The 56,841-nt window shown below is 68.3% G+C and carries 52 protein-coding genes (2 of these 52 cut by a window edge); 35 read left to right on the top strand and 17 right to left on the bottom strand.

The features are described 5' to 3' along the window. From urtB to ASC46_RS17020, 13 genes are all read left to right on the top strand, one after another. Positions 1–1,507: the 3' portion of an urea ABC transporter permease subunit UrtB gene (gene urtB / locus ASC46_RS17080; RefSeq protein ID WP_055460500.1), read on the top strand. The gene continues 92 nt to the left of window position 1, outside the view; the window shows 1,507 of its 1,599 coding nt (coding positions 93–1,599); its start codon lies off the left edge, out of view; the stop codon is at positions 1,505–1,507. Further along, on the top strand, positions 1,504–2,649 hold the full coding sequence (urtC, locus tag ASC46_RS17075) for an urea ABC transporter permease subunit UrtC (protein WP_055460499.1): 1,146 nt from the start codon (positions 1,504–1,506) through the stop codon (positions 2,647–2,649). The genes urtB and urtC overlap by 4 nt, the downstream gene beginning before the upstream one ends. 4 nt (positions 2,650–2,653) lie before the next feature. Further along, positions 2,654–3,409: an urea ABC transporter ATP-binding protein UrtD gene (urtD, locus tag ASC46_RS17070; protein WP_055460498.1), complete on the top strand. Its 756-nt coding sequence runs from the start codon at positions 2,654–2,656 to the stop codon at positions 3,407–3,409. Between the two features lie 6 nt (positions 3,410–3,415). Then, a complete protein-coding gene (gene urtE / locus ASC46_RS17065; RefSeq protein WP_055460497.1) occupies positions 3,416–4,111 on the top strand; it encodes an urea ABC transporter ATP-binding subunit UrtE in 696 nt (231 codons plus the stop codon). Between the two features lie 85 nt (positions 4,112–4,196). Beyond that, entirely contained in the window at positions 4,197–4,964 is a 768-nt protein-coding gene (locus tag ASC46_RS17060; protein WP_245280603.1) for an urease accessory protein UreD, read from the top strand. Between the two features lie 14 nt (positions 4,965–4,978). Beyond that, positions 4,979–5,599, top strand: coding sequence for an urease subunit gamma (locus tag ASC46_RS17055; protein WP_055460496.1), 621 nt, complete (start codon positions 4,979–4,981; stop codon positions 5,597–5,599). Between the two features lie 52 nt (positions 5,600–5,651). Further along, a complete protein-coding gene (locus ASC46_RS17050) occupies positions 5,652–5,939 on the top strand; it encodes an AbrB/MazE/SpoVT family DNA-binding domain-containing protein (RefSeq protein WP_055460495.1) in 288 nt (95 codons plus the stop codon). Then, positions 5,936–6,328 carry a type II toxin-antitoxin system VapC family toxin gene (locus tag ASC46_RS17045; RefSeq protein ID WP_055460494.1) on the top strand — a complete coding sequence of 131 codons (393 nt, stop codon included), beginning with the start codon at positions 5,936–5,938 and terminating at the stop codon, positions 6,326–6,328. The genes ASC46_RS17050 and ASC46_RS17045 overlap by 4 nt, the downstream gene beginning before the upstream one ends. A gap of 15 nt (positions 6,329–6,343) precedes the next feature. Then, complete coding sequence (ureC, locus tag ASC46_RS17040) at positions 6,344–8,053, top strand: urease subunit alpha (RefSeq protein WP_055460493.1); 1,710 nt, start codon at positions 6,344–6,346, stop codon at positions 8,051–8,053. 93 nt (positions 8,054–8,146) lie between these two features. Continuing rightward, on the top strand, positions 8,147–8,749 hold the full coding sequence (locus ASC46_RS17035) for an urease accessory protein UreE (RefSeq protein ID WP_055460492.1): 603 nt from the start codon (positions 8,147–8,149) through the stop codon (positions 8,747–8,749). Then, positions 8,694–9,440, top strand: coding sequence for an urease accessory protein UreF (locus ASC46_RS17030; protein WP_245280602.1), 747 nt, complete (start codon positions 8,694–8,696; stop codon positions 9,438–9,440). Before ASC46_RS17035 ends, ASC46_RS17030 begins: the two co-directional genes overlap by 56 nt. Positions 9,441–9,468: 28 nt before the next feature. Further along, positions 9,469–10,092, top strand: a complete 624-nt coding sequence (gene ureG / locus ASC46_RS17025; RefSeq protein WP_055460491.1) for an urease accessory protein UreG — start codon at positions 9,469–9,471, stop codon at positions 10,090–10,092. Positions 10,093–10,149: 57 nt separating this feature from the next. Further along, on the top strand, positions 10,150–10,734 hold the full coding sequence (locus ASC46_RS17020; RefSeq protein ID WP_055460490.1) for a HupE/UreJ family protein: 585 nt from the start codon (positions 10,150–10,152) through the stop codon (positions 10,732–10,734). Between the two features lie 28 nt (positions 10,735–10,762). On the opposite strand, the gene ASC46_RS17015 is transcribed toward ASC46_RS17020, so the two are convergent. The 6 genes from ASC46_RS17015 to ASC46_RS16990 all read right to left on the bottom strand — a co-directional run bounded on the left by ASC46_RS17015 (position 10,763) and on the right by ASC46_RS16990 (position 17,671). Next, positions 10,763–11,767, bottom strand: coding sequence for an aldo/keto reductase (locus ASC46_RS17015; protein WP_055460521.1), 1,005 nt, complete (start codon positions 11,765–11,767; stop codon positions 10,763–10,765). 105 nt (positions 11,768–11,872) lie between these two features. After that, positions 11,873–13,150, bottom strand: coding sequence for a multidrug effflux MFS transporter (locus tag ASC46_RS17010; RefSeq protein ID WP_055460489.1), 1,278 nt, complete (start codon positions 13,148–13,150; stop codon positions 11,873–11,875). A gap of 466 nt (positions 13,151–13,616) precedes the next feature. Beyond that, positions 13,617–14,354 (bottom strand): proteasome-type protease, encoded by a 738-nt coding sequence (locus ASC46_RS17005; protein ID WP_055460488.1) that lies wholly within the window; start codon positions 14,352–14,354, stop codon positions 13,617–13,619. A gap of 101 nt (positions 14,355–14,455) precedes the next feature. Then, a complete protein-coding gene (locus tag ASC46_RS17000; RefSeq protein WP_055460487.1) occupies positions 14,456–15,283 on the bottom strand; it encodes a transglutaminase family protein in 828 nt (275 codons plus the stop codon). Between the two features lie 8 nt (positions 15,284–15,291). After that, complete coding sequence (locus tag ASC46_RS16995) at positions 15,292–16,239, bottom strand: alpha-E domain-containing protein (protein WP_055460486.1); 948 nt, start codon at positions 16,237–16,239, stop codon at positions 15,292–15,294. A gap of 13 nt (positions 16,240–16,252) precedes the next feature. After that, positions 16,253–17,671 (bottom strand): circularly permuted type 2 ATP-grasp protein, encoded by a 1,419-nt coding sequence (locus ASC46_RS16990; protein ID WP_055460485.1) that lies wholly within the window; start codon positions 17,669–17,671, stop codon positions 16,253–16,255. Positions 17,672–17,921: 250 nt separating this feature from the next. Between ASC46_RS16990 and ASC46_RS16985 the strand changes: the two genes are divergently transcribed. After that, entirely contained in the window at positions 17,922–20,180 is a 2,259-nt protein-coding gene (locus ASC46_RS16985; protein ID WP_169790112.1) for a sensor domain-containing phosphodiesterase, read from the top strand. Between the two features lie 21 nt (positions 20,181–20,201). Here the strand turns inward: ASC46_RS16985 and ASC46_RS16980 are convergent, their stop codons facing one another. Beyond that, positions 20,202–20,402: a DUF4167 domain-containing protein gene (locus tag ASC46_RS16980; protein ID WP_055460483.1), complete on the bottom strand. Its 201-nt coding sequence runs from the start codon at positions 20,400–20,402 to the stop codon at positions 20,202–20,204. Between the two features lie 556 nt (positions 20,403–20,958). Between ASC46_RS16980 and ASC46_RS16975 the strand changes: the two genes are divergently transcribed. The 11 genes from ASC46_RS16975 (at position 20,959) to ASC46_RS16925 (ending at position 33,214) form a co-directional block, all read left to right on the top strand. Next, complete coding sequence (locus tag ASC46_RS16975; RefSeq protein ID WP_055460482.1) at positions 20,959–22,002, top strand: zinc-dependent alcohol dehydrogenase; 1,044 nt, start codon at positions 20,959–20,961, stop codon at positions 22,000–22,002. Further along, on the top strand, positions 21,999–23,348 hold the full coding sequence (locus tag ASC46_RS16970; protein WP_055460481.1) for an ABC transporter substrate-binding protein: 1,350 nt from the start codon (positions 21,999–22,001) through the stop codon (positions 23,346–23,348). The genes ASC46_RS16975 and ASC46_RS16970 overlap by 4 nt, the downstream gene beginning before the upstream one ends. An 81-nt stretch (positions 23,349–23,429) precedes the next feature. Further along, positions 23,430–23,981, top strand: coding sequence for an SIS domain-containing protein (locus tag ASC46_RS16965; RefSeq protein WP_055460480.1), 552 nt, complete (start codon positions 23,430–23,432; stop codon positions 23,979–23,981). Between the two features lie 7 nt (positions 23,982–23,988). Further along, on the top strand, positions 23,989–24,930 hold the full coding sequence (locus ASC46_RS16960) for a carbohydrate ABC transporter permease (RefSeq protein WP_055460479.1): 942 nt from the start codon (positions 23,989–23,991) through the stop codon (positions 24,928–24,930). Next, positions 24,930–25,751, top strand: coding sequence for a carbohydrate ABC transporter permease (locus tag ASC46_RS16955; protein ID WP_055460478.1), 822 nt, complete (start codon positions 24,930–24,932; stop codon positions 25,749–25,751). The genes ASC46_RS16960 and ASC46_RS16955 overlap by 1 nt, the downstream gene beginning before the upstream one ends. A gap of 10 nt (positions 25,752–25,761) precedes the next feature. Continuing rightward, positions 25,762–26,661: a sugar phosphate isomerase/epimerase family protein gene (locus tag ASC46_RS16950; protein ID WP_055460477.1), complete on the top strand. Its 900-nt coding sequence runs from the start codon at positions 25,762–25,764 to the stop codon at positions 26,659–26,661. A gap of 4 nt (positions 26,662–26,665) precedes the next feature. Next, positions 26,666–27,667 (top strand): sugar-binding transcriptional regulator, encoded by a 1,002-nt coding sequence (locus tag ASC46_RS16945; protein ID WP_096335389.1) that lies wholly within the window; start codon positions 26,666–26,668, stop codon positions 27,665–27,667. Next, a complete protein-coding gene (locus tag ASC46_RS16940; protein ID WP_055460476.1) occupies positions 27,664–29,271 on the top strand; it encodes an FGGY-family carbohydrate kinase in 1,608 nt (535 codons plus the stop codon). Before ASC46_RS16945 ends, ASC46_RS16940 begins: the two co-directional genes overlap by 4 nt. A gap of 16 nt (positions 29,272–29,287) precedes the next feature. After that, positions 29,288–30,373 carry an ABC transporter ATP-binding protein gene (locus ASC46_RS16935; RefSeq protein ID WP_055460475.1) on the top strand — a complete coding sequence of 362 codons (1,086 nt, stop codon included), beginning with the start codon at positions 29,288–29,290 and terminating at the stop codon, positions 30,371–30,373. Between the two features lie 12 nt (positions 30,374–30,385). Further along, on the top strand, positions 30,386–31,873 hold the full coding sequence (gene xylB, locus ASC46_RS16930) for a xylulokinase (protein ID WP_055460474.1): 1,488 nt from the start codon (positions 30,386–30,388) through the stop codon (positions 31,871–31,873). A gap of 84 nt (positions 31,874–31,957) precedes the next feature. Further along, on the top strand, positions 31,958–33,214 hold the full coding sequence (locus ASC46_RS16925) for an aminopeptidase (RefSeq protein ID WP_055460519.1): 1,257 nt from the start codon (positions 31,958–31,960) through the stop codon (positions 33,212–33,214). Positions 33,215–33,232: 18 nt separating this feature from the next. Here the strand turns inward: ASC46_RS16925 and ASC46_RS16920 are convergent, their stop codons facing one another. Further along, positions 33,233–34,177, bottom strand: coding sequence for an adenylate/guanylate cyclase domain-containing protein (locus ASC46_RS16920; RefSeq protein ID WP_055460473.1), 945 nt, complete (start codon positions 34,175–34,177; stop codon positions 33,233–33,235). A gap of 146 nt (positions 34,178–34,323) precedes the next feature. Here ASC46_RS16920 and ASC46_RS21545 point away from each other — a divergent pair, with 146 nt between their 5' ends. Continuing rightward, a complete protein-coding gene (locus ASC46_RS21545) occupies positions 34,324–35,790 on the top strand; it encodes a transposase (protein WP_055460472.1) in 1,467 nt (488 codons plus the stop codon). Between the two features lie 3 nt (positions 35,791–35,793). On the opposite strand, the gene ASC46_RS16910 is transcribed toward ASC46_RS21545, so the two are convergent. Genes ASC46_RS16910 through tssK form a run of 6 tightly spaced genes read right to left on the bottom strand, consistent with a single transcriptional unit; the run spans position 35,794 to position 45,721 of the window. Then, positions 35,794–37,854 carry a serine/threonine-protein kinase gene (locus tag ASC46_RS16910; protein ID WP_055460471.1) on the bottom strand — a complete coding sequence of 687 codons (2,061 nt, stop codon included), beginning with the start codon at positions 37,852–37,854 and terminating at the stop codon, positions 35,794–35,796. A gap of 2 nt (positions 37,855–37,856) precedes the next feature. After that, positions 37,857–38,591, bottom strand: a complete 735-nt coding sequence (locus tag ASC46_RS16905; RefSeq protein WP_245280601.1) for a PP2C family protein-serine/threonine phosphatase — start codon at positions 38,589–38,591, stop codon at positions 37,857–37,859. 23 nt (positions 38,592–38,614) lie between these two features. Beyond that, complete coding sequence (gene tagF, locus ASC46_RS16900; protein WP_055460469.1) at positions 38,615–39,304, bottom strand: type VI secretion system-associated protein TagF; 690 nt, start codon at positions 39,302–39,304, stop codon at positions 38,615–38,617. Between the two features lies 1 nt (position 39,305). After that, positions 39,306–42,959, bottom strand: coding sequence for a type VI secretion system membrane subunit TssM (tssM, locus tag ASC46_RS16895; protein ID WP_071924225.1), 3,654 nt, complete (start codon positions 42,957–42,959; stop codon positions 39,306–39,308). 6 nt (positions 42,960–42,965) lie between these two features. Continuing rightward, positions 42,966–44,387 (bottom strand): type VI secretion system protein TssL, long form, encoded by a 1,422-nt coding sequence (tssL, locus tag ASC46_RS16890; RefSeq protein ID WP_055460468.1) that lies wholly within the window; start codon positions 44,385–44,387, stop codon positions 42,966–42,968. Continuing rightward, complete coding sequence (gene tssK / locus ASC46_RS16885) at positions 44,384–45,721, bottom strand: type VI secretion system baseplate subunit TssK (RefSeq protein WP_055460467.1); 1,338 nt, start codon at positions 45,719–45,721, stop codon at positions 44,384–44,386. The genes tssL and tssK overlap by 4 nt, the downstream gene beginning before the upstream one ends. A 194-nt stretch (positions 45,722–45,915) precedes the next feature. Between tssK and ASC46_RS16880 the strand changes: the two genes are divergently transcribed. Together ASC46_RS16880 and ASC46_RS16875 are read left to right on the top strand one after the other, a co-directional pair. Further along, the gene (locus ASC46_RS16880; protein WP_055460466.1) at positions 45,916–46,416 is read left to right on the top strand and encodes a PAAR domain-containing protein; all 501 of its coding nucleotides are present in this window, start codon (positions 45,916–45,918) and stop codon (positions 46,414–46,416) included. 76 nt (positions 46,417–46,492) lie between these two features. Beyond that, complete coding sequence (locus tag ASC46_RS16875) at positions 46,493–47,251, top strand: hypothetical protein (protein ID WP_055460465.1); 759 nt, start codon at positions 46,493–46,495, stop codon at positions 47,249–47,251. Positions 47,252–47,276: 25 nt separating this feature from the next. Here ASC46_RS16875 and tagH read toward each other — a convergent pair whose 3' ends face one another. The 3 genes from tagH to ASC46_RS16860 all read right to left on the bottom strand — a co-directional run bounded on the left by tagH (position 47,277) and on the right by ASC46_RS16860 (position 51,132). Beyond that, positions 47,277–48,632, bottom strand: coding sequence for a type VI secretion system-associated FHA domain protein TagH (gene tagH / locus ASC46_RS20945; RefSeq protein ID WP_071924228.1), 1,356 nt, complete (start codon positions 48,630–48,632; stop codon positions 47,277–47,279). Positions 48,633–48,718: 86 nt separating this feature from the next. Continuing rightward, the gene (locus tag ASC46_RS16865) at positions 48,719–49,240 is read right to left on the bottom strand and encodes a DUF6931 family protein (protein WP_245280600.1); all 522 of its coding nucleotides are present in this window, start codon (positions 49,238–49,240) and stop codon (positions 48,719–48,721) included. A gap of 41 nt (positions 49,241–49,281) precedes the next feature. Then, positions 49,282–51,132: a type VI secretion system Vgr family protein gene (locus ASC46_RS16860; protein WP_072249539.1), complete on the bottom strand. Its 1,851-nt coding sequence runs from the start codon at positions 51,130–51,132 to the stop codon at positions 49,282–49,284. Between the two features lie 97 nt (positions 51,133–51,229). On the opposite strand from ASC46_RS16860, the gene ASC46_RS16855 reads away from it, so the two are divergent. From ASC46_RS16855 to tssF, 7 genes are all read left to right on the top strand, one after another. Next, positions 51,230–51,760, top strand: a complete 531-nt coding sequence (locus ASC46_RS16855; protein WP_055460462.1) for an OmpA family protein — start codon at positions 51,230–51,232, stop codon at positions 51,758–51,760. 137 nt (positions 51,761–51,897) lie between these two features. After that, positions 51,898–53,331, top strand: coding sequence for a type VI secretion system protein TssA (locus ASC46_RS16850; RefSeq protein WP_055460461.1), 1,434 nt, complete (start codon positions 51,898–51,900; stop codon positions 53,329–53,331). Between the two features lie 110 nt (positions 53,332–53,441). Continuing rightward, positions 53,442–53,984, top strand: a complete 543-nt coding sequence (gene tssB / locus ASC46_RS16845; protein WP_071924231.1) for a type VI secretion system contractile sheath small subunit — start codon at positions 53,442–53,444, stop codon at positions 53,982–53,984. Between the two features lie 12 nt (positions 53,985–53,996). Further along, on the top strand, positions 53,997–55,508 hold the full coding sequence (gene tssC, locus ASC46_RS16840) for a type VI secretion system contractile sheath large subunit (RefSeq protein WP_055460460.1): 1,512 nt from the start codon (positions 53,997–53,999) through the stop codon (positions 55,506–55,508). Between the two features lie 137 nt (positions 55,509–55,645). Beyond that, entirely contained in the window at positions 55,646–56,137 is a 492-nt protein-coding gene (locus ASC46_RS16835) for an Hcp family type VI secretion system effector (RefSeq protein ID WP_055460459.1), read from the top strand. An 81-nt stretch (positions 56,138–56,218) separates the two neighbouring features. Further along, positions 56,219–56,767 carry a type VI secretion system baseplate subunit TssE gene (locus tag ASC46_RS16830; RefSeq protein ID WP_245280599.1) on the top strand — a complete coding sequence of 183 codons (549 nt, stop codon included), beginning with the start codon at positions 56,219–56,221 and terminating at the stop codon, positions 56,765–56,767. Positions 56,768–56,804: 37 nt separating this feature from the next. Beyond that, a protein-coding gene (tssF, locus tag ASC46_RS16825; RefSeq protein WP_055460458.1) for a type VI secretion system baseplate subunit TssF crosses the window boundary here: on the top strand, positions 56,805–56,841 show its 5' end (the start). 1,919 nt of this gene lie beyond the right edge of the window; the window shows 37 of its 1,956 coding nt (coding positions 1–37); its start codon is at positions 56,805–56,807; the stop codon falls past the right edge of the window.

Below are 56,841 nucleotides of genomic sequence, written 5' to 3'. Positions count from 1 at the left end.
CCTCCTCATCGCCAGCGGCCGCTTCCCCGACATTGAGAAGGGCGTCGCTCTCCTCGCCCGTTCGGGCGATGCCCGCACGCAAGCCATCATTGAGGCACTGCGCGACGGCCGCCTCGCGGTCGCCGCCGACAAGCGCGTGGTCATCGAAGGCGCGAACGGCAGCTGGTCGGAGGCGGCGACGGGGGAAGCCCTTGCCGAAGCGCCTCCCTCGCCCAAGGCCGTGCGCCTCAACAACCGCATCCGCCGCGCCGTCGAGGCCGCGCTCGGCGCCCTGACACTGATGGCGCCCGACGCCGCCGCCCGCCGCCAGGCGGCCGAAGCAGTCTTCCGCTCGCGCGATGCCACTGCCCTCGCAACGCTCGACGAGGCCATCGCCCGCGAGGAGGTCGCCGGCATCCGGCGCCTGATGGGCGAGGCCCGCGCCGCCATCCTGCTCGGCGATGCCGGAGCCTCGGACCTTCAGAAGATCGAGGCCGTCGACATCCTCGCCACACGGGCCGACCAGGATGCGCTCGCGCTCCTGCGCGCTGCCGCCGCGCAGGGATCGCCGACGGTGCGCGAGGCTGCGGAAGGCGCCATCACCGCCGTCGAGCGGCGGCTTGCCGTGCTGTCGATGCTGCAAAATGTCTGGTACGGCCTGTCGCTCGGCTCCGTGCTGCTGCTCGCCGCCATCGGCCTCGCCATCACCTTCGGCGTCATGGGCATCATCAACATGGCCCACGGCGAGATGGTGATGATCGGCGCCTACACCACCTTCGTGATCCAGGAGCTGGCGCGCACCCACGCCCCCGGCCTGTTCGACTGGACGCTGCCGCTCGCCATCCCCATGGCCTTCCTCGTCGCCGCGCTCGTCGGCGTGGCGATCGAGCGCGGCATCATCCGCCATCTCTACGGCCGCCCACTGGAGACGCTGCTCGCCACCTGGGGCGTCAGCCTCATTCTCCAACAGACGGTGCGCTCCCTCTTCGGGCCGACGAACCGCGAGGTGGGCGCCCCCTCCTACATGGCCGGCGCCTTCGACCTCGGCGGCCTCACCATCACCTACGGCCGGCTCTGGATCATCGTCTTCAGCTTCGCCGTCTTCTCGGCCCTCATCGTCGCGCTGAAGGCCACCTCTTTCGGCCTCAAGATCCGCGCCGTGACGCAGAACCGGCGCATGGCCGCCTCGATGGGTATCCGCACATCATGGGTCGACACCATGGCCTTTGCGTTGGGCTCGGGCATCGCCGGGGTAGCCGGGGTGGCCCTGTCGCAGATCGACAACGTCTCGCCCAACCTCGGCCAGAGCTATATCGTTGACAGCTTCATGGTCGTCGTCTTCGGCGGCGTCGGCAACCTGTGGGGCACGCTCGTCTCGGCGCTCACCCTCGGCATCGCCAACAAGTTCCTCGAGCCCTTCGCCGGCGCCGTGCTCGGCAAGATCCTGCTCCTCGTCTTCCTCATCCTCTTCATCCAGAAGCGCCCGCGCGGGCTCTTCGCCCTCAGGGGACGGGCGGTGGAAGCATGACGCGACGCCCCATCCTCCTTGCGATGCTCGACGGCAAGGGCGCCATCTTCCTCGGTGTCCTCGCCGCCCTCGCCGTCCTCGTGCCGCTGTCGAACCTCTTCTTGCCGGAGACATCGCCGCTGCACGTGCCGACCTATGCGGTCTCGCTCCTCGGCAAGTATCTCTCCTACGCGCTGCTCGCCCTGGCGCTCGACCTCGTCTGGGGCTACTGCGGCATCCTCTCGCTCGGCCACGGCGCCTTCTTCGCCCTCGGCGGCTACGCCATGGGCATGTATCTCATGCGCCAGATCGGCCCGCGCGGCGTCTACGGCCACCCCGTGCTGCCGGACTTCATGGTCTTCCTCAACTGGCAGGAACTGCCGTGGTACTGGTCGGGCTTCGACATCTTCCCCTTCGCGGCCCTGATGGTGCTCGCCGTGCCGGGCCTCCTCGCCCTCGTCTTCGGCTGGCTCGCCTTCCGCTCCCGCGTCACGGGCGTCTATCTCTCCATCATCACCCAGGCGATGACTTTCGCCCTGATGCTCGCCTTCTTCCGCAACGACATGGGGCTCGGCGGCAACAACGGCCTCACCGATTTCAAGGATATCCTCGGCTTTTCCGTGCAGGCGCAGGGCACGCGGCTTGCGCTCTTCGTCGCGACGGTCATCGCACTCGCTCTCGGCTATGGCGTGGCGCGCTACATGGTCACCTCCACCTACGGGAAGGTGCTCATCGCCATCCGCGACGCTGAATCCCGCACGCGTTTCCTCGGCTACCGGGTAGAGCACTACAAGCTCGTCGCCTTCACCGTCTCGGCCATGATGGCGGGCGTGGCCGGCGCACTTTATGTGCCGCAGGTCGGCATCATCAACCCGAGCGAGTTCTCGCCCGCCAATTCCATCGAGGCGGTGGTGTGGGTCGCCGTCGGCGGCCGCGGCACGCTCGTCGGCGCGGCCCTCGGCGCCGTCGTCGTCAACATGGCGAAATCCTGGCTGACCGGCGCTCTGCCGGAGCTGTGGCTCTTCGCCCTTGGTGCGCTCTTCATCGTGGTCACGCTCTACCTGCCGAAGGGCATCGTCGGCACGCTCGCCGAGCGGCGGGAGAAGCGCAAGGCGACGGCCACGGCAAAGACCGCCGGGATCGCGGCCGAGGCGGCGGAGTGAAGCGATGACCAGCCCCACCCTCACCAACACCGTGCTCTATCTCGACGGCGTCTCCGTCACCTTCGACGGCTTCCGCGCCATCAACAAGCTCTCGCTCGCCATAGCGCCGGGCGAGATGCGCGCCATCATCGGCCCCAACGGCGCCGGCAAGACGACGATGATGGACATCATCACGGGCAAGACACGACCCGACGAGGGCGAGGTCTTCTTCGGCGGCATGATCGACCTCACCATGCTCGACGAGGCCGAGATCGCGGCGCTCGGCATCGGCCGCAAGTTCCAGAAGCCGACGGTGTTCGAGAGCCACACGGTGGCCGACAACATCCGCTTGGCGCTCGCCGGCGCGCGCTCGCCCTTCTCGGCCCTCTTCGGCGCCCGCAACCGCATCGCCGAGGAGCGCATCGACGCCATTCTGTCGACCGTGCGCCTCACCGAGCATCGCACGCGCCTCGCGGCCGATCTCTCGCACGGCCAGAAGCAGTGGCTCGAGATCGGCATGCTGCTGGCGCAGGACCCGAAGCTCCTGCTCGTCGACGAGCCCGTCGCCGGCATGACCGACGCGGAGACGGCCGAGACGGCGCATCTGCTCAAGGAGATCGCCCACGAGCATTCGGTCGTCGTCGTCGAGCACGACATGGCCTTCGTCCGCGACCTCGGCTGCAAGGTCACCGTCCTGCACGAGGGCTCCGTGCTGGCCGAAGGCTCCATCGACGCGGTCTCGGCCAACGAGCGCGTCATCGAAGTTTATCTCGGACGGTAGAATGCCATGCTGAGCGTCGATTCCATCGATCTGCACTACGGTGCCGCCCAGGCGCTGCGCCGGGTCTCGCTCGATGCAGAGGCGGGCAAGGTCACCTGCGTGCTCGGCCGAAACGGCGTCGGCAAGACCTCTCTGATGCGCGCCATCGTCGGCCGGCAGCCGATCTCGGCCGGCCGCATCAGCCTCGGCGGGGCGGATATCTCGCGGCTCGAGCCCTATGATCGTGCCCGCCGCGGCATCGCCTTCGTGCCGCAGGGCCGCGAGATCTTCCCGCTGCTCAGCGTGCGCGAGAACCTGGAGACCGGCTTTGCGCCCCTGAAGAGCGGCGACCGGCACGTGCCGGACGAGATCTTCACGCTCTTCCCCGTGCTGAAGGACATGCTCGGCCGGCGCGGCGGCGACCTCTCCGGCGGCCAGCAGCAGCAGCTTGCCATCGCGCGCGCGCTCGTCACCCGGCCGAAGGTGCTGGTGCTCGACGAGCCGACGGAGGGCATCCAGCCCTCCATCATCAAGGACATCGGCCGCGCCATCGACTATCTTCGCGGCAAGGGGGACATGGCGATCGTGCTCGTCGAGCAGTTCTTCGAGTTCGCCCGCGACCTGTGCGATACCTTCGCCGTCATGGAGCGCGGCCAGATCGTCCTTTCCGGCACGCGCGACACCATGGTGGAGGACGATGTCCGCCAGCGCCTTGCGGTCTGATATGCGGTCCGACATGGGCCACGCCGGCGCGGCTCCGGCCGCATCTGTCCCCGGCGTGCCCGCTTTCGTGCGCGCGAAAGGCGGCGTGCGCGTCGCATTCGGGACAGCCGGCGAGCGCACACAGGCGCTGACGGTGGCCGAGAGCGGGGGCTACCGCATCCGCTTCCCGCGGAACGCCGACATCTGCGAAGGCACCCTCATCAACACCGGCGGCGGCATGGCGGGCGGCGACCACATGCGCGTCGACATCGCCCTCGCCCCGGGCGCGCAAGCCCTCGTCACGAGCCAGGCAGCGGAGAAACTCTACCGGGCCGAGGATGCTCCCACCCGCATCGACATCGCGCTCAGACTCGGCGCGGGCAGCCATCTTGCCTGGCTGCCACAGGAGATGATCCTCTTCGACCGGGCGCGGCTCGTGCGCCGGCTCGACGTCGAGATGGCGCCGGACGCCTCGCTCACCCTCGCGGAGAGCCTCGTCTTCGGCCGCACCGCCATGGGCGAGGCGGTTACCGAAGGGCGTCTCGACGACCGCTGGTCGATCCGCCGGGACGGCCGGCTCATCTTCGCGGAGGCGGTCAGGCTCGACGGCGGCATCGCGGCCCGGCTCGCACGCCCGGCCATCGGCGGTGAAGCACGCGCGCTCGCCACGATCCTCCACGTCGCCCCCGACGCCGAGGCGCGGCTCGACGCCATGCGCGCGGCCCTCGCCGGCGCGACGAGCGAATGCGGCGCGAGCGCCTGGAACGGCCTGCTCGTCGCCCGGCTGATGGGACCCGACCCGGCGGCCCTGCGCGCCGACAGCGTGCGCACGATCGAAACTTTCCGCGGCCGCAGCGTGCCGCGCTACTGGTAGCTGGAGGAGATGCGATGAACCTCACCCCGCGCGAGAAGGACAAGCTCCTGATCGCCATGGCGGCCATGGTCGCCCGCCGGCGCCTGGAGCGCGGCGTCAAGCTGAACTACCCGGAGGCCATCGCCCTCATCACCGATTTCGTCGTCGAGGGCGCGCGCGACGGCCGCTCGGTCGCCGAGCTGATGGAGGCAGGCGCGCACGTGCTCACCCCGGAACAGGTGATGGACGGCGTCGCCGAGATGATCCCCGACGTGCAGGTGGAGGCGACCTTCCCCGACGGCACCAAGCTCGTCACCGTGCACAACCCCATCCGCGGCGCGACCGGCGCGCTCCAGCCCGGCGAGACGCTGGCCGCGCCGGGCGAACTCGTCCTCAACGAAGGCCGCGAGACGGTGACGCTCACCGTCGCCAATACCGGCGACCGGCCGATCCAGGTCGGTTCGCACTGCCACTTCTACGAGACGAACCCGTCATTGTCCTTCGACCGGGACAAGGCCCGCGGCATGCGCCTCGACATCCCCGCCGGCACCGCCGTGCGCTTCGAGCCCGGACAGACGCGCGAGGTCACGCTCGTCGCGCTGTCCGGCGAGCGCAAGGTCTACGGCTTCCGCCAGCAGGTGATGGGCAGACTGTAAGGCGTACCGTTAAAATGCTATCCTCCTTCAAATTTGTAAGGAGATATCTAATATGACGCACATAGGCGCCTCTACGGTTACCAGCAAGGGGCAGATAACCCTTCCTGCCTCCCTGCGCGACAAGTTCGGCATCAGGTCCGGCGACCTCGTCGAGTTCTTCGAGGGCTACGACGGCACGATCAGGATGCGCATCAGGGCCAAGAGCGCCGCGGCGCTCGCCGGCATGCTGGCCCATCTGAAGCCCGATCCTCGTTTCGGGTCTGACGATGAGGCCATTGCCGCGGAAACGGCTGCGCGTGACGAAAGGTCGAAGCGCTCCGCTTCGGATGAAGCCCCGTGATCGGGCTCGACACGAACGTCCTGCTGCGGGCGTTGACCAACGACGACCCGGCGCAATCGCCGAAAGCGGTGCGGCTGCTCGAGACATTGAGCGCCGAGGCGCCGGGCTTCGTCAACAGTGTCGTCCTTGTCGAGCTCGTCTGGAACCTGCAGCGGCGTTACCGGGCGAGCCGCACCGACGTGATCATGGCCATCGAGGCGCTGCTGGAAAGCCCCGGCTATGTCATCGCGGACCGCGATGCCGTCATCGACGGCCTCGAAATCATGAAAGCGGAGCAACTCGACTTCGCCGACGCCCTGATCGCCGCCCTGAACAAGCGCGCAGGCTGCGACGGCACCCTGACCTTCGACGGAAAGGCGAGCCGAAGCCGGCTCTTCCGTCCCGTCTAGCCAGAAAGGACGCCCATGCCCTTCCCCTTCTCCCGCGCGGCTTACGCGGACATGTTCGGCCCGACCACGGGCGACAAGGTGCGGCTCGCCGATACCGAGCTCTTCATCGAGGTGGAGCGCGACTTCACCACCTATGGCGAGGAGGTGAAGTTCGGCGGCGGAAAGGTGATCCGCGACGGCATGGGCCAGAGCCAGGCGACGCGCGCGCAGGGGGCGGTCGACACCGTCATCACCAATGCGCTCATCGTCGACCACTGGAGCATCGTGAAGGCCGACGTCGGCCTCAAGGGCGGGCGCATCGCGGCGATCGGCAAGGCCGGCAACCCGGACATCCAGCCGAATGTCACCATCGTCATCGGCCCGGGTACCGAGGTCATCGCCGGCGAGGGCAAGATCCTCACGGCCGGCGGCTTCGATGCGCACATCCACTTCATCTGCCCGCAACAGGTGGAGGATGCCCTGATGTCCGGCATCACCACGATGCTCGGCGGCGGCACGGGCCCGGCGACGGGAACCAATGCGACCACCTGCACCCCCGGCCCCTGGCACATCGAGCAGATGATCCGCGCCGCCGACGCGCTGCCGGTGAACCTTGCCTTCGCCGGCAAGGGCAATGCCGCGCTGCCAGGCGCGCTCGTCGAGCAGATCGAGGCCGGCGCCTGCGCCATGAAGCTGCACGAGGACTGGGGCACGACGCCCGCGGCCATCGACTGCTGCCTCTCCGTCGCCGACGACTACGACGTGCAGGTAATGATCCACACCGACACGCTCAACGAGTCAGGCTTCGTCGAGGACACCATCGCCGCCTTCAAGGGCCGCACCATCCATGCCTTCCACACGGAAGGAGCCGGCGGCGGCCATGCGCCGGACATCATCAAGGTGGCGGGCCTGCCGAACGTGCTGCCCTCCTCCACCAATCCGACACGACCGTTCACGGTGAACACACTCGACGAGCATCTCGACATGCTCATGGTATGCCACCACCTCGATCCGTCGATCCCCGAGGACCTCGCCTTCGCCGAGAGCCGCATCCGCAAGGAGACGATCGCGGCCGAGGACATCCTGCACGACATCGGCGCCCTTTCGATGATGTCCTCCGACAGCCAGGCCATGGGCCGCGTCGGCGAGGTCATCACCCGCACCTGGCAGACGGCGCACAAGATGAAGGTGCAGCGCGGCCATCTGCCCGGCGAGAGCGGCAACGACAATCAGCGAGTCAAGCGCTACATCGCCAAATACACCATCAACCCGGCCATCGCCCACGGCGTCTCGGCCCACATCGGCTCGGTCGAGGTCGGCAAGCTCGCCGACCTCGTGCTGTGGTCGCCGGCCTTCTTCGGCGTGAAGCCGGACCTCATCGTCAAGGGCGGCACCATCGCGGCCGCCGCCATGGGCGACCCCAACGCCTCCATCCCGACGCCGCAGCCGGTGCACTACCGACACATGTTCGGCGCCCTCGGCAAGGCCCTGACGGAGACGAGCGTCACCTTCGTCTCCAAGGCCGCCCTCGACCGCGGCATCGATCACAGGTTGGGCGTCGAGAAGAAGCTGCTGCCCGTCGACAACACCCGCTCCGGCATCTCCAAGGCCTCGCTCATCCACAATGGCGCGACGCCGGATATCCATGTCGATCCGGAGACCTATGCCGTGACGGCCGACGGGGAACTGCTTGTCTGCGAGCCGGCCAAGGTGCTGCCCATGGCGCAGCGGTATTTCCTGTTCTGATGCAGATACATCCGACATCGGGCAGGTTAGTAGCACAAACGCCGTTTCCTGCTACTAACGCGGGCACATCGCCCGACTGAACTGGAGAACATCATGCTCCGTGCCGCTTCCGTCGTCCGCCGCCCGGCCGTCAAGGCCGAGCGCGTCGTCGACACCGTCACCCTCGTTCATGACGACCGCCACCGCCGCCGCGTGACCCTGACCGCCGACGGCGGCCTCTCCTTCCTGCTCGACCTCGACAAGGCGACCGTGCTCGACGACGGCGACGCCCTGAAGCTCGAGGACGGGCGGCTCGTCGCCGTGCGCGCCGCGCCGGAAAAGCTCATTGAGATCCGCGCCGAGAGCCCGCTGAGGCTACTCAAGGTCGCCTGGCACATCGGCAACCGCCACACGCCGGCCGAGATCACGGCGGACGCCATCTTTATCTCCGACGACCCTGTACTCGCCGAGATGGTGCGCGGTCTCGGCTGCGCCGTCGCCAGGGTGGAACGCCCCTTCCGCCCCGAGCGCGGCGCCTACGATCACGGCGGGCACGATCACGGGCATGGTCACAGCCACGGGCCTGATCATTCCCATGGGCACGACCACGCGCATCACCATGAGCATGGCGCCTGCGATTGCGGCCACGATCATCACGACCATGACCATCACGAGCATGGCCACCACCATCACGATCACGGGCATGACCACAGGTGAGGCGGCGCCCGCCGGCGCCTCGCCCATGCTGACCCTGATGACGTGGCTGTCCCCGGCCTTCCCGGTCGGCGCCTTCGCCTACAGCCACGGGCTCGAATGGGCGGCCGAGGCCGGCGATATCCGGGATGCGGCGAGCCTTGAGAACTGGCTCGCCGACATCCTCGCCCACGGCGCCGGCCGCAACGACGCCATCCTGCTCGCCGCGTCCCACCGGGCTGTGACGGCCCGCGACCGAGCTGCCCTCGCCGGCGTCGCGGAGCTGGCGCTCGCCCTCGCCACGACCCGCGAGCGGCTGCTGGAGACCGTTACCCAGGGCAATGCCTTCGTGCTTACGGCCCGCAAGACCTGGCCGACGCCCGCCTTCGACCTGCTGAACGGCGCGTGGGAGGGCGACGTCGCCTATCCCGTCGCGCTCGGCGTCGCGGCGGCGGGCCACGGCCTGCCGCTCGCCATGACGCTTGAAGCCTTTCTCGCCGCCTTCACGGCCAATCTCGTCTCGGCCGCCGTGCGCCTCGGGGTCGTCGGCCAGACCGACGGGCAGGCGGTGACGGCCGCGCTCGTGCCCCTCTGCCGGCAGGTGGCGGGCGAGGCCGACGCGGCGGGCCTCGACGATCTCGGCGGCGCCGCCTTCCGCTCCGATCTCGCCTCGCTCAGGCACGAGACGCAATATACCCGCCTGTTCCGCTCGTGAACGGGCCGAGCCTCAAGGAGACGAACCCATGCCCTCCCCCAACGGTCCCCTGCGCGTCGGCATCGGCGGCCCCGTCGGCTCCGGCAAGACGGCGCTGATGGAGGCGCTGTGCAAGCGCCTCGCTGGCACCTACGACCTGTGCGCCATCACCAACGACATCTACACGAAAGAGGACGCCGAGATCCTGACGCGCACCGGCGCCCTGCCGGCCGAGCGCATCATGGGCGTGGAGACCGGCGGCTGCCCGCACACGGCCATCCGCGAGGATGCTTCCATCAATCTCGCCGCCGTAGACGAGATGATGCGCCGCTTCCCCGGGCTCGACCTCGTGCTCATCGAATCCGGCGGCGACAATCTCGCCGCCACCTTCTCGCCCGAGCTCGCCGACATCACCATCTACGTCATCGACGTCTCGGGCGGCGAGAAGATCCCGCGCAAGGGCGGGCCCGGCATCACGCGCTCCGACCTCCTCGTCATCAACAAGATCGACCTTGCGCCTCATGTCGGCGCGAACCTCGCCGTGATGGAGCATGACACCAAGCTCATGCGTCCGTCGCGGCCTTACGTCTTCACCAACATCCGCAGCGGGGAAGGCGTCGAGACGGTGGCGCGCTTCATCGAGGAGGCCGGCGGGCTGAAATCGGCTGCGTGAATGGCCCGACATTTGCGTGATGCGGCAGCAACAGCGCAACCAACGAGGCCAGCATCCATGCCGACCAGAACCGCCCGCCTTGCCGCCCTCGGCGTCCTCACCCTCGCCGCATCCCCGGCACTCGCCCACACCGGAGCGGGCGCTGCCGCGAGCTTCATGGACGGTTTCCTCCATCCGCTCGGTGGCCTCGACCATGTCCTCGCCATGGTCGCCGTCGGCCTGTGGGCCGGCGTCTCGGGCGGCCGCGCGGCCTGGTCCTATCCCCTCGCCTTCCTGTCCTTCATGGTCGTCGGCGGCCTCTTCGGCATCGCCGATGTCGGCCTGCCCGCCGTCGAGATCGGCATCGCCCTGTCCGTCGTGGTGCTCGGGGCGGCGCTCGCTTTCGGCCTGAAGCTGCCGGCGGCCGCGGGCGCCGCACTTGTGGCGGCCTTCGCCGTCTTCCACGGCCATGCGCACGGGGCCGAGATGGCGGCCGGCGCCGATGCGGCCGGCTATGCCGTGGGCTTCGTCGCCGCCACGGCCCTGCTGCACGGCATCGGCATCACGCTCTCCCCCCGCGCCGTGCCGCGCCTGCCGCTCATGGCGACGCGCGCGGCCGGCGGGGCGATGGCACTCGCCGGCATCGGTCTGCTCGTTCTCTAGGCAGAATGCCCGATCGGGCGGCAGTGCGTCACGCGACCGGCCGCCCCTCCACCGGATAGGCCGGGTCGATATATTGCGGAATGGCCGTCGTCCCGGGCCGCACCACGGCATCGACGGCCGCTTCGTCGTCCGCGTCGAGGGAAAGATCGAGCGCGGCGAGATAGGCCTGCCACTGCTCCATGGTGCGCGGCCCGGCGATGACGCCGGTCATCAGCGGATTGGCTAGTACCCACGCGCCGGCGAAGGCGCCCATGTCATGGCCGCGCCGGTCGCAATGGGCCTTGAGCCGCGCGGCGGCTTCGAGATTGGCGGGGTGGAACTCTGTCTCGCCCATGCGCTTGTCGCCGCTCGCGGCCCGGCTGCCCTCGGGGGCGGCGGCACCGGGCGCATACTTGCCCGTCAGCACGCCGCGCGCCAGCGGGCTGTAGGCGACCGTGCCGATGCCGAGCGCCGTGCAGGCCGGCAGCAGCTCGACCTCCGCCGGGCGATAGAGCGCATGATAGTAGAGCTGGCACACCACCGGCCGGTCGATGCCGATCTCGTCGCACAGCGCCGCGATGCGTGCCACGCGCCAAGCCCGGTGGTTGGAAACGCCGAAATAGCGCACCTTGCCGGCCCGGATGAGGTCGGCCATGGCGTGCACGGTCTCCTCGAGCGGCGTCTCGTTGTCTTCCTTGTGCAGGTACTGGATGTCGATGGTCTCGACGCCGAGGCGCCGCAGCGAATCCTCCGTCGCCTGCATGATCCAACGGCGGGAGAGGCCGCGCCGGTTGGGCCCCTCGCCCATCGGATTGGCGAGCTTGGTCGCCAGCACCCAGTCGAAGCGCTGCGCCCGGATGGCGCGGCCGACGATCTCCTCCGAGCGGCCATCGTTGTAGGCGTCCGCCGTGTCGATGAAATTGACGCCCGCCTCGCGCGCATGGGCGATGATGCGTCCGGCCTCGGCCTCGTCCGTGCGCCCGCCGAACATCATGGTGCCGAGGACGAGGCGCGACACCGTCAGGCCCGAGCGGCCGAGCCGCCGCATGGGCATCGTCTGCGTCATGGGATCATCCCGCAAGCTGTGGGGCCTGAGGCCCGGAAAGAGGCGCGATGAGACCATGAAAGCCCAGGCCGGACAACCCGGCCGGGCATTGCTCTATCGCGTTGCTTCGGCCTGGTGCGGATTGAACAGCCGGCCCCGTTCCGCCCACAGCACCACGGCGAGGCAGGCAAGGCCGAGGCCGAGATAGCCGCCGCACAGGGGAATGACCGTGCCGTCGAAGGTGCGGCTGATGAGGGCGCCGGTGATCGCGCTCGCAACGGTGGAATAGAAGCCGATGAAGGACGAGGCGGTGCCGGCGATGTCGCCGAGCTCGTCCATCGCCATGGCGTTGAAATTGGGCATCGTCAGGCTGAAGAGGAAATGGCTGACAGCCAGCAGGCCGACGAAGACGGAGAGCGGCGGCAGCCCGCCCGTGGCAAGGGCGATGACGAGCAGCAGCCCCGTCGTCACGCAGAAGCCGCAGAGCGCGGCATGGGACATGCGGCGCATGCCGAAACGGCCGACGAGCCGCGAATTGAGGTAGGACGCCACGCCCTGCATGATCCCGAGCAGGCCGAAGACGAGCGGGAAGCCGACGGGGCCGAGGCGGTAGCCGTCGGTCTCGAAGACCTGCGCCGCAAGGCCGATGTAGATCATGATGCAGCCCTGCATCAGCATGATCGCGGTCGCGTAGCCGAAGGACAGGCGCGAGGCGAGGATGCGGCGCACGTCGACGAGGATCGGCCTGACGGCCGCGGGCTTGCGATAGGCCGGGTTGAGGCTCTCCGGCATGCGCAGCGCGAACCAGGTGAAGATGAGGACGGCCATGACGAACATGGCGACGACGATCATGTGCCACTCGCTCGCCGCGAGGATGGCGCTGCCGACGGCCGGCGCGATAATCGGCACGGTGATGAACAGCATCATGACGAGCGACATGACGCGCGCCATCTCGCGACCGGAATAGCGGTCGCGCACAAGGGTGACGACGAGCACGCGCGCCGCCGCCGCCCCCGTGCCCTGCACGAAGCGCGCCACGAGCAGCATGTGGAAGCCGTCGGCCATCAAAGCGAGCCCGGTGCCGGCGACATAGATGGCAAGACCCGCCATCAGCGTCGGCCGGCGGCCGACGACGTCGGCCACCGGGCCGAAGAACAGCTGCATGATGCCGAAGCCCGCCATATAGGCATAGACGACGAGTTGCAGGTCGTTGCCGTCGACGACGCCGAACTCCTGCTGGATAGGGCCGAAGGCCGGCAGGATGCTGTCGATCGAAAAGGCGGCAAGACTCATCAGCAGCGCGACGAGCGCCACGAACTCGAAGAACGGCGGGTAGGCCGGCGCGAAACGCTCGCCACCGGTCTGGGGCTGGGTCGACAGGTCGGTTCGCATGACAAATCCGTCGCATCCCTGCCGGCAGGCGGGTGCGGCCATTCTCAGGATGATGACCGTTCTACCCGCGACCGCCCCGCGCCGGCAAGGAAGGACGAGACCTAGCTGCGGGGAAATATATGCATGATATGCATGTCGCCCGTCTTAATGCCGTCAAAGAGGCGCGTATGGCGCATGATGCCAGCGCGGCGCGGCCGTCGGTTCATGCGAAGCGCGCCCATGCCGAAAAACGCTCCGGCTCGCCCTCCCCGTCCCGCCCGCGCTTATCGCGACCTCCACACACGCCGGCACTAAGCTGAAAGGCTTGAATGGCAACAGCAACGCGCCCGTTGCGTCTCTTCGAAGTGACGCAAATCGGGCAGGCCCAACCTACTTTGGGCAAGTCCGGCCAAGACGGGGGCCGTTGCGCTCCGCGGCCCTCCACTTCGCACCACGCAAAGTGATAACCACCAGCCGTGGGCAGCGATCACCCGATCCACGGCGGGCGCGGGATGGCGAGATGCGCCTGGCGCAGGGCTTTCGACCAGCGCTCGCGCAGGTCGCGGAAATAGGGCTCGTCCGGCGCGATGCGATAGGAGATGGCTGCCTTCAGTTCGTCGCGCCGGCACGCCGCCACATCGACCGGCAGGCCGACGCTCAGGTTGGAGCGCAGGGTCGAATCCATCGAGATGAGCGCGAGCTTCAGCGCATCGAGCAGCTCGACGTCATAGGAGATCGAACGGTCGAGGATGGGTTTGCCGTACTTGTGCTCGCCGATCTGGAAATAGGGCGTGTCCTGCGTCGCCTCGATGAAGTTGCCGGCGGCATAGACCTGGAAGAGACGCAGCCGGCGATCCTTGATCTGACCGCCGATCAGGAAGGTCACGTCGAAGGACATGCTCTGCTGCTGCAGGGCCTCGCCGTAGGTGCCGTAGACCCTGCGGATCGCATCGCCGACGAGCGTCGCCGCCTCGAACATGCTCTCGACGTCCATCAGCGTCCTGCGCATGCCCGCTTCCGTCTCGATGCCCTCGGTGAGCAGGGTCATGACCGATTGGGAGATCGACAGGTTGCCGGCGGTGGCGAGCATGATCACGCGCTCGCCCGGCTCCTCCAGCACGGTGAGCTTGCGGAAGGTGGCGATGTTGTCGAGCCCGGCATTGGTGCGGGTGTCGCCCAGCATCACGAGCCCCTCGCGCACCAGGATGCCGACACAATAGGTCATGGCTGCGCCCGCCTTTCCCGCAATATCCCTCGCCGCCGGCTTTCGGGCGGCGACGTTGCGATAGAACGAAGCCGCGCCCCGAGGCAAGCCCGCGTCTACCCTCAGCTCTGGATCTGGCGCCGGGCGTGCTCCACGCGCACGCTGACGTCGAGGCTCTCCTGCCCGCCACCGTAGCGGCTGCCGAGGATCGGCGCGGCCCCGTGGTAGTCGAGCGCGGCGGCGAGCCTTACATAGGCGTCCGTTGGCGAGAGGCCGTGCGCGGGGTCGAAGCCGACCCAACCAAGTCCGCCGACATGGGCCTCGGCCCAGGCGTGCCCCGCCTCCTGCACGACGAGCCCGTCATGACGCAGAAGATAGCCGGACACGTAGCGCGCCGACACGCCGAGAACGCGCGCGGCACTGATGAAGATGTGAGCGAAGTCCTGGCAGACGCCGTGGCCGAGGGCGAGCGCCGCGCCCGCCTTCGTCGCCGTGGTCGTCGCCTCGGTGTCGAAGGCCATGCGGGCGTGGATCATGCCCGACAGGTCGTGTAAACCGACGATGGGATCCCGCCTCATCGCCTCGCGCACCTCGCCCGCAAGCGCGAGGATCGCATCGTCTGGCTCGGTGAGTGTCGTCGTGCGCAGGAAGAGGCCGGGCGGGAAGCGCTCCACCGTGCCGCGCACGACGCCGGCACTGTCCTGCGTCTCCACCTCCCCGTCGACCGTCACCGAGAAGGACTGGATCGGCCCCTCGAGCGTGAAGGCATGGGTGATGTTGCCGAGCGCGTCCTCCCCCGCCTTAAGCCGGCACGGGGCGTCGACATCGATGCGCCAGTGGCGCACGTGCTGGCCTTCGTGGCCGCGCGGCGTCAGGCGCAGAAGCTGGATCGCCGACTTTGCGGGCGGGGAATAATCGTAGCGGGTGGTGTGCGACACACGGATGCGCATGGCCCGGTTCAGCTCAGGTATTGCTCGGCGATGGCTGCACCGAGCTCGTTGTTCTGGGCGAGGAAGCTCTCGACGAATTCATGCAGGCCCGACTGGAAGATGGTCTCGATGGAGGTGTTGCCGAGACGCATGTGAACACTGCGGGCGAGGCGCTGGCTGTTGCCCTGCCAGCCATAGGCCGTGGAGAGCTCGTCGAGATAGCCGTTGATGCTGCGGTAGCAGGCAGCAAGCGAGCGTGGCATGTCTTCCTTGAGGATGAGGAGATCCGCCACGAGCCAAGGTTTGACGCTGTCGCGATAGACCCAGCGATAGCTCGTCAGCGCCGAGACGGAGCGCAGGATGGAGGCCCACTGGTAATAGTCGAGCCCGCCGCCGACTCGTGCATGATCCGGCAGGAGCACATGGTATTTCACGTCCAGGATACGGGCGGTATTGTCGGCGCGCTCGGTGCACAGGCCAAGGCAGGTGAACCAGAAGGCGTCCGTGCGCAGCATGGTCCGATGGGCCGAGCCGTCGAAGCGCAGTGCCGCCTCCTTGGCGAAGGCGAGGAAGCGCGGCAGATCGGCGAGCGACACGCCGCGGTCGACCCAACCCTGCATGGTCAGATAGCTGTCGTTGATCGCCTCCCACATCTCGATGGTCAGCGCCGTGCGCTCGGCGCGGGCATTGGCGCGAGCGATCTCGAGGCAGCGCCGGATGCTGGAGGGATTCTCCGGCGAGACGGCCAGGAAGTGGACCACCGCCTCCGGCGTCACCTTCTCGTGCGCGGCGGCGTAGGCAGCGGTGCAGCCCGCCGTGGCGATGGCCGAATCCCACTCGCTGGTCAGCCCGCCGTAAGCGGTCGGCAGCGAGGAAAGGCGATAGGCGGCATCGAGAATGCGCGCCACGCTGTCGGCCCGCTCCATGTAGCGCGCCATCCAGAACAGATTGTCGGCCGTGCGGGAGAGAAGCGTCATCGGTCGTTCGCCATCATTCGCCCAGGATCCAGGTGTCCTTCGTGCCACCGCCCTGGCTCGAATTGACGACGAGCGAGCCTTCGACGAGCGCCACCCGTGTCAGCCCGCCGGGGACAATGCGCACCTTGTCGGCGCCGGTCAGCACGAAGGGGCGCAGGTCGACGTGACGCGGGGCGATGCCCGAGCCGACGAAGGTCGGGCAGGTGGAGAGCGCCAGCGTCGGCTGGGCGATGAAATTGTCGGGCCGGCGCTTGAGCTTCTCGGCGAAAAGCCGTCGCGTCGCCGCATCCGCCGCCGGGCCGACGAGCATGCCGTAGCCGCCCGAGCCGTTGACCTCCTTGACGACGAGGTCTCCGAGATGGTCGAGGACATAGGCGAGCGCCTCCGGCTCGCGGCAGCGCCAGGTCGGCACGTTCTGCAGGATCGGTTCCTCGCCGAGATAGAAGCGCACGATCTCGGGCATATAGCTGTAGATCGCCTTGTCGTCGGCGACGCCCGTGCCCACCGCATTGGCCAGGCTCACGTTGCCCGCCCGATAGGCGAGCATCAGCCCCGGCACGCCGAGGACTGAATCAGGTCGAAAGGCGAGCGGATCGAGAAAATCGTCGTCAATGCGGCTGTAGATGACGTCGACCCGCTTGGGCCCTTGCGTGGTCCGCATGAAGACCGTCTCGTCGCGCACGAAGAGATCGCGTCCCTCCACCAACTCGACGCCCAGCTTGTCGGCGAGGAAGGAGTGCTCGTAGTAGGCGCTGTTGTAGGGCCCCGGCGTCAGCAGCACCACGCACGACTCCTCGCCGCGTCGCGGCGCGATGGAGTGAAGCGTCGCGAGCAATTCGTCCGGATACCCGTCGACCGGCGCGATGCTCTGGCGGGAGAACAGTTCAGGGAAGAGCCGAATCATCGCCTCCCGATTCTCCAACATGTAGGAAACGCCGGAGGGCGTGCGGGCATTGTCCTCGAGCACATAGAACGTATCGGCATCGACGCGCACTACGTCGATGCCGGCGATCGCAACGTAGATGTCGCCTGCGAGGCGCAATTGCGCCATCTCGGGCCGGAAGTAGGGATTGCAGAGGATGAGCTCTTCGGGGACGACACCCGCGCGCACGATCTCGCGATGGCCGTAGACATCCTTTAGGAGGGCGTTGAGCGCCTTCACCCGCTGCTCGAGCCCGTGGGACAGCTTGCGCCACTCGTTCCCGGCGATGACGCGGGGAATGATGTCGAAGGGGATGAGCCGCTCCTGGGCCGCCTGTTCGCCGTAGACGGCGAAGGTGATGCCGATGCGGCGAAAAAGGAGTTCTGCCTCCTTGCGCCGCTGATCGAGGAGTTCCGCAGGGGCCTCATCGAGCCACCGCTTCAGTGCCGCGTAGCACGGCCTGCAACCCTCTCCGAAGCCGCCCATCTCGTCGAAGGCTCTCGGCGTCATGTGTCCTCCCGCAGCAACGCGCCTTGACGAAGCCTATCAAATTGCGTGCCAAATCGCCCGTGGAAAGCTGAAGCGAGGTGGGAGCCGCCACATAGCCGCCCAAGAGATGGGCAAACTGATCGCGGATTGGCCGGAAGCATGCCCTTTCAGTGGCCAGTCCGCCGGGCCGGCAGGGACCGAGGCAGTCTATTGTCGGCGGGCATCAAGATTCTATGATGGATCGATTCGTTGAATGCACGCGGGTCTTCACATGCTGCCATACCCGATCGCAGGGGATGAGGAGGCCCGTCTACAGTCCCTCGAGATGCTGGGTATCGTCGGCACCCCCACCGGGCCTGACTTCGATGCCGTGGTGCGATTGGCAGCATCCTTCTTCGATTGCCCGATCAGCGTGATCTCCTTCCTCGAGAAGGACAGGCAGTGGTTCAAGGCCCGGCACGGCCTCGACATCGAGGAGACGCCGCGGCGCTACGCCTTCTGCAACTACGCCCTCGTCGAGAATGGCGTCTTCGTGATCAAGGACACGCACGCCGACCCGCGCTTCCACGACAACCCGTTCGTCCAGGGCCCACCCTACGCACGCTTCTATGCCGGCTGCCCACTGCGCAGCGACAGCGGCCACCAGCTGGGCACGCTGTGCCTGCTCGACACGAAGCCGAGGAGCTTCGACGCGGACAAGGCCCGCATACTGACCGAATTCGGCCAGGTGGTGGAGGGGCTGATCCGCGCCCACGCCAACGCGGTCAAGCTTGCCGTCTCGGAGGCCAATGCCCGGTGTCAGAGCGAGGCGCTCGCCCGCCGCAACAGGCTGCTCGCGCAGACGGAGCACCTCGCCTCGATTGGCGGATGGGAATATGACGCCGCGACGGGGGAAATCACCTGGTCGGACGAAGTCTACCGCCTGCACGATCTCGAAATCGGCAGCCGCCTGCACATCGACGATGTGGTCGCCCGCTACACGCCGGAGGCCGGCGCCGCCATGCGACGCCAGCTGGAGCTGACCGCAAGCACCGGCAGTCCTTGTTCCTTCGAGGCTGACCTCGTCACCGCCGCCGGCGAGCGGCGCACCGTGCGCGCGATCGGGGAGCGTGTGGCGGGCGACGACGACGGCCACGTGCGCGTCGTCGGCGTCGTCCAGGATGTAACTCGCGAGATCGAGGCCACCCAGGCCCTGTGGCGGGCGGCCCACCTTGACGGGCTGACCGGTGTCGCCAACCGCGCCGCTTTCAAGACCCATCTCGAGGCGGTGGTGGATAGAGCCGCCGCCGCCGGCAGGCCCGTCTGGCTCCTGCTGCTCGATCTTGACGGCTTCAAGGAGATCAACGACACCTGCGGACACCATGTCGGCGACCGGGTGCTGATCGCGGTCGCCGAACGGCTCGGGCAGATCTGCAGCGGCCGGGATATGTTCCTCGCCCGCCTCGGCGGCGACGAATTTGCCATCGTCTGCGACGAGAGCAGCCAGGTAGACGGCGCCGAGCGGGTGGCTGCTCGTGTCGTCGCCGCCATTCGAAAGCCCATCCGCATCGGCAGCGATCGCCATTACGTGACGACCACGGTCGGCCTTGCCACCTATCCGACCGATGCCACGACAGCCGATGGACTGCTGAAATGCGCGGATGTGGCCCTCTACACTGCCAAGCGGCGCGAGCGCGGCGCGGTCGGGACCTACGCTCCTGAGGTCGCATCGCTGTTCGATGAACGGCGGCTGGCCGTCGAGACCGTGCGCAAGGCCCTTGCGAGCAACCGGCTCGTGCCATTCTACCAGCCCATCGTGAAGCTGCGGAACGGCCAGCTCAGCGGCTATGAAGCGCTCGTGCGGATCCGCGGGCGCGACGGCATGCTTATGTCACCGCAGGCCTTTTCCCACGCTTTCGCCGATCAGGACAGCGCTCGGCGCATCGGCGAGCGCGTCCTCAACCTGGTGACCTCCCATCTCGCCGAACTGCGCGCCGAAGGTTTCGAGGGACCGATCGTCATCGGCGTCAATGCGAGTGCGGCAGAATTCGCCGGCGGCGACTTCGCCGAGCGCTTCCTGCGCCAATTGCGCGCCCGCGATATTCCACCGTCCTGGATCAAGCTGGAGGTGACCGAGACGGTGCTGATGGGCGAGCAGGCACGTAACGTCCGCCTCGCGGTCGAGGAACTGAGCGAGGCCGGCGTGCCGATTGCGCTCGACGATTTCGGCACGGGCTATTCGTCGCTGACGCACCTCCGGGACTTCCCGATCAACTGCATCAAGATCGACCGCTCGTTCGTCGCCGGCATCGGTCGGGAAGCTGAAAGCCCGGCCATCATCCGTGCCCTCATCGAACTCGCGCACAATCTCGGCCTGACGGTCATCGCCGAGGGTGTCGAGACGGACGTGCAGCTCGAGTTCCTGCGCGCCATCGGCTGCGACGCGGCGCAGGGCTTCCGCTTCAGCAAGGCCGGGCCGTTCGACATGTTGCGCTCGCAGCTGCGCAAGCAGGATCGGCCCGCCCTGCACTATCCCGCACGCCTGCGCTGACGAGGGGCCGGCGCGGGCCGGCTACGGTTCGTTCCGTCCCTTGCTCAGACGCAGATAGTGTTCGGCATATTGATAGAAACGTTCGGCCTCGATGCGGTGTCCGATGCGCTCTTCGCCGCGAGCGAGCGCGAGATAACGCTCATAGGTGCGGCGCGCCTCGGCGCCGGCCGGTTGCCGCTCCGCCGAGCGCGGGCGGATAGCCTGGGATTCATCCTGGTTCATGGGTCATGACCGTGAAGCCGGCCTCGCCGGCTCCGCTTGCATTCACGCCCGGCTCAGCCGAGCACGTCGGCGACGATGGCCCGCAGTTCGCCGCGCGACAGGCCGCAAGGTTCGGGATGCCAGATTGGCTCCTGGGCCCGGCGCATCATTGCCACGTCCGACCGACGAGACGTCTCGGGTCGCCGGGCAGGCCCGGTCGCCACCACATGCGGCGCCGGACGCGCCCGGGCAACCACGCTCTTCAACTTCTCCATTTTACTCATGATCTGTCCGCCGCGATCATAGCCGCAGCAATGTCCTTCTTGTTCTGGGTAAACGGGCATCGGGGTGCGGTCGACGCAACCCCAAGATCAGCTGTCCTCCCGGCCCTTCCGCGCATCCTGCGCATCGGAACCTGCCCGAGACGCTGATATGGGAGGGCAATGCGGCGCTTTCAAGTCGCCGCAACCGCCGCGTGTCACTGAACCCGCGCCGCCGCGCTGATACGATTGTAATGACAGAATTACATCTGTATAAAGGAGTCGCATTCGGAACGGGCGACCAACGGGGCGACCATATGGGCAAAGCTCTTTTCCTCCACGGCGCGCACGATGCACGGGTCGCCCCCTTCAACCTGCGCGAGGGGCAGCCCGGCGAGGCGCTGCTCGAGGTGGCGGCCGTCGGCCTGTGCGGCAGCGACCTGCACTATTACAAGGACGGCGGCATCGGCTCGGCCAGGATCCTTGCGCCTTTCGTGCCGGGTCACGAGTTTGCCGGCTATCTTGCCGAGGACCTGCCGGCACGCGGGCTGGCCCGGGGCGACCTCGTCGCGGTCGACCCCAACCATGCCTGCGGCCACTGCGACCATTGCCGCTCGGGCCACCCCAACCTCTGCCCCAACGTCGAGTTCATCGGTGCCCCGCCGTTCGACGGCGCCATGACCGAGCGCATCTGGGTGCCCGAAGACCTGATCGTGCCGCTGGCCCATCGCTTCACGCCCGAAGAGGCGGTGATGCTGGAGCCGCTCGGCGTCGCCATCCATGCAGTCGACCTCGCCAAGCCCCGGCTTCTGGAGCGGGTGGCGCTCGTCGGCTGCGGCCCGATCGGTCTTCTCATCCTGCAGGTACTCAAGGCGGCCGGCGCCGGCGAGATCCTCGCCGTTGACCCGCAGCTGCACCGCCGCGACCTCGCCACGAAGCTCGGCGCGACGCGCGCGGGCGCCTCGGTGGCCGAGATCCGCGATTGGACGAAGGGCGAGGGCTGCCCGCTCGTGGTGGAAGCCACCAATGCGCCCGAAGGCTTCCGCGATGCCGTGCTCGCCGCCCGCATCGGCGGGCGCGTCGTCCTCGTCGGCATCCCGGACGGGGACACCTACACGCTGCCGGCCGCCGAGGCGCGCCGGCGCGGCCTCAAGATCAAGTTCGCCCGGCGGATGGGGGACGTCTATCCGCGGGCCATCGAACTCGTCGCGACCGGCAAGGTCGACGTGAACGTGCTGGTCAGCCACCGCTTCACGCTGGACGAGGCGCCGGAGGCCTTCCGCCTGCACGCCGAAGACGCCCCCGGCATGGTCAAGAGCATCATTTTTCCGAACGACAATAATCAGGGGAGACGCTCATGAGACTGTTCACGCATGCTGCGGTCGGTGCGCTCGCGCTCGCTGCCGCGGCCCTCTGCGCGCCGGCGCAGGCGCAGGACTGGTCGCTCGAGAAGGCGGCCGAGCCGCTGAAGGGGACGCAGATCAACGTCGTCTTTCTCGACCGCCCCGGCTATCGCGCCATCATCCAGCTGCTGCCGGAGTTTGAGAAGAAGACGGGCATCAAGGTCAATTACGAGATCGTGCCCTACGAGAGCTCGCGCGAGAAGCAGGTCCTCAACTTCAGCTCCAACGGCGACCTCACCATCGCGCTCGTCGACCTCGTCTGGATCGGCGAATTCGCCGAGAATGGCTGGATCGTACCGGTGGAGAAATTCACCAGCGACCCCGCGATCACCGATCCGAAGCTCAATCTCGACGGTTTCTTCCCGCTGCTGCTCGACGCCTTCGGCTCCTGGGGCGGCAAGGTCTACGGCCTGCCTTTCGACAACTATTCGGGCCTTCTCTTCTACAATCAGTGCATGCTGCAGGAAGCCGGCTTCGATAAGCCGCCGGAAACCTGGCAGGAGCTCTACGAGACCTACGCGCCGAAGCTCACCGATAAGGCGAAGAACCGCTTCGCCTTCGCGCTGCAGTCGCGTCGCGGCGAGACGCAGTCCGCCGACAGCTTCATGCGCGTGCTCTGGCCCTTCGGTGGCTCGCTGCTCGACAAGGAGTTCAAGTCGAACCTGCTCAGCGAGGAGAGCCAGGCCGGCCTCAAGTTCCGCCAGGACCTGATGCAGTACATGCCGCCAGGCATCGTCTCCTATGATCATGCCGAGGCGGTCAACGCCCTTGCACAGGGCCAGGTCGCGATGATCACCGAATGGTCGGCCTTCTATTCGACGCTCATCGACCCGGCGACGTCGAAGATCGTCGACTGCCTCGCCGTCGCGCCCGAGCCTTCCGGCCCGGCTGGCCGCCTGCCGGCCCTCGGCGGCTTCTCGCTCGCCGTCGCCGCCCAGGCGCCGGAGAAGGAGCAGAAGGCCTCCTGGCTGTTCATCCAGTGGGCGACCTCCGAGGACATCGCCCGCGCCTATGTGGAAGCCGGCGGCGTCTCCGGCCGCAAGAGCATCTACGAGGATGCCGACATCAAGGCCAAGTACAAGTTCGTCGAGCCGATGGTCGCCTCCTGGCAGAAGGGCGTGCCGGAGTTCCGTCCGCGCTTCCCCGCCTGGCCGGCCATCTCCGAGATCATCGCCGAGTGGGGCACCAAGATGATGCTCGGCGAGGTGTCCACCGAGCAGGGCGCCAAGGAGATCGGCACCCGCATGGAAGACATCCTCGCCAAGGAAGGCTACTACGACGGCAAGAAGGCGCTGCTGCAGTAACGAGACGCTCCGCTGGCCCGGGCGAACCCCGGGCCGGCCGGCATCGTCCCAACGTGTGACAGCACAGGCGGAGCCTCTTCCATGCCCTCGCTCTATCAACGCGCGCTCGACGAGCTCGGCGCGGTCTTTGCCCGTATCGACGAACAGGCCGTCGATGCCGCGGTCGAGCGCATCGCCGCGGCGAGGCGCATCGCCCTCTACGGCGTCGGTCGGGAAGGCCTGCAGATCAAGGGCTTCGCCATGCGCCTCTTCCACCTCGGCCGAGACGCCGCGGTGGTGGGCGACATGACGACGCCGCCGCTCGGAAAAGGCGACCTGCTCGTCGTCTCGGCCGGGCCGGGCGCATTCTCGACGGTTCTCGCGCTCATGGGCGAAGCGCGGAAGGCGGGCGCGGCCTGCCTCCTCGTCACCGCGCAGCCCGGCGGCGAGGCGGCGAAACAGGCCGACACGGTCCTGACCATCCCCGCCCAGACCATGGCCGACGACCGGGGACCCGCCTCCTCCGTCCTGCCCATGGGCTCGCTCTACGAGGGCGCGCAGTACATCCTCTTCGAGGTTATGATCCTCAAGCTCAAGGATAAGCTCGGCGTGAGCGCCGAGGCCATGCGCGCCAACCACACCAATCTGGAATAGGGACGTGATGAGCGTCGAGGGACAGGCACTGGCACAGGAAGCGGCCCGGGCGAGGCCCGCCCGCAGGCGCCGGCTCGAGCACGGCCGCTGGACGCCGCTCTTCTTCCTCGCCCCGGCTGTGGTGACGCTGCTCGCGATCGGCCTCTACCCGATGCTGTTCGCGCTCGTCACCTCCTTCCGCCGCTACAATCTCACCCGGGCGCGCGAGGGCTTCCCCTTCGTCGGCTTCGAGAACTACGGGCGCGTGCTGAGCGACCAGACCTTCTGGGACACGCTCCTGCTGACGGGCCGGTTCTTCCTCACCGTCATGCCGATCCAGGTGGCGCTCGGCCTTCTCATCGCGCTCATGCTGCACCGGCCGGGTTGGGGCTTCATGCGCTCGCTTGCGCGCGTCTCGCTCGTCGTGCCGCTCGCTACTACCTATGCCGTCGTCGGCCTCCTCGGCAACCTCATCTTCAACCGCAACTTCGGCGTCGCCAACCAGTTCCTGTCCTGGTTCGGCTTCGCGCCCTTCGACTGGCTCGGCAATCCGAGCGGGGCCTTCGCCGCCATCGTCATCATGGACGTCTGGCAGTGGACGCCATTCTGCGCCCTCATCTTCCTGTCGGGGCTCTCCATGGTGCCCATCGACATCGAGGAGGCGGCGCGGCTGGAGACGAAGAGCCACTGGGCGCTGCTGCGCCACGTGCAGCTGCCCTATCTCCTGCCCGGCCTGACGGCCATGCTCATCCTGCGCTCAGCGGACGTTCTGAAGCTCTTCGACATGATCTTCACCATGACACGCGGCGGGCCGGGCACGGCGACCGAGCTCATCTCCATCTACATTCAGCGCGTCGGCTTCCGCGTGTTCGATCTCGGCGCGGCCTCCGCCCAGGCGATGCTGCTGCTCCTGTTCACGATCCTGCTGAGCCGACTCTACATCCGCATCTTCTACCGGGAGATCGAGTGATGGTGTCCCGCCCCGCGGCACGCTTTGCGCATCTGGCCGGCCTCGTGCTGGTCTTCGCCTTCGCCATGTTCCCGTTCTACTGGATGGTCTCGTCGAGCTTCAAGGACCAGGGGGACCTGCTCGCCTCGCCACCAATGTGGCTCTTCGAGCCGACGATTAAGCACTACGCCGAGATCTGGGCGGATCAGAAGGTGACGGCCGCCATCGTCAATTCGCTCATCGTCGCCGTCTCGACGACCGCGCTCGCCGTCCTCCTCGGCACGCCGGCGGCCTATGCGCTCGCCCGCTTCGAGTTCCGCGGCAAGTCCGACCTGTGGTTCTGGTTCATCTCCAACCGCATGATCAGCCCCATCGTGCTCGCCCTGCCGGTCTATCTCCTTGCCCAGTCCCTCGGTCTGCTCGACACGCACCTCGTCCTCATCCTCATCTACCTCACCTTCAACCTGCCGATCGTGGTGTGGATCTGCACGGACCAGTTCCGCTCGATCCCGCCCGAGCTGGAGCAGGCGGCGCGGCTCGAGGGGGCGAAGCAGTTCGACGTCTTCTGGCGCATCTACCTGCCGCTCGGCCTGCCGGGCGTCGCGGTGTCGGCCATCTTCAGCTTCATCTTCTCGTGGAACGAACTGCTCTATGCGCTGGTGCTGACCCGCCGCAATGTGCAGACGGCGCCAGTGGCAGCGACGAGCTTCATGTCCGGCTACGAGCTGCCCTGGGGCAAGATCATGGCAACCGGCACGGTCATCGTCCTGCCGGTCACCATCTTCGCCCTCATCGTCTCGCGCCACATGATCCGCGGCCTCACCATGGGCGCGACCAAATAGGGAGGCGGCGATGGCGCTCGGCATCAATCTCTCCTTCTGCGTCAAGCGCTGGGTGACGCCCGCGCTTTGGGCCCGCCTCGTGCGCGAGGAACTCGGCCTCGACCTCGTGCAGCTATCCTTCGACCTCGTCGATCCGCTGTGGCCGGACGAGGTGTTGGACAAGGCGGCCGCGGACATGCGCAAGGCCTGCGCCGAGCACTGCATCATGGTGCACAGCGGCTTCATCGGCCTTGCCCACTACACCTTCAACCAGTTGCTTCATCCCGAGCCCGGCGTACGCGACGCCGCCGAGCACTGGCTCGCTCGCGCCTATGCCTTCTGCGGCAAGGCCGGCATCCGCGCCGCAGGCGGCCCCCTCGGCGCCATCGGCGCCCGGCTCGACGCCGTAGAGGCAGACGCGATCCCGGCCGCTGACTATGTTGACCTCACCGCCCGCCTGAAACGTCTCGCCGAGAAGGCGCAGAGTCACGGCCTTACCGAGCTCTACATCGAGCCGACGCCGCTCCGGCGCGAGTGGCCGTGGACGCCCGGGCAGGCACGGCGCCTGAGCGACGACCTCGCCGGTGCCGCGGTCCCCTGGCGCTACTGCCTCGACTGGGGCCACGCCATCCTTTCGCCGCCCTATACGGGTGAGGAAGCGCGCGTCGAACCGTGGCTCGAGACGATCGGCCGCGAGATCGGCGCCATCCACATCCAGCAGAGCGACGGCCGCCTCGACCGCCACTGGGACTTCACCGAGCCCGGCATCGTCGATCCGGAGGCCGTCGCGGCGACGCTCGCACGTTTCGGGCTTGCCGACCGGCCCGTCTTCCTCGAAGTCTTCTACCCGTTCGAGGAGACCGATGCCGCGGTGCTCGACCGGGTCCGCCGCTCGGTCGCGGTGCTCGCGCCGGTGCTCGGTGGGGAATGACGCGATGAACGATCCCGTTGCGGGCACCACCATGACCGACCCTCCGCGCGCCGCCCAGCGCAGCTCCGGAGACGAGGTCGCGGCCCGCGTGGTCTGGTACTACTACGTCGGCAACCTGACCCAGCAGGAGATCGGCGACCGGCTCGGCCTCACGCGCCTGCGCGTCAACAAGATCATCGGCCAGGCGCGTGTTGACGGCTCGGTGCGTATCGAGGTGCGCCTGCCGCTCGCCTCGTGCGTGGCGCTGGAGGAGGAACTCGCCGCCCGTTATCGTCTCGCCGAGGTGGCGGTGGTGCCGGCCGTACCCGGCTATGAGGACCAGCAGCGCGTCATTGGCGAGGCCGCCGGCACCATGCTGAGCCGCCTGCTGGGCGACGGCCAGTCCATCGGCATCGGCTGGGGTCGCACGCTGAGCGCCAGCGTCGCGAGCCTCGGGCCACGGCGCCTGCCCGCGAGCCGCGTCGTGTCGCTCATGGGCGGGCTCACGCGCGGCTCGGGCACCAACACCTTCGAAGTCGCGACGCGCCTCGCCGAAGCCATCGGCGGTGAATGCCACTATCTCGCCGCCCCCATCTATTGCCCGAGCGAGCACAGCCGCAACGACCTGCTGACCCACTACGGACTCGCCGACGTCATGCGCCGGGCGCGGGAGGTGGATGTCGCCCTCGTCTCCTGCGGCGACGTCTCCAGCCACTCGCTGCTCGCCACCACCCAGACCGTGCGCCAGCACCAGCAGGCACTCGAGGCTGCCGGCACCATCGGCGACCTCCTTGGCACCTTTCTCGATGCGCACGGGCGGCCCATCGCCCATCATCTCAACCAGTGTGTTATGGCCCTCTCGCCGCAGGAACTGAAGGTCGTCCCGCGCTCCATCCTCGCCTCGGGCGGGCTCAACAAGGCGCCGGTCGTGCACGCCATCCTGTCGGGCGGCTACGTCAACCGCCTCGTCACCGACGAGGACTGCGCCCGCGCGATCCTCGGCATGCCACTGGAGAAGGTGCCATGACGTCCGCCCCGCAACTCCTGCTCGCCGTGGACGTCGGCACCCTTTCGGCTCGCGCCGGGCTGTTCGACCTCGCCGGCTGTCTCCTCGCCACCGCTGCACGGGAGTTCCCCTTGCTGCGGCCGGCGGAGCATCATGCTGTCTATCGCATGGACGACATCTGGACGGCGGTAGAAGAGGCGATCCGGACCTGTCTCGTTGCGGCCGGCACGGAGGCGGCCGGACAGGTCGCCGCCCTCGCCTTCGATGCCACCTCCTCCCTCGCGCTCTCCTACGAAGGACCGCCGCCGCTCGCCGGCGAGGCGGACGTATTCTGCTGGATGGATCACCGTGGCGAGGCAGAAGCCGAGGAGATCGGCGCAAGCGGCGACCGGCTGCTCGCCTATACCGGCAGTTCCATGTCGCCAGAAATGCACACGCCGAAGCTCGCTTGGCTGGCGCGGCGCGACCCGCAAGCCTTCGCTCGCGTCACCGGCGCCCGCGACCTGTGCGACGAACTCGCCCGCCGGGCGACGGGCGAGGACCGTCACTCCCTCTGCGGCCTCGCCTGCAAATGGGCCTACCTGCCGGCCGATGCCGAGCCCTGGCGGCACGACCTCCTCGCGCGCCTCGGCCTCGGCCGGCTGCCTCAGCTCGGCGCACTCGCGGCCCAGCCGCTACCTGTCGGCCACCGGCACGGCCGGGTGACGGAGGCCGTCGCCGCCCGCCTGGGCTTGCCTGCCGGCATTCCCGTCGCTGTCGGCCTCATCGACGCTGAGGCCGGCACGCTCGGCGTCCTGGGTCGCGGTTTTGCCGGCAACATGAACCGCACGGTGGCGCTTATCGGCGGCACGTCCACCTGCTACATGACCTTCGCGCCCGACGAGCGCCGCATCTCCGGCGTGTGGGGTCCGTTCAGGGACGCGGTCTTTCCAGGCTACTGGATGCATGAGGCCGGCCAGTCGCTCGCCGGCGCGGCACTCGACGCTGTGCTCGGCCACCATCCCGGCGGGCCGCGGTGTGCCTCGGCCGATGCGCATGCGGCCGCAGTCCGCGACATCCTCGCCTTCCTCGAAGCAGAGGGGCCGGCTTTCGCCGCGCGCCGGCATCTCGTGCCCGACTTCCTCGGCAACCGCGCGCCGCTCGGCGACGGCAGCGTGCGCGCCATCCTCGTCGGCGTCGGCGAGGATACGAGCCGCCGCGCCTTCCTCGAAACCTACTATGCCACGGCCCGCGCGCTCGCCCTGCAGGCCCGGCACATCATCGAGCACCTCAATGCCCACGGCTATGCGCTCGATCGCGTCGCCCTCTCCGGCGGGCACCTGCGCAACCCGCTCATGGTGAGGCTTTACCGCGACGCGCTCGGCGATGCCGCGCTCGTCCTCAGCAACAGCGCCGAGCCGGTGCTACTCGGCACGGCCATGGTCGCTGCCGTCGGGGCCGGCCTGCAGCAGGATCTCTTCGCCGCGCTCGACGCCATGGCTCCGGCGCAGGAGAGCCTCGCCCCCGACCCGCGCTGGCGCGCCGCGCACGAGGCCGCCTATGGCGTCTATCTGAAGCTGTTCGCCTTCCGCAACGACATCGAGCGGGAGGCGAAGGCTCTTGCCGCCTCCGGCCAAGACAGATGAAAGGAGCCCGCCCGACATGAGCTTTCTCAAGCTCGAGCAGATCGTGAAGCGCTTCGGCGATGCGACGGTCATCGACCATGTCGACATCACCGCCGAGCGCGGCGAGTTCGTCGTCTTCGTCGGCCCCTCCGGCTGCGGCAAGTCCACCCTGCTGCGAATGGTGGCCGGCCTCGAGGAGGTGAGTGAGGGTGCCATCTACCTCGACGGTGCCAACGTGACCGACACGGAGCCGGCGGCGCGGCAGGTCTCCATGGTCTTCCAGTCCTATGCACTCTTCCCGCACATGAGCGTGCACGACAACATCTCTTTCGGCCTCAGGATGGCAAAGACCCCGCGGGAGGAGATCGACCGGCGCGTGGCCGAGGCCGCGCGCATCCTGCAGATCGAGAGCCTCTTGCAGCGCAAGCCGCGCCAGCTCTCTGGCGGCCAGCGCCAGCGCGTCGCCATCGGCCGCGCCATCGTGCGCAACCCGAAGCTTTTCCTCTTCGACGAGCCGCTGTCCAACCTCGATGCCGAGCTGCGCAGCCAGATGCGTGTCGAGATTGCGCGCCTGCACCGCGACCTTGGCGTCACCATGGTCTACGTCACCCACGACCAGGTGGAGGCGATGACGCTCGCCGACCGCATCGTCGTGCTGCGCGCCGGCAGGGTCGAGCAGATCGGCTCGCCGGCCGACCTCTACGAGCGCCCCGACAACATCTTCGTCGCCGGCTTCATCGGCTCGCCGAAGATGAACTTCCTCAAGGTCTCCGTCGCGGCTGTGAACGGCGGCGCCGTCACCGTGCGGCACCCGGCGCTCGCCGCCGACCTCACCTTGCCCACGCGCCATGCGCCGAGGGTCGAGCCGGGTGAGGACGTGGTGCTCGGCCTGCGGCCGGAGCATCTTTCGGTGGGCGACGGCGGGGCCGCATGCCTCGCCCTCCGCGGTGAGTTCGCCGAGAGCCTCGGCGCCACCTCGCAGCTCTATGCGCAGACCGGCAACGGCGAGACGCTGATCCTGCAAGTGCCGGGCCGCCGTTCGCTCGCGCCGGGCGAGGGCATCCGCGCGGGCTTCGATCCTGCCCAGGCCTATCTCTTCGACGGCGCCGGCCGCGCCATCTGATCGGAGATCTCCATGCCGACCTATCTCGGGCTCGATATCGGCACCTCCTCGGTCAAGGCGCTGCTGCTCGACGAGAGCCAGACGACCATCGCCGAGGCCACCGTGCCGGTCGGCATCTCGCGACCGCATCCGCTGTGGTCGGAGCAGGATCCGGAAGAATGGTGGCAGGCGACACTTACCGCCACCGCCAGAGTACGGGACGCCGCGCCCGAGGCATGGCGGGGCCTCGCCGGCATCGGCCTCTCGGGCCAGATGCACGGCGCCGTGCTCGTCGATGGCGAGGGACGTGTGCTGCGCCCGGCCATCATCTGGAACGACGGGCGCTGCGCCGCCGAATGCCGGGAGCTGCAGGAGAGGGTGTCGGACTTCACCCGCCGCGCCGCCAACATCGCCATGCCCGGCTTCACGGCCCCCAAGCTCCTGTGGGTGCGCCGGCACGAGCCGGACGTCTTCGCGGCGACGCGCAAGGTGCTGCTGCCGAAGGACTACATCCGCTTCCGCCTCACCGGCGGCTACGTATCGGAGATGTCGGACGCGGCCGGCACGCTGTGGCTCGACGTCGACGCCCGCCGCTGGGACGACGTGCTCATCGAGGCCTGCGGCCTCACCCGCGCCCATATGCCCGAGCTCGTCGAGGGCTCCGAGCTGTCCGGCCACCTCTCGGCCGACACGGCGGCGCTCCTCGGCCTTGGCGGCCGGCGCGTGCCGGTGGCCGGCGGCGGCGGCGACAATGCCGCCTCGGCCGTCGGCATCGGTGCGACGCGCGCTGGCGAAGGCTTCCTCTCCCTCGGCACCTCCGGCGTGCTCTTCGTCGTCACCGACCGGCTGACCGCCCTGCCCGAGCGCACGCTGCACGCCTTCTGCCACGCCCTGCCCGGCCGCTGGCACGGCATGGCCGTGACCCTCGCCGCGGCCTCGGCGCTCACCTGGGTCGCGACCCTCGTCGGCCGCGCCGGCGACATCGCGGGCCTGCTCGCCGATGTGGAGCGCTTTGCGGAAAGCGAGCGCAACCGCATCCACGCGCCCCTGTTTCTTCCCTACATCACCGGCGAGCGCACGCCGCACAACGACGCCGACGCCACCGGCCTCTTCGCTGGCCTTCGGGCCGAGCACGGGCCGGACGCGCTCACCTATGCCGTGCTCGAAGGCGTCTCCTTCGGCCTCGCCGACGACCTCGACGTGCTCGACGAAGCCGGGGCGCGGCTGGATAGCTGCATGCTCGTCGGCGGCGGCTCGCGCAGCCGCTTCTGGGGGCAGATGCTGGCGGACATCCTCAACCTGCCGCTCGACCTGCCGGCGGGGGCCGAGGCGGGCGCGGCGCTCGGCGCGGCGCGGCTCGGCATGCTCGCAGCGGGGGCCGGCAGCGAGGCGGAGATCTGCCGCAAGCCGCCACTGCGCGAACGCTTTTCACCGCGCGGACAGGATGGCTATGCCGAACGGCTGGCGCGTTTCCGCAAGCTCTATCCGGCGGAAAAGGCGACGCGCGGCATGCCCTCCTGAGCCATAAAGGCGGCATTCGCCATTGTGATCGCGGCCGGCAAGCGTATATCGATGCGCACAGGTTTCTCGCAGGCAGGGCATCTCATGACCACACACCAGCGCACCATCGTCGCATCGATCGACCCCGTGAAGCTCGACCGGCTGGCGGAGGTCGCTGTCAGGGTCGGCCTGCAGCTGCGCGAGGGGCAGGACCTGTTCCTCACCGCGCCGGTCGCCGCCCTGCCGCTGGTGCGGCGCATCGCCGAGCACGCCTACAAGGCCGGTGCCGGCCTCGTTACGCCCATCCTGTCCGACGAGGAATTGACGCTCGCCCGCTACCGCTTCGCCAAGGATGCGAGCTTCGACCGCGCCCCGGTCTGGCTCTACGAGGGCGTCGCCAAGGCCTTCACCGCCGACACGGCTCGCCTCGCCATCGTGGGCGACAACCCCATGCTGCTCGCCGGTCAGGACCCCGCTAAGGTCTCCCGCGCCAACAAGGCCAATTCGCTCGCCTACCAGCCGGCGCTGGAGAAGATCGCCGGCTTCGACATCAACTGGAACATCATCGCCTACCCGACCGCCTCCTGGGCCAAGCAGGTCTTCCCCGGCGACGAGGAGGACGTCGCGGTCGCGCGCCTCGCCGAAGCCATCTTCGCCGCGTCGCGCGTCGACGGCGAAGACCCCGTCGGCGCATGGGAGGCGCACAACGCGGCGCTCAGGCTGCGCACGACCTGGCTCAACGGCGAGCGCTTCGCGGCGCTGCACTTCACCGGGCCGGGCACCGACCTCACCGTCGGCCTCGCCGACGGCCACGAATGGCACGGCGGTGCCTCGACGGCGAAGAACGGCATCACCTGCAACCCGAACATCCCGACCGAGGAGGTGTTCACGACCCCGCACGCCCTGCGCGTCGAGGGTCGCGTCGTCAGCACCAAGCCCCTCTCCTACCAGGGCACGCTCATCGACGAGATCGCCGTGCGCTTCGAGGGCGGGCGCATCATCGAGGCCAAGGCGAGCCGCGGCGAGGAGGTGTTGGGCAAGGTGCTCGACACCGACGAGGGCGCGCGTCGCCTCGGCGAGGTGGCGCTGGTGCCGCATTCCTCGCCCATCTCGAAGAGCGGGCTCCTCTTCTACAACACCCTCTTCGACGAGAACGCCGCCTGCCACATCGCGCTTGGCCAGTGCTATGCCAAGTGCTTCGAGGGCGGCGGCGCGCTGAGCCCGGACGAGATCGCCGCCCGCGGCGGCAACAAGAGCCTCATCCACATCGACTGGATGATCGGCTCGAACGAGATCGATATCGACGGCATCAAGACGGACGGCACCCGCGTCCCCGTTTTCCGCAAGGGAGAGTGGGCGTAAATACGGCGCGCGGCGCCGTCACCGGCGGCGTAGCAGCACCGAGAAGCGCACGCCCCCGCCCAGCGCCGCCGGCTGCCCGAGGCCGATGGTGCCGGCGCCGTGCAGGTCGATGGCGTCGAGGTGCAGCGGCCGCTCCGGCTCGCCGTCGAAAGCGATGAAGCTGCCGTTGGTGCTGTGGTCGGTCAGCATCCACCGGTCGCGCCGCAGCCCGAGCGTGGCATGCCGGCGCGACACCCGGTCATGGGCAACGACGAGGTCGTTGCCCGCGTCCCGCCCGAGGGTCACTTCGCGCTCTCCTTCGAAAATGAGCACTATGCCGGCGCAATCGAGCTGCAGCAGCGGCCGCAGGACGGTGGGGGGCGAGCGGGACAGCACGTCGACGGCCGTCAACCCGCCGCTCTCCTGCCAGACCACTTCGACAATGCGTGTCGCCTCGCTCTTACCCTTGACAGAAAAGCGCGTCAGCTCCCGCGTCGCCGCACGCTGCGCCGGCGGGAGGAGCCCCGCGAGGTCGCCACTGGTGATGATCTGCCCGGCGCGGGCGATCTGCACCATGCGCGCCGCGACATTGACCGTGTTGCCGAAATAATCGGCCCCGGTGCGGATGGCCGGCCCGTAGTGGAAGCCGATGCGCAGCGCGAGCCGCTTCGCACCTTCGGGCCCTGCCTGGGTTTCCATGCAGCGCTGCATGGCGAGCGCCGCATCGAACATCGCTGCAGGATCGGGAAAGGCCGCCATCAACTCGTCGCCGATGGTCTTGACGACGGCGCCGCCGTGCGCCGTGACGACGCCTGTGGCAGCGCGCAGGCATCCCTCGATGGCGGCGAGGGCGGCGCGGTCCCCCAGCACCTCGTAGAGCTGCGTGCTGCCGGAGATGTCGCCGAACAGGATGCCGATCTCGCAGGACTGGCCGGCCATCGTCGCCACCATCCCCTTGTCGCCCGGGTCCATCACCACGCCCATGTCGCCTGCCGGTTGTAGCGGCCTTTGGCGCGCGGCGGAAGCGGGCCGCACGTGCGCGCCGGCACCCGTCGGCGCCCCTCCTGTGCTATGAATAGGAAGAAGAAGCGGGGACACCGCCGCCTTAGAGAGGGGCGGGGACGGCAGACATGGACGACGCCCTGAGGCAGTTCCGGGCAGCGTTCCCGGAAAGCGCCTGTCTCGACACCATCATGGCGCTGCGCTTCGGCGGCACCGCCATCGACTGTCCGGCCTGCGGCAGGAACGGCGGCTTCGTGCGCGACGTGAAGCACCGCGCCTTCGCCTGCCGCGCCTGCGGACACGCCCTCTACCCCTGCGTCGGCACGCCCTTCGAGCCGCTGCGCATTGCACTGTCGGACTGGTTCTTCGCCGTGAAGCTCGGCAGCGGTCGCAACGGCGGCCCCTCGGCACGGGCTCTACAGCGCCGGCTCGGCTGCCCGGCTGGCACCGCACGATACATGCACGACGCCTTGAAGCGCCTCGCGGCCGCGGACGCCGCCGGCCCCCTCGTCGGATGGTACGTTGCCATAGCCAAGCGCGTGGGAGACGGCGGCGCGGCAGCGGCATCACCGACTGCTGATCCCTCCGCTCTGGCAACGCAGGAAGCCGTGGCGCCCGTGCGGGCGCGCCTTCGTGGTCATCATCTCGTTGCCGCGGCGAGCGGCCTCATCGTCGTGGCGGCCATCGGCACCGCCGTGCTTGCGCTGCGGCAGGAAAGCGCCACAGTGCCGTCCGACAGCGCGCCGGCGCTGGTCGCGGCGCCGACCCCGCCCTCGATTCTGCTCTCCGCCGTCGAGGACGATCTCGCCGCCGCCCAGCAGGCGGTCGACTTCATCGAGAAGGAAGAGCCGACCATCGTGCCGCAGGAGCGGGCGGACCCCATCGTCACCTCCCCCGGCAACGCCAACCAGATCCTCACCTTCGGCCCCATCAAGATCCGCCGCCACCTCGTCGAGACGATCGTGCGCGCCGCCCGCGTGGTCGGAGCCGATCCTTCCCTGCTCATGGCCGTCGCAGACAAGGAATCGAGTTTCGCAACCGAGGTGAAGGCCAAGACCTCCTCGGCAACGGGCCTCTACCAGTTCATCGAGAGCACCTGGCTCGGTGTGGTGAAGGACTTCGGCGCCAAGCACGGTCTCGCCGGCGAGGCGGCGCTCATCCAGCGCGTCGACCGGCGCCATGTCGTCGCCGACCCCGGCGAGCGCGCCCGCATCCTCGACCTGCGCCGCGAGCCCTATCTCTCGGCACTGCTGGCCGCCGAGATGCTGAAGCGCGACACGCTGCGCATCGAACGCCGCATCGGCCGGCCGCTAACCGGCGGCGAGGTCTATCTCGTCCATTTCCTCGGCCCGGGCGGTGCCGAGCTGTTCATCGACGCCATGGAAGGCGCGCCCGACCGGGTGGCCGCGGAGCTCCTGCCCAAGCCCGCGGAAGCCAACCGGCCAATCTTCTACGACAAGGCCGGCGGCACCCTCTCCCTCGCCGAAGTGCACAAGAAGTTCGAGGCCATGATCTCGGTGCGCCTCGCCCGCTACCGCGAGGTCAAGCGCATCCAGGCGGCCGTGGAGCCGGCGCCGGGCAAACGCGTCGATTGAGGCCTATTCCTCCAGCCTGAAGTACTTCGCCGCGACGCCCACCTTCTGGCCCGTCCGGTCGATCTCGGCAAAAAGCAGCGGGAAGAGCGTCGCTGCATCCAGGGTCTTGCCGCCCGCAAGCGTGGCGAGCGGCGCCGGGCTCGCGAGTGCGAGCACCACCTGCGGCCGGGCCCCGGTGCCGCTGGTGCGCTCGACGCGCAGGCTGAAGGACAGCGCCTCGGCGTCCTTCTTCAGGAAGCTCGCCAGGTTGTGCACATAGCCGTCGTCGGAGACGAGCAGCACCGTGACCTCGCGCCCGTCCGTACCGGCGACCGTGCCGCTCAGCGTCTCGCCGCTGCGCAGGCTGAAGGCGGCGATGTCGAGCCGCGGCGGCTCCCCACGCAGCGGTCCCATCTGGCGCAGGAAGGCGACGAGCGGGCATTGCGCCCCCGTCACCTGCCGAAGGCTGATCTGCGCCTCGAAGCCGTTGACCTGCCGGAAGGCCTCGTCGAACGCCACGAAGGGCTGCGTCGCGGCGCCGTAGCCCTCCACCTGCGCGGCATTGGCGCTCACCTCCACGGGATTGAGGAAGAAGCAGTCCCCGCCGCTGTATTCGTCGATATAGCGCGTGATCTCGGCGATGCGCGGCACCGGCCCGGCCGGCGCGGGCGCCGTCACGGCAGGCGTCGTGGGAACGAGCTCCGGCTGTGCCGGACGTGCGGCGACCTCTGTCCTGCCCTGAGACGGGCCCGGAAGCAGCGGCGGCGGATCGGCACCGGCTGCTTCCGGCCGCGCATCCGCCGGCCCGGTCAGGGGCGGCGTCCGCGCCGGGGCCGGGGTCGAAGCAGGCGCTTCCTGAGATGTACCGTCCATCTCCGTTGCCGGAGGCCCTGGCGCGGCAGGGGGCGCAGACTGCTCTGCCGCCGAAGCGGGAGGCGTGACTGTCGCGGCCGGCACGGCGGCCTGCGGCACCGGTCCTGTCGCAGTCTCCTGCTGCGTCGGCGTGCCCTTGTCCGGGACAAGGGGGGGCGGTTCGCCCTGTGTCGCGCGTTCCTCCACGGCCGGAGGACGCGATGCCGGCGTCAGCACTGGCGCTTCGACCCTGCGCTCGTCGGGCTGCGGACCAAGCAACGCTTGCAGCAGCGGCATACCCGCGATCCCGGCCGCAACCGCAACAGCCGCGGCGCCGGCGAGCCCGGCAAGAACGAACGGCCGGCGCCCGGCAGGGGCCTTCTCCGCCGGCGGCTGCCAGGCGGCGACCTCGGCCATGGAGGCCGGCCGCTCCTCCGGCCGTGGCTGCAGCATGCGCGTGATGAGCGGCCGCATGCGCGCATCGATGCCGGCAAGATCCGGCACGGCCCGGCGCTTCTCCACGATCGCACTCTGGCTGCCGCCCATGTCGAGCGGCCGGCCGAGGAGCGCCTCCGCCAAGACGAGCCCGAGGCTGTAGATGTCGGACTTCGGCCCGACGTCCCCACCGTGGAGGCCGAGTTGCTCGGGCGAGACATAGTTGTACTTGCCGGCGAAGCCGCTGCCGATCACCGTCGCCTCGCCGAGCCTGGTCGAGCGGGCGATGCCGAAGTCGATGATCTTGGCGCGCCCCACGTTGCCGCCGGGCAGGATGACGTTGTCGGGCGAGAGGTCGCGGTGAATGATGCCGAGTTCGTGCGCGGCGGCGAGGCCGGCGGCGACGCGGCGGCGCAGCAGGTCGACCTCGGCAAAGCTGAGGGGCCCCGCCTTCACGCGCTCCGACAGCGCCTGCCCGTCGACGAATTCCATCGCGAGATAGGTGAGATCGAGCACCGGGTCGCGCGAGAACACGAAATAGCGCACGATGGCCTCGTGATAGAGCTCGTGCAGCGCCGAGGCCTCCTTGCGGAAGAGCGCGATGGCCGCCTCGTTCTCGGCAAGATCCGGCCGGATCGTCTTGATGGCGACCGCATCGCCCGTCTGGATGGCATGGCCCTTGTAGACCTCGCCCATGCCGCCGACCGCGACGAGCCGCTCGATCTCGTAGATGTCGTTGAGGCGCGTGCCCGCGACGATGCGCTGGCGGGCCGGCGCGATGCGCGTCTTCTCGTCCATGGCTAGCCTCCCGCCCGCGGCCCGGGCATGCAGCGCACCGCCACCACGGTGACGTTGTCACTCGCCCCGCGCTCCAGCGTCAGCGCGATGAGGTCATCGCAGGCCACCTGCGGCGGCGCGCCGGCGACATGGGCGAGGATCTCCTCGTCTGCAACATGGGCGGTAAGCCCGTCGCTGCACAGAACGAAGATGTCCCCCGGCGCGACCCGGCCCTGGTGGATCTCGAGCTCCGGCTCATCGCTAACGCCGATGGCCCGCGTGATCACGTTGCGCCGCGGCCAGACGCGCGCCTCGTCCGCGGTCAGGAGCCCCAGGTCCACCATCTCCTGCGCCTCGCTGTGGTCGCGCGTGAGCTGCGCGATGGAGCCGTCGCGCACGCGATAGATGCGGCTGTCGCCCGACCAGACGCAGGCCTGATCGCGGTCGAAGACGAGCAGCGCCGCGAGCGTCGTGCCGAGAACGCCACCACGCGGGCGGCTCATCTCCCGGAGCTGCCGGTTGGCGCGCAGCACCCGATCCTCCAGGCGAGCGAGGAGATCGGGCGCCGATGCCGGCGCGCCGATGGTTTCGAGCACAGTCATGAGAGCGGCGCTGGCGATTTCGCCGCCTTCGTGGCCGCCCATGCCATCGGCCACAGCCCACAAGCCGGCCTGCGGCCGGGCGAGGAAACGGTCCTCGTTGAGGCTCCGCACCTTGCCGGTATGAGTGGCGGCACCGGTTTCGAACGTTGCGGCCATCTGGTGCATCGGTAGCGGCTCCGTCACGCAATGGCTCGGTCGAAGGCGCCTGTCAGCATGCCGGCGAAGAGATGCGGGTCCGGCATGCGCCGGGCCACTAGCAGCAGGGGAGGAAAGCCGGGTCCGCCTGCCGTCCACCACATGCTGGCAGCGGCATAGGCGCGAGCATAATCCTCGACACGGAGGGCAGCCAGCGTCTCGGGCAGGGCGGCAAGCGGCGCCCTGATCGCGACGCTGCCATCGGCGAGGCGCATCATCCCCTCCGGTGGCGGCAGCGCAAGGTGCGCGACCGGCGGGCGCAAGGTGGCGAGCGCGGCAAGCAGGCCTTCGTAGGTGGCGCCCTCGGCGAGCGCCGAGAGCAGGAGTTCCTCGGCCCCAGCGAACCATCCATCCTGCGGGTCGAGCTCGGGCGGGGGAAAGGCCTCGCCCGCCTCCGCCACGGCGAAGACGCTGAGCGGAAAATAGCGGCCGATCCCATCCACGGAGGGCATGAAGACGCCAGCGACGGTCGCGCCGCAGAGGTCGGCGCCGAGCCAGAAGCGCCACAGCGGCGCCTTCAGGAACACCTCCTGCCAGCCCGCGCCGAGCCTGAGGCGGCTGGTCGATAGCCCGCCCTCCATCCACTTCTCCCACAGGCCGATGAGGTCGCGCGGCAGCCCGGTGGCGACGAAGTCCCGCTTGGCCGGCAGCTTGCCGAAGAGGCCGAGGCGCATGTCACAGCCCCGTCGGGCAGCGGAACTCCCGGAGCGCCGGGAGCACGAGCGGGTTGAGCAGCGAGCCGACGTTGAACTGGTAGGACACCTCGCGGCCGCCGACGAGGAAGCTCGCGACGATGCTGTCGCCGCGCCGCAGGACGGAGCCCGCATCAAGCAGCCGGAAGAGGGACCACGTGCCCTGCCGCTCCAGCCGTGCTCCCTCGCTGAAGAAGCCGCCGCCGAGGGTGATCGACGTGCGGCCGATGCCGCCGCCCGGCCAGTTGACGTTGGTCGGCGTGTTGACGCCCTGCTGGCTTGCGACAACCGTGCCGTTGATCTCCAGCTGGGCGCTTTGCGCATCGCCGCTGAGCGTCAGCGGCGTCACCGCCATGGTGAAGGACGGCATATTGCCGCCGGTGGGGAAGAAGGCGTCACGCACTTGCGCCGCACGCTGGAATTCCCGCAATGTCGCCGCCGAGAGCGACTGCGCCACCCGGTTGTCGCCCCGCCACGTCCATTGGGCGGCGGACTGATCGGCATAGGATGCGAGGTTCTGGCTGAAGAAACGGTCCATGATGCCGCCGGGGGCGAAGAGGCGTGCGAAATCGGCAAGCGGCACCTCGCGCCCGCTGCCGCGCACGAAGGGATAGCGGTTGGTGACGATCTGCTGGCACACGCGCGTCACCTGATCGGCGAGCGCCTGCTGCAAATTGACCACCGAAGCGCCGGCCGCATCACCCTCGAAATCGCCCGCCGCCGAGCGGATCATCTGGTCGAACGGCGCGGGAAAGCGCGAGGCCGTGGCCCGCAGCACCGCGATCTGCGGCACGAGCGCGTTGTTGGCCTGCGTCGCTTGGGCCGGGTTGATGGCCGAGACGGCGAGGTTCTGGTTGATCTCGCTGAGGCTCTGCAGCAACTGGTCGACCGGCCGGCGGCCGAGATCGCCATCAACGAGCACGTGGAACTGCTTGAACAGCGCCTCGATATTGGCGCCGGGCGCCTGGCCATCGGAGGAGATGGGGGCCGGGCCGGCCGCCCCGCCAGTCACGCGTTGGCCGACGCCAGCCTGCCCGGCGATGGAACCGACGCGCCCGGCCGCAGAGCCGATGCGCCCGACTGAACCGCCAAGCTGCGAAGCAGCCCGCGCTGCCGCGTCGATGGCCATCGCGGCTGCCTTGCCGTTGCTGGCGCTATCGGCAGGCGCCGCCGGGCGCTCGCGCGTCAGCCTGGTCTCGTCGCGGATCGATTCGAGCAATTGCTTGATAGGCGAGGTCGCAGCCGCAGCCGCGCTCAGTGCGACATATTGCGGCTTGTCCGCCGTCAGCGGACGCAGCTTGAGGCGCAGCAAAGCCTGCTGCCATGCGGCGACGAAATCGCGCGTATAGAGGCGCAGGATATCCTGGAAGAGCGTCTGGTATTGCGTCGCCACCGCCGCTTGCTGGCCGGCGGGGCCGAGCACCCAGCGCTCGCGCTCGACCTGCGCGCCGATGTCCGGCAGGCGGGCGATCAAAGCCTCGTGAAAGCCGTCGTAGGTATAGAAATAGGGCACGCGGATGCTTTCGAGGTCCTCGCCGCCCGTGCCCTCGAAGACGAGGGCGGTGTCCGCCCCGCCGCGGAAGGCGACCACCCAGTCCTTGTGACTCTGGCCGCGCGCCTGCGACTTCAGCAGCTCGTAGGCCCGCTCGGAGAGGCTCATCCGCGCCAGCGTCCGCTGCGCGTCCTCGATGAGCGCGTTATTGAGCGCAATCGTCGCCTCGCCCGTCTCGAGCTCCAGCATGGCGAGGAGGTGCTCCTCCAGCGCCTCGCGGCCGCGTGCGTTGGCGGCGCCAGGAAAGAGATTGTCCGCCCAGTCACGCCGCATCCAGGCGAGCACGAAATCGGCGTCGGTCGGCACCTGGCCGCCGATCATCAGATAGACCTTGAGCGCCTCGTAGAGGAAGCTCGGGTTGTTGCGATTGGCCTCGATCTGCTCTTCGAGACGGAAGATGAGGCGCGAGCGCAGCATGCGCTCGAGCGCGGCGTGATAGGCGGTCTCGGAGGCGGACTGCAGGCGCTCGCGCTGGCTGAGGCCGAAGGTGGCGGCAAGCGGTGTTGCCTCGTCCCGTTGGGCGTAGCCGGCCGGCATGTAACGCAGCTTGTGCAGAAGCGGCAGGATCTTGCCGAAGTCGCGCTCCACCACCGTCGTCTCGCGCAGCACGGGCGCGGCGATCTCGCGATATTCGGCAACGGCATTGCCGGAGAAGGCGATGAGGTCCCGGTTCCTGCTGTAGCTCAGCCACCACAGGGCGCCGGCGGCGACGACGGCGGCGGCGATCACGCCGAAGGCGGCCGCCCGCAGCATCCGCGCGCGCCGCACGGCGGCACGATTCGTCGACACCCAGCCGGCTTCGCCCAGCATGACCTTGCGGAAGAGATCCGTCAGGAAATAGCTCTTGCCAAGACCCGAATAGGCCGCGCCCGCCGCGGCCTCGGCACCAAAGTTTCTCGCGAGCGTGCCGATGAGCTGATCGATCGGCGTGCCCTGTTGCGTACCGGAGGTGAAGTAGAAACCGCGCAGAGTCGCATTGACATGATAGCGTGTCGGCTCGAAGACGCGGTCGAGAAAGTCGACCACCGCCCGCTTCAGCGTCGCCATCTGGCTCGGAAAGCTGAAGAGGGCGACCCGCGCCTGGGGCGTCGGCTCCTCGTGCAGGCGGTCCGGCAGCAGCTCGTTGAGCCGGGCGATCAGCGCGTCATATTCCCCCGGCACGTCGGCGATCATGTTGCGCGTCCTGTCGCCGGTCTGGAACGTATGGCCGAAGACCATGCGGCGCTGGCTTTCCGTGAAACTGCCGAAGAACTCCCGGAAGCCGGCGACGAGATCGGTCTTGGTCAGGAGCGCATAGACGGGAAAATCGACGCCGAGGCGCTGGTTGAGCTCCATCAACCGCTTGCGGATCGCCGCCGCATGGGCGGTGATCTCCTCCGAGCCGGCGGTCAGGAGATCCTCGACGCTGATGGCGACGAGGACGCCGTTGATCGGCTGCTTCGGCCGGTTCTCCTTGAGGAGATCGAGGAAGGCAAGCCAGCTCTCGCGGTCCCCCTTGGCGTCGCTATCCTGCGTCGTGTAGCGGCCAGCGGTGTCGATCAGCACGGCCTCCTCGGTGAACCACCAGTCGCAGTAGCGCGTGCCGCCGACGCCGGCGACCGCCTGCGGCGTGCCCCCGCGCGCGAGGGGGAACTTGAGGCCGGAATTGATCAGCGCCGTCGTCTTGCCGGCCCCGGGCGGGCCGATGATGAGGTACCATGGCAGATCGTAGAGATAGTCGCCGCTGCCGCCCTTCGACTGGCGGAGGGTGGCGAGCGCATCCTTCATCCCCTCCTTGAGGGCCTCGGCGTCGCTCTCCTCCGTCGCCTTGGCGGCAATCCCCTCCTCCAGCTCGCGGCTCGCCTTCCGGCGCCGGTAGAGGCGCCAGGCAAGAAGCCCTGCGACGGTGAGCACGACGATGCCGATGAGCGCGGCACGCGCCCAGGCATCTTCCAGCGGCCGTATCTCGCCCAAGGCGAGGAGCGGCCCCGCCAGCCACACCAGCAGGCCGAAGGCCACGAGCCCGGCGAGCGTCGCGCCGAGCGCCAGCGCACCTGCCAGCGTCAGGCGGCCTCTGCTTGTCCCTCTGGCGTCTGCTGCGGGCATGGCACGTCAATGGCTCCGCTCGATGAGGATCTCGACGCGACGGTTCTTGGCGCGCCCGTCCGCCGTGGCATTGGAGGCGATGGGCTGGTCGGCCCCCTTGCCCTCGGTGGCGACGCGGCCCGGATTGGTGAGCTGCGCCTTGATGATGTCGGCGACCGCCTTCGCCCGTTCCTGCGACAGTACGAAATTGGAGGGGAAGCGCACGGTGCGGATCGGCACATTGTCGGTGTGGCCGACGATCTTGACCGTTCCCGGCTCCTTCTCCACCGCCGCCGCGATGCGCGCCAGAAGCGGCTTGAACTCGTCGCGCACCATCGCCTGCCCCGGCGCGAACAGCGGCAGGTCGGAGATGCGGATGAGCACCTTGTTGCCGCTCTCCTGAACGAGGATCTTCTCGCCTTGGAGGTCCTGCTGCAGTCGGCTCGCCTGGGCGGAGGGCGGCGGAGGCGGCGGCGCCGAGAAGACGCGCCGCTGGATGCCGATCTCGGAGGTCGGGTGGACGGCGATGAGCGATGCCGCGACGGCCTCGGCATCATTGCCGAGTAGGCTGCGCAGAAGGAGGAAGAGACCGAGAAGGACGACCCCGGCAAGCGAGGCGACGGCCCACACCGGCACCCGAAGGCGAGCCGCCTCCGCCGGAACGGCCTGCCCCTGCCAGCGCGGCGACAGTTCCTCATTCGCCCGCTTCACACGGCGCAGCGTCTCGTAGAGACTGCGCTCGATCTGCTGCAGCGCCGCCACTCCGCCGGCCGAGGTGCGGTGCACGCCCTGGAAGCCCAGAGCAAGGCACGCGTGCATGAGCTCGAGAAGGGCGTAGTTGACGCTCGGATCGGCTCTCGCCCGCTCCAATTCGTCGAAGAAGCGCACGCCACCGACGCGTTCGCCGAAGAAGCGGCTCAGCATGCTGTACTGCGTCCACACATGCCGATCCTCGCCGGGAATGTTCTGGACAATGTCGTCGGCGGTGGCCGCAAGCACATATTTGGCGACGCGCGTCTCGTCCGCGGGAAGACCTGCTGCGCGCACGTCGCGCTCGAATTCCGAGATGCTGTCGGCCACCTGTTCCATCAGCTGCGCGTAGGGCGCCCTGAGCGTGCCCACCCGCAATTCGCCGAGAAGGAGAAGAAGCGGCCCGGCGGCCCGCATGAGGGGATTGTCGTTCGGGGTGAGAAGTTGCTCGCGCCGGAGCACGAGCGCAAGGGCCCGCCCCTCCCCGCCAGCGGCCTGCGGCGGCGGGACGGCGGCGACCCATTCATCGTCTGCATTCGACCCGGGAGGCTGGTATGCCGAAGGCGGTGGAGGCTTAGCCGATGGAGGCCCGGCGCTCAGAGGCGGCGGCGTCGGGCCGCGCCCCGCCGGCCGTGGCCGGATGATGGTGCGTTCGCTGCGCCCGAAGGGATCGCGCGGGCTGCCGTCGTCGCCGCTCATCGCCGTCCCTCCAGTACCGCCCAGAGCTCGAGTTCGAGGCCCGGCCAATCACCGGAGAAATGCATGCCTATGGAGGTCGCCGTGCTGAACTCCGGCCACAGCGGCGAGGTTCGGTCGAGGTAGAAATAGACATGATCGGTGATGGCCCGGATCTGCGGCGGCGGCGTCGGCAGGTGGATGAGCGGCACGCCCGGCAGATGGGCATGCACGATCTCATTCATCTTGGTGTTGGGCCCGACCTTGAAGAGATGCGGGAAGTGGTTCTGGATTTCCGTCAGCGGCCGTTGCGCGGCCACTTCCAGCACCAGCGTCGCGTTGCGGAACAGTGCCCGGTCGCGGATGGTCGAGGTGAAGGCGTTGGGCGCCCGCTCAACGATCTCCAGGCGGATGGCGCGGCGACCGATCTGGGCACTGAGGAAGTCCTGGATGTCGCGAATGACCGGCGCGAAGACCGCTTCGAGATCGTCGTGGTCATAGGCCGGGTAGTCGCGCGCTCTCCGCTCGGCTGTGACGAAGGTGGCGAGTTCGCCGGCCATGCGCAGCAATTCCTCATAGAGGCGCTCGGGATGGACATAGCGCGAGCGGCGGAAGTGCTTGAGCACCGGGATGTGCCGGTTGAGCAGTTGCAGGATGAGATAGTCGGCGCTCTGCAGGCCGCCGCCCGCCGTCGGGTCGGCGGCATAGCGGGCGAGTTCCTCGAGCTTGTTGTCCATCCAGCCGATGACGCGGTCGATCCAGCCGTCCACCACCGGATGGGCGCTGCACGTCAGCACCGGCGGCGCAAATTTCTCGTCGAAGATCACCGCTCGGTCGCGCACCTCGACGATACGGGCCACGGCAAGGTTGACAAAGCCTGGCCTCGGCGTCCGCCGCAGCTCATAGGCGAGGCGCGGATAGGCAACATCGATCTGTTCCTCCACCCTGAGCGGCGAGGTGGAATCGATCATTAGCGCACTCGCCAAGACGAAGCGGCTCGCGCTGTCGGCTTCCCCGTCCTCGATCTCGCGCGTGTTGGGCGCGGCGACCGGCAGCGACAGCCACACCACCTGCTTGGTGGCATCCTCCGGCACGTCGAGCGGCGCAGGCAAGGGACTGTTGTCGGGCACGCTGAAGGGCGTGCCATCCGGCATCACGCCGCTCGCCCGGCGCAGGCCGAACTTGCTCTGCTGCGCGAGATCCCGGTCGATTTCGAGCGCGGAAAAGCCCCAGGGATAGGGCGTGATATGGCGGATGCGGCTCTCGACCAGATTTTCGAGGTAACGATCACTCTGCTGCAGGTGATGCGGCCTCAGGAAGAGACCTTCCGACCAAACGACCTTGCTATACCAGGACATTTGCTTTCCCGCCGGTCTCGCCGAAGAAGTATAGACTGCACCCGCCCCGTCGTCACCTGTCGCCTGCAGGTTGTCGCGGGGCCGGCCGAAGTCGTCGCGCAAGCAGTGCGCTTGATCGCACGTTGGCCCGGGCGCAAGATGACTGACGTGCGGGCGCGCACGAGCCCTGAAGCCCATTTGTCGGGGATCGCCGGATGCCGAAAGGTTTCGCCGCGCGGGTCACAGACCCGGTTCTCCATCCTCTGCCGGGCCTGCTGTCGCCTGGGCCGGGCAGCCCCACGGTATTCATCGGCGGCCTGCCGGCCTGGCGCGGCGTCACCGCCGGAGCCGCGGCCGCCATCCAGTCGGCCAAGGCGGCGTCGGAAGCGACCATCCGCGCTGCCGAGGCCGCGACGATCGCCGCCGCCGGCACGCCGGGCGCCCCCGCGGCCAAGGCCGCGGAAGAAGCGGCCAAGGCCGCCGCCGCCACGGCGATGGGATCGACCATCACCGCAGCCGCTGGCGGCGCCGACATTCACTTGTGCGCGACACCGCTCCCGATCCCGCCGCATGGACCGGGAGTCGTCGTTGACGGCTCGATGACGGTGCTCATCAACAATCTCGCAGCCTGCCGCATGGGTGACACCATCGTTGAGGCGGTGGGCCCGCCCAACAAGATCGCCATGGGTCTGCCGACCGTCATCATCGGTCCGTAACGCGTGCCGTGGCGCACGGCGGGGCCGCGCGAACGAAGGTTGATGACTGCGGGGGCCGCGGCAAGGGAGAAGCACGATGGCCATGCGCAGGGTTCCCGATCGTGAGGCTGCCAAGGCGGCGCGGTTCACGCATCAGACCGTCGAGCATTTCGGGAGCGATCCGCGGCTCGCGAAATCCCATGCCGAGACGCGCAACGGCCATGTCGTGAAGGTGCTGTGCTGGCTCGCGCTGCTGCGCGATGCGCAGAACCGCTCGCTGGCATTGTCGCCCCTTCCCCGCGTCACATGCGAAGAGGCGCGGTGGCAGCATTTCCGCGAACGGCGCCCACGCCAGGCGGCGCACGTGCTGCCAGGGCAGGTCATGGTCGACGGCCGCTATCCTTGGCTCTATTTCAAGGACATCACCCGTGCTCGCACCCTGCAGTCGCTCTTCGCCGAGGTGCGCGCCCTGCCCGCCAATTTCAACAAGGCCGACAGCGCCGCCGAGAACAAAGGCCTGACCGAGGCCTTCCGCGCCGCCGCCGAATACGTGCTGCGTGGCCACGCTCCGCTCCGGCAGGACATTGCCGAGGCCTACCGCACGCTGTGGGTTCCTGGCGCCCGCGCCGCCTATGCGGCCGCTGAGGAGCAGAAGCGATCGCGCCCATCGGTGCCCTCACCCGTCTACGACATCGAGCGCAATATCGTGAATCTGGAGGAAATCGCGGAAGCTGGCCAGTCACAATGGGACGTGCACGATCAGATTCGCATCCTCATGCGCTATGAGGCGAGCCTCGACGAGGTGCCACCGGAACTGCAGCCGCACAAGATGGACGAGATCCTCGGCCGGTCCTGACTGCAGGCCCACAAAGGGACGCGCTTCAGCCGCCCCGTCTGCCCTTGTCGTAGCATTCGGCGAAATAAACCATGAAGGCATCGACGAGGCCATGCTCGTGCGGCGCCGTCTTCGCCTGCCAGCGCGCAACATAAGCATCCCACAGCCGCGCCTTGCGCGAGCCGATGAGGCCGCCGATCCCCACATCCCCGGTCGCCTCGTCGATGGCTTCGGGGGCGAGATCTTCCATCAGCAGGCGCAACGCATGCTGCATGGCCGAATAGGTCTTCACCTGGTGGATCTTGAGATCGCGAAAGCTCTGCGCCAGCGTCTGCCGCGCATCGAGATAGCCGCTCTCCGGCGACCCGAACATCCGGCGCAGCGCATCGTCCACCGTTGGCGAGAATTTGAGCGGGTTGTTGTCGACGGCCTGGATCGTCGTCTGGCTGGCGCTGCGGGCAAGGCGCTTGCCCTCGGCGCGGGCGGCGAGCAACTGCTTGAGATCGTCGGCGACGAGGCGCATGAGCACGCCGAGATGCTCCGCGAATTCGCCCACATCACGGCCGGCAAGCGCCTCCTCGGGCAGGCCGGCGCCGCGCGCGAAGCGGGCGAGGAAATCGGCGCCTTGCGCGGCAGGAAACGGCACCGCTGGTGGCGGCCCCTGCTCTGCCGCACGCGCAGGCTCCTGTGCGGGGGGCGGCGCGGACGACGGCTCCGGCGGCTCGCTCCACGGATTGGCAGCTGCAGGCGCCGGCGGCCGGCGCGGCGTCGGGACGGGCGGCACGGGCGCAACGGCCGGTGGCTGCGGCACGGGCGCCGCCGCCCAGGACAGATCCTCGCCGGCAGGGACGCCGCTACGGGCGGGAGCCGGCCCTGCCGCACCAGCGCCACCCCCTGCCGCGGCGACATCGGGCGTTTCGACCGCCCAGTCGAGAAAATCCGGCCGCACGGGACGCAACTCGCGCGCCGGCTGGAAGTCGCGCCGCGGCGCGGGGGGGGCGGCATCGGGCGCGCTGTTCCAGAACCCGGTCGCGCGTGCAGACGGTCCGGGGGCTTCCTCTGCCGGCAGCGACGCCGGCTCGGTCGCATCGAGCGCGACCGCGATGATGTAGTCGCCGATCTCGATGCGGTCGCCATGGCGCAGCCGGTGCGGCGACTGCATGCGCTGCCCCGAGCCATTGAGATAGGTGCCGTTGGTCGACACGTCGGTCAGCCAGTAGGCACCGTCGTGATAGCGCACTTCGCAATGCTTGCCGGAGACGGTGCGGGTCGAATCCGGCAGGGTCCAGTCGAGGTGCTGGTCGCGACCGATATCGAGCCCGCGGGGGCCGGAGACGGAGACGCTGAGCGGGCCGCCGTCGGGCAGGCTGGCCATGTTCTCGATCGTGAGCGTCAGGGCCATCGCCGGGCTCGCCCTCCTCGCATCGGCGCCGCGCACGTCGCATCGCCTGCCGATCCTAGACCAATTTGCGCGCCGGTTGTATCGGCTCAGCGCCTCTCGCCGTCGGGCGTCAGCAGCGACAGCCCGGTTTCGAGACAGGCCGCGATCTGGCCGCCGCGCTCGTGCGCATCCACATGTGCCAGTGCCGTAAGGACGGCAGTCTGCGCCGCCTTGGCGGTGAGGTGGGGCGGGCACGGCACCGTGTGCCCTTCCACCAGGCTGCCGCCGGACCAGGCCGCTGCCAGCGCCGCCCAGGTGGCCGGGCGGCCGTGGTCGCCGGCCGAGCCGAGGGCGAGCGCGGCGCGGCGCCGCCCGTCCTCCGGCTCGCGCACCCAGTCTTCGGCGGCGGCGAGCGCTGCCGCCTCCTCTCCGGCCGACTGCGGCACAAGCGCCCGGACGCACCGGCATGCCCACCAGACCGCCTCGCGCCGCGGCAGGAGATAGGCGCAGAAGGTGATCGCCTCCTCCGGCGTCTCGCCTGCTGCGAGACGGCGGGCGAAGGTGAGCGGCGGCTCTTCCGTAGGCGGGGCGGCGATGTCCTCCCCCGCTTCCGGAAAGGCCTCGAACAAGCTTTTCGCCGTGGGAAAGCGCACCCGCTGCATGGCCGGCCTCAGTTGATCTGGACGATGCCACCCTTGATGACGACGGTCGCGTCACCCTTCACGCTGGTCTTCGTGCTCTTCACCGTCACGGTCGGCGACTTGATGGTCACCCCCGTCGGATCCATCGTGATCGTGCTCATGCCGACTTTGAAGCGGATCTTCAGCTTCGCCGTGACGTAGAGGCACCCCTGGTCGATGTCGAGATGATCGTCGCCCTTCTTCACGGTTGTCCTGCGTGCGAAATCGCCGGTCGGCTTCTTGAGGTCCCAGCCGATCTCCCGCGTCTCCTGGTGCCGGATCACGGAGGCGAGGTCCTTCTGCGCGTGCAGCGTGACGACCTCCTCGCCCTTCTTGTCCTCGAACTTCAGCTCGTTGTAGCCCCCGCCGCCCTTCGTGGAGTTGGACTTGAGGCCCGACACGGTCTTGTTCGCCGGCAGTTCGTAGGGCAGGTCGTGCTCGTCATTGTAGACCGTGCCCACGACGAGCGGCTGGTCCGGGTCGCCCTCGAGGAAGGCGACGACGACCTCCTGGCCGATGCGCGGGATGACCTGACCGCCCCAGCCCTTGCCCGACCACATCTGCGCGACGCGCACGCGGCGCGACGTCGTCCTGTCGTCCCTGTCCCAGTGGAACTGGACATAGATGCAGCCGTACTTGTCGACGTCGATCTCCTCGCCCTCCTCCCGGTTCTCGCCGACGACCCTGGCCGTCTGCAGGCCGGTGATGACCGGCCGCGGCGTCACCAGCGGCGCGCGGAAGCGGCGCTCGGTCGGCAGGAATTCGTAGGAGCCGCTGTAGATCTCGTCCTCGCCCGAGCCCGCCTGCGAGCGGTAGGCCTCGGTCGAGAAGCCGTGCCGGGCGCTGGTCACGAGATAGTCGCCCTTGTAGCTCTCGCCGGGCACCTCGCCGACGCGCACCAGAGCCCCGGGATAGAGGCTCACGGCATCGCCGCTGGCATGGCGCTTGTCGTCCTGCGCCTGCGCCGCCTGCACACGGATCTCGGCGAAGCGTTCGCCGTCCTTGCGATCGGTGTAGCGACCGGGATAGTCGTAAAGCTCGTAGGCCCTGGCCCGGGCGGCTCCCTCCTCCCTGGAACGCTTCAGGTCGGCGCCAGACTTCGTGTAGTCGTAGTCGTTGAGCTCGACGCGCCCGGTTCGCAGACGCCGCTCGCTGAGCCAATGCGTGAGGTGCTCGCACTGACGCTGATCATGCATCCCGCGCGGCAGGAAGGGAAAGGCACCGTCAGCCGGCGCCCCGCCGCGCGCCGCCGAGGGGCGCAGTTCCTCGTGCGCCGATCGGGAATCCGCCAGCACCAGCGTGTGCCCGTCGGCCGTATGCTTGAAGTAATAGTAAATCCCGTGCTCCTCCATGAGGCGTTGCACGAAGTCGAGGTCGCTCTCCCGATACTGGACGCAATAATCCATCAACTGGTAATCGTCCGACAGACGCAACTCGTAGCGGGCGCCCCTTTCCTTGTCGAGAACGTCACAAATGATCTCGGGTGCACGCTTGTTGTGGAAGATCCGGCAAGTCGCCTTCTGAGACAGAAGCCACAACCAGGGCCTGAGCACAAAACGGTAGACCTGTTCGTGCTCGCGCACGTCGAGACGTTGGCATTCGGCTGCAATGCCGTTGAAATGCCGCTCGCTGCCGTCGCGCAACCGGAAGCTGACGGAGCACTTCTCGCCCAGGAATGGCTCGAGATTGGCGCTTCGCTGCTTACTCAGAGCATCTATCCTGTATTCGAATAGTTCACTCAGCCCCTCACGAGCATCGAAGCGAGTTAAGACGAATGCATCGTCGCCTAGTGGTGTCTTGAAGGAAGCAATACGCCGTGCCTGACTGAGATCGGTGCTCATGGATCAGCCTTCGACGCGTGTTGTGGCGCACGTACGGAACTTGACAATATAGGAAAATGGGAGCATCGTCGAGCAGTCAAAGACCGGGTGTGCTCCCATGCGCAGCAAGGTCCCTACAGTATTCGCGCTTGCGTTGCTTGTTCCCCTCTGTCAAACGGCAACGGCGCAGACAGCCTACAATGCCAACGACATCATCCGGCACTTCGCGCCGCAACCGGAGCTCGGCGCGACCCGCGGGCTGTGCATCGGCACCGAGGCCGAGTGCAAGCCCGCCCCGGCCAAGCCGGTGGTAGAGCCCTTCGATCTCGTCGTGACCTTCGACTACAACTCCGACGTGCTGACGCGCGAGGCGCGTCGCAACCTCGACGAGTTCGCCAAGGCGCTCAACGACCAAAGGCTCGCCACCGCCACCTTCCTCGTTGAGGGGCATACGGACGCGACCGGCAGCGAGGCCTACAATCTCGGCCTGTCGGAGCGCCGGGCGAGTTCCGTGGTGCGCTATCTCACCGAGAAGGGCATCGACGTCTCGCGGCTGACGGCGAGAGGCTATGGCAAGACACGGCCGCGCACGGCCAACCCCTATGATGCCGCCAACCGGCGCGTCGAGACGCGCCTGGAGATCCGCTAGAGCATTTGCCGCCGAAATGGACGCCGGCCGGCGAAGAACCGAAGGTCCGTTTCGGCGAAGACGCTCTCCGCTCGGCAAGAGCTGCAGCCGCGATCTCCGGCATTTCGGTGGCCCCTCGCAAGGAACTTCGCCCGCCGATGCCGGAGATCGACTTTTCCACCCTCACCGCCCCCGTCTCGCAGGATGCGCCCTGCGGGCCTGACCTCGAGCTCGCGGGCGATGCCAACTACATGAACTTCGTCGCCCGCCTCGAGGGCCTGCTGCCGGCCTCCTTCCTCAGCCACGACGCCGAGGGCCGGCTCGTACCCTTCGACAGGGGGAGCATCGACATCCCGGCGGAGATTTCGGCTCTCGCCGGCCTGCTCGCCGGCACGCGCGACCTGCGCCTCCTGGTGCTGCTGGCCAAGCTCCTCATCCTCAACCGCGATCTCGACCAGTTTGCTGCCTGCCTCGCCGGAATCGCCTCATTGCTAACGGAGCGCTGGGGCGAGGTGCATCCCGCCGGTGAGGATGGCGACTTCACGCTGCGCTGCGCGGCGCTGCAAACCCTCGACGACATGCCGACGGTGGTCATGCCGCTTCAGCATGTGCCAATCGCCCACAGCCGCCGCTTCGGCGCGATCAGCTATCGCGGCCACCTCGTGGCAAGCGGCGTCGCCGAACCGCGGGACGGCGAGGACGCTCCCGGTGTCGCCGCAATCGAGGCCGCCTTCACCGAGACGCCTCTGACGGACCTCGTCTCGACGCGCGATGCCCTCGCCGTCCTGCGTTCGGCACTCGCGGGCATCCGCCTCGTGACGCTGGAGAATGTCGGCGCCGCGGAGGCGGTGAGCTTCGAGCGGCTGTCACCCCTGGCGGACGCCATGTTCAAGCTTCTCGACGAGGCCGTTGCCCGGCGGGATCCCGGTGCCGGGTCCGCTCCGCCCACCAAGGCGCAGGATAACTCGCCGAGCGAGGCGCCGCGGCCACTCGCCGGCCCCGGTCCGGCAACTGCGGTCATCGCCGCGCCGCACGAAGCCTCCGCCGCGCTCGCCGCAGCAGCAGCCTATTTCCGCCGCGCGGAACCGTCGAACCCGGCCATCCTCCTTGTCGGCCTTGCGCGAGAGCTGATCGGCAAATCCTTCGCCGACGTGGTTCGCATCCTGATGCCGGAGTTCGCCGATCGGGCCGCTTTCCAAATCGGCAGCCGCCAAGTCCTGGAACTGCCGCTGGAGCGCCTGGCCGGCCTCCTGCCGGACGACGGCGGTCCCCTGGAGGACGAGGCCGCTTCTCTGGCGATGGGCGGCGAGGACGGCGACGAAGATCCGGGCAGGGGACAAGCCGCGACTGTTCCGGGAACGGCGCCGTCCGCGAACGACGCCGGCGGGCCGCGGCCGCAGCTGGCGGCGACGAGCCGGCGCGAGGCGCTCACGCTCATCGAAGCGGTCGGCACATATTACCGCGCTGCGGAACCCTCGAGCCCCATTCCGCTCCTGACCGAGCGCGCGTGCGGGCTCGCACAGCGCGATTTCCTCGGTCTGCTAAAAGATGTATTATCGGATCAGCTAAGGTCATCCGATGCCGAAGACTGACGCCGTGCTTGCGAAAACGACGTTGCTCTTCTTGGCTCGTCGAGTTGCCCGTGGGCAATCCGAGTAATTGCGCCCTGACGGACGCGCTGACGCGCAGAAGGGGATATCCGATGGCTGCAGACTCCGGACAGAAGTTCATCCGTCGCAACCGCGCGCCACGCGTGCACATTTCTTACGAGGATCCCTACGACGCCGAGCGGCAGATCGAGCTGCCCTTCGTCATGGGCGTGATGGCAGACCTGTCCGGCAACGACGCCGGCATGGAAAAGCCCGACATCGCGGACCGGAACTTCCTCGACTTCGACATGGACAACTTCGATCAGCGCATGGCGGCCATCGAGCCGGGCGTGTCCTTCAAGGTCGCCAACAGGCTCGGCACTGAAGATGGCGAGGCGCTCTCCGTCACCCTGCGCTTCCGCAAGATGGAGGATTTCGGTCCGGCCGCCATCGCGCGGCAGGTGCCGGCGCTCGCAAGGCTCCTCGCGGCGCGCGAGCAACTCGCCAACCTCCTGCGCTACATGGACGGGAAGGCGGCGGCGAGTGACCAGATCAAGGCCCTTCTGGCCGATCCGCAGCTGATGCTCGCCCTCAAGGAGCGGCTCGCCTCCGCGCCGGGCGGGAGCGAGGCAGCCAAGAGCGAAGCGCAAGAGTAAGGCGAGGGTGCCATGGCCACAGCAGCTGGACCCGAACGGCAGGCGAACGAAGCCGTCGTGACGACGCGCGATGCCGATGAATTCGCTTCAATCCTCAAGCAGAACTTCAAGCCCCGCACCGAGCGGGCGGCGACGGAAGTCGAGAATGCCGTCGCGACGCTGGTGCAGCAGGCTCTCGCCGACACCAGCGTGATCCAGGAGGACGTGCTCGACACCATCGAGAGCATGATCGCGCGCATCGACGAGAAGCTGACGGCGCAGATGAACGAGATCCTGCATGCGCCGGAGTTCCAGCAGATCGAGAGCGCCTGGCGCGGCCTCCATTATCTCGTCTTCAATTCCGAGACGGACGCGACCCTCAAGATCCGGGTGATGAACATCTCGAAAAACGAGATCTACCGCAACCTGCGCCTCTTTCCCGGCGCGCGCTGGGACCAGAGCCCGCTGTTCAAGAAGGTCTATGAGCACGAGTTCGGTCAATTGGGCGGCGAGCCCTACGGCTGCCTGATCGGCGACTATCACTTCAGCCACACGCCGACCGACGTGCAATTGCTGCGCGACCTCAGCAAGATCGCGGGCGCGGCCCATACGCCCTTCTTCGCCGGGGCCGATCCGACGCTGCTCGGTATGGATGCCTGGACGGAACTCGCCAATCCGCGCGACCTCGGCAAGATCTTCGACACGCCGGACTATGCGGCCTGGAAATCGCTGCGCGATTCCCCCGATGCGCGTTATGTCGGGCTCTGCCTGCCGCGCGTTCTGTCGCGCCTGCCCTACGGCGCCAAGTCCGAGCCGGTCGAGGAATTCGCCTTCGAGGAGGAGACGGACGGGCACAAGGGCGAGAAATACGCCTGGATGAACGCCGCCTATGCCATGGCGGTCAACATCAACCGCGCCTACAAGGAATATGGCTGGTGCACGCGCATCCGCGGCGTGCAGTCGGGCGGCGAGGTCGTCAACCTGCCCACCCACACGTTCCCCACGGACGACGGCGGCGTCGACCTCAAATGCCCCACCGAGATCGCCATCAGTGATCGGCGCGAGGCCGAACTCGCCAAGGCCGGGCTCATCCCGCTGGTCCACCGCAAGAATACTGACAAGGCGGCCTTCATCGGCGCCCAGTCGCTCTACAAGCCCAAGACCTATTTCGGGCCCAACGGGGTCGAGGCGACGGCATCCGACAACCTTTCCGCGCGCCTGCCCTACATGTTCGCCGTCTCGCGCTTCGCGCACTATCTGAAGTGCATGGTGCGCGACAAGATCGGATCCACCAAGGAGAAGGAGCAGCTCAAGAAGTGGCTGCAGGACTGGATCTTCGAATATGTGGACGGCGACCCCCTCAATTCGACAGAAGAGACGAAGGCGCGGCGACCGCTCGCGGACGCGCGCATCGACATCTTCGAGAACGAGGAAAACCCGGGCTATTACGCGGCGAAATTCTATCTCAGGCCCCACTACCAGCTCGAAGGCATGGATGTCGGCCTGAGTCTCGTATCCCGCCTTCCGGCACCTGTTAATCAGTGAAAGGTGCCTGACAACGACGGCAGGGCCGGGGCCCTGCCGCACAAGGTCCGCCCGATGCCGCAGTGGCGGCACGCGAGAGCGAGGGCCTTCAGTGTCTAGGGTCGAGCCGGGCTGCAGATAACCGTTGGAGACCTACGATGGCATCAGTCGACTACTTTCTGAAGCTTGACGGCATCAAGGGCGAATCGCACGACGACAAGCATAAGGAGGAAATCGACATTCTGTCGTTTTCCTGGGGCGCCAGCCAGTCGGGCACCGCCCATTACGGTGGCGGCGCCGGCGCCGGCAAGGTGCAGTTGCAGGACATCGTCTTCACCATGAGGATGAACAAGGCGAGCCCAACGCTCTATCTCAAATGCGCCAAGGGCGAGCACATCCCCAAGGGCAAGCTCACCGTGAGGAAGGCGGGTGGCAAGCAGGAGGAGTACCTGGTCTACGAGTTCGAGGACATCATCATTTCCTCCATCAACACGGCCGGGCACGACGGCGCCGAGTCGAGCATCCCCATGGAGCAGCTGGCGCTCAACTTCGCCAAGGTTAAGATGACCTACAAGGAACAGAAGGCCGACGGCTCTCTCGGCGCCCCGGTCGAGTTCAAGTGGGATGCGAAGAAGAACATCTCGGCCTAGAGCGGCGGCTGGCCGGCAGCGCCGCCTTGATGGCGGCGCCCGCGCCTTTCCGACGATACCGGGCAGGATGCGTGAGGTTCCATGGTGAACCCGAAGAGCAAGGACAGGCTGCGCCCGCCGCTCATGTACGCATTCCGGGAGGCGCATGCGGCCCGCGACGCGCGCAAGAAGCTCGACTTGAGAGACGAGGCGGGTGAGCGCATCGTCGCCGGGCGGCGCGGCGCCCCGCGCCTCGCTATCACCGATCCGAAACTCAGGCAGGAAGTGATCCGCGACCTCGAGATTCTTCTCAACACCGTCAATCTCGCGTCCTCGCTGCCGCTCGACGCCGCCGAGCACGTGCGTTGCTCGATCCTCAACTACGGCCGGCCGGATCTCGTGCGCCGCTCGATCGACGAGTTCTCCGTCGGCAGCATCGGCGCCGAGATTGCCGAGACGCTTGCCCGCTTCGAGCCTCGCCTTGCACGCGACTCCCTGACGGTCGTACGCGACGACAGCGTCGATGCCGCGGCGCTGCGCGTGCGCTTCCTCATCGCGGCCGCGCTCGGTTGCGAGCCCCTGGCCGCTTCCGTCGAATTCGTCGCCGACGTCGAGCTCGACACCGGCAAGGTGGTCGTCGCCCGCCGCTGAGGTTGCGACAGGGCGACCGGAAAGGAACGGACTGCCGATGAACAGGGAGTTTCTCGCGCTCTACAATCGCGAGC

Origin of the sequence: Chelatococcus sambhunathii, from assembly GCF_001418005.1 — a bacterium.
In the GTDB taxonomy this organism is placed as follows: domain Bacteria; phylum Pseudomonadota; class Alphaproteobacteria; order Rhizobiales; family Beijerinckiaceae; genus Chelatococcus_A; species Chelatococcus_A sambhunathii.
This window is presented reverse-complemented; position numbering and strand designations above follow the sequence as displayed.

Excerpts from the sequence above, each read along its gene's own strand:
- urtC (WP_055460499.1), top strand. The coding sequence starts at position 1,504 with ATGACGCGACGCCCCATCCTCCTTGCGATGCTCGACGGCAAGGGCGCC.
- urtD (WP_055460498.1), top strand. The coding sequence starts at position 2,654 with ATGACCAGCCCCACCCTCACCAACACCGTGCTCTATCTCGACGGCGTC.
- urtE (WP_055460497.1), top strand. The coding sequence starts at position 3,416 with ATGCTGAGCGTCGATTCCATCGATCTGCACTACGGTGCCGCCCAGGCG.
- ASC46_RS17055 (WP_055460496.1), top strand. The coding sequence starts at position 4,979 with ATGAACCTCACCCCGCGCGAGAAGGACAAGCTCCTGATCGCCATGGCG.
- ASC46_RS17050 (WP_055460495.1), top strand. The coding sequence starts at position 5,652 with ATGACGCACATAGGCGCCTCTACGGTTACCAGCAAGGGGCAGATAACC.
- ureC (WP_055460493.1), top strand. The coding sequence starts at position 6,344 with ATGCCCTTCCCCTTCTCCCGCGCGGCTTACGCGGACATGTTCGGCCCG.
- ASC46_RS17035 (WP_055460492.1), top strand. The coding sequence starts at position 8,147 with ATGCTCCGTGCCGCTTCCGTCGTCCGCCGCCCGGCCGTCAAGGCCGAG.
- ASC46_RS17030 (WP_245280602.1), top strand. The coding sequence starts at position 8,694 with ATGACCATCACGAGCATGGCCACCACCATCACGATCACGGGCATGACC.
- ureG (WP_055460491.1), top strand. The coding sequence starts at position 9,469 with ATGCCCTCCCCCAACGGTCCCCTGCGCGTCGGCATCGGCGGCCCCGTC.
- ASC46_RS17020 (WP_055460490.1), top strand. The coding sequence starts at position 10,150 with ATGCCGACCAGAACCGCCCGCCTTGCCGCCCTCGGCGTCCTCACCCTC.
- ASC46_RS17015 (WP_055460521.1), bottom strand. The coding sequence starts at position 11,767 with ATGCCCATGCGGCGGCTCGGCCGCTCGGGCCTGACGGTGTCGCGCCTC.
- ASC46_RS17010 (WP_055460489.1), bottom strand. The coding sequence starts at position 13,150 with ATGCGAACCGACCTGTCGACCCAGCCCCAGACCGGTGGCGAGCGTTTC.
- ASC46_RS17005 (WP_055460488.1), bottom strand. The coding sequence starts at position 14,354 with ATGACCTATTGTGTCGGCATCCTGGTGCGCGAGGGGCTCGTGATGCTG.
- ASC46_RS17000 (WP_055460487.1), bottom strand. The coding sequence starts at position 15,283 with ATGCGCATCCGTGTGTCGCACACCACCCGCTACGATTATTCCCCGCCC.
- ASC46_RS16995 (WP_055460486.1), bottom strand. The coding sequence starts at position 16,239 with ATGACGCTTCTCTCCCGCACGGCCGACAATCTGTTCTGGATGGCGCGC.
- ASC46_RS16990 (WP_055460485.1), bottom strand. The coding sequence starts at position 17,671 with ATGACGCCGAGAGCCTTCGACGAGATGGGCGGCTTCGGAGAGGGTTGC.
- ASC46_RS16985 (WP_169790112.1), top strand. The coding sequence starts at position 17,922 with ATGCTGCCATACCCGATCGCAGGGGATGAGGAGGCCCGTCTACAGTCC.
- ASC46_RS16980 (WP_055460483.1), bottom strand. The coding sequence starts at position 20,402 with ATGAACCAGGATGAATCCCAGGCTATCCGCCCGCGCTCGGCGGAGCGG.
- ASC46_RS16975 (WP_055460482.1), top strand. The coding sequence starts at position 20,959 with ATGGGCAAAGCTCTTTTCCTCCACGGCGCGCACGATGCACGGGTCGCC.
- ASC46_RS16970 (WP_055460481.1), top strand. The coding sequence starts at position 21,999 with ATGAGACTGTTCACGCATGCTGCGGTCGGTGCGCTCGCGCTCGCTGCC.
- ASC46_RS16965 (WP_055460480.1), top strand. The coding sequence starts at position 23,430 with ATGCCCTCGCTCTATCAACGCGCGCTCGACGAGCTCGGCGCGGTCTTT.
- ASC46_RS16960 (WP_055460479.1), top strand. The coding sequence starts at position 23,989 with ATGAGCGTCGAGGGACAGGCACTGGCACAGGAAGCGGCCCGGGCGAGG.
- ASC46_RS16955 (WP_055460478.1), top strand. The coding sequence starts at position 24,930 with ATGGTGTCCCGCCCCGCGGCACGCTTTGCGCATCTGGCCGGCCTCGTG.
- ASC46_RS16950 (WP_055460477.1), top strand. The coding sequence starts at position 25,762 with ATGGCGCTCGGCATCAATCTCTCCTTCTGCGTCAAGCGCTGGGTGACG.
- ASC46_RS16945 (WP_096335389.1), top strand. The coding sequence starts at position 26,666 with ATGAACGATCCCGTTGCGGGCACCACCATGACCGACCCTCCGCGCGCC.
- ASC46_RS16940 (WP_055460476.1), top strand. The coding sequence starts at position 27,664 with ATGACGTCCGCCCCGCAACTCCTGCTCGCCGTGGACGTCGGCACCCTT.
- ASC46_RS16935 (WP_055460475.1), top strand. The coding sequence starts at position 29,288 with ATGAGCTTTCTCAAGCTCGAGCAGATCGTGAAGCGCTTCGGCGATGCG.
- xylB (WP_055460474.1), top strand. The coding sequence starts at position 30,386 with ATGCCGACCTATCTCGGGCTCGATATCGGCACCTCCTCGGTCAAGGCG.
- ASC46_RS16925 (WP_055460519.1), top strand. The coding sequence starts at position 31,958 with ATGACCACACACCAGCGCACCATCGTCGCATCGATCGACCCCGTGAAG.
- ASC46_RS16920 (WP_055460473.1), bottom strand. The coding sequence starts at position 34,177 with ATGGGCGTGGTGATGGACCCGGGCGACAAGGGGATGGTGGCGACGATG.
- ASC46_RS21545 (WP_055460472.1), top strand. The coding sequence starts at position 34,324 with ATGGACGACGCCCTGAGGCAGTTCCGGGCAGCGTTCCCGGAAAGCGCC.
- ASC46_RS16910 (WP_055460471.1), bottom strand. The coding sequence starts at position 37,854 with ATGGACGAGAAGACGCGCATCGCGCCGGCCCGCCAGCGCATCGTCGCG.
- ASC46_RS16905 (WP_245280601.1), bottom strand. The coding sequence starts at position 38,591 with ATGGCCGCAACGTTCGAAACCGGTGCCGCCACTCATACCGGCAAGGTG.
- tagF (WP_055460469.1), bottom strand. The coding sequence starts at position 39,304 with ATGCGCCTCGGCCTCTTCGGCAAGCTGCCGGCCAAGCGGGACTTCGTC.
- tssM (WP_071924225.1), bottom strand. The coding sequence starts at position 42,959 with ATGCCCGCAGCAGACGCCAGAGGGACAAGCAGAGGCCGCCTGACGCTG.
- tssL (WP_055460468.1), bottom strand. The coding sequence starts at position 44,387 with ATGAGCGGCGACGACGGCAGCCCGCGCGATCCCTTCGGGCGCAGCGAA.
- tssK (WP_055460467.1), bottom strand. The coding sequence starts at position 45,721 with ATGTCCTGGTATAGCAAGGTCGTTTGGTCGGAAGGTCTCTTCCTGAGG.
- ASC46_RS16880 (WP_055460466.1), top strand. The coding sequence starts at position 45,916 with ATGCCGAAAGGTTTCGCCGCGCGGGTCACAGACCCGGTTCTCCATCCT.
- ASC46_RS16875 (WP_055460465.1), top strand. The coding sequence starts at position 46,493 with ATGGCCATGCGCAGGGTTCCCGATCGTGAGGCTGCCAAGGCGGCGCGG.
- tagH (WP_071924228.1), bottom strand. The coding sequence starts at position 48,632 with ATGGCCCTGACGCTCACGATCGAGAACATGGCCAGCCTGCCCGACGGC.
- ASC46_RS16860 (WP_072249539.1), bottom strand. The coding sequence starts at position 51,132 with ATGAGCACCGATCTCAGTCAGGCACGGCGTATTGCTTCCTTCAAGACA.
- ASC46_RS16855 (WP_055460462.1), top strand. The coding sequence starts at position 51,230 with ATGCGCAGCAAGGTCCCTACAGTATTCGCGCTTGCGTTGCTTGTTCCC.
- ASC46_RS16850 (WP_055460461.1), top strand. The coding sequence starts at position 51,898 with ATGCCGGAGATCGACTTTTCCACCCTCACCGCCCCCGTCTCGCAGGAT.
- tssB (WP_071924231.1), top strand. The coding sequence starts at position 53,442 with ATGGCTGCAGACTCCGGACAGAAGTTCATCCGTCGCAACCGCGCGCCA.
- tssC (WP_055460460.1), top strand. The coding sequence starts at position 53,997 with ATGGCCACAGCAGCTGGACCCGAACGGCAGGCGAACGAAGCCGTCGTG.
- ASC46_RS16835 (WP_055460459.1), top strand. The coding sequence starts at position 55,646 with ATGGCATCAGTCGACTACTTTCTGAAGCTTGACGGCATCAAGGGCGAA.
- ASC46_RS16830 (WP_245280599.1), top strand. The coding sequence starts at position 56,219 with ATGGTGAACCCGAAGAGCAAGGACAGGCTGCGCCCGCCGCTCATGTAC.